This is a genomic window from Fischerella thermalis PCC 7521 (assembly GCF_000317225.1).
GTDB classification, from domain to species: Bacteria; Cyanobacteriota; Cyanobacteriia; order Cyanobacteriales; family Nostocaceae; genus Fischerella; species Fischerella thermalis.
On record NZ_AJLL01000100.1, the window covers coordinates 1 to 57,671 of the forward strand.

Below are 57,671 nucleotides of genomic sequence, written 5' to 3' on the forward strand. Positions count from 1 at the left end.
TTATGCACCGTGACCATAACGCAGCTAAACAAATACTGGCGAAAGGAATTAAAAATACGGTAGCTCACTTCTTGCACCTGGAAATATGAATGTCAAAACCATAACTACGTGCAAGAGGGAATAGGCGTTCAATTTCAAGTAAAAGAAGATACACAACTATATGTGAAAAAATAGACTCAAGGGCAGTTTGTGCAGACTGACCCCAATCAGGTGGTGATGCGGAATGAAAATGCAGATAAGTCCAATGAGCAATCAGGTAGGCAGTTAGAGAAAGAATCAGCCAGCGATACATACCCAGCAGAGTTCCTTGTCCAAAGCGATGCAAGCCAAAACGATGTTTTGCGGTTTTAAACCATCCCTCAATCTGCCAACGACGCTTACCCCACCACTTAAGAGTAGAAGCTTTCATCGGACGGGTAGACAGAACAAGTAGTCAAATAACTATTTTTCAGTAATAATCACGTTTGTATCTTCATTGGCTGAAGACTGGTCTTGTGTTAGCTGTTTCTTCACGGTTACTAAATAAACTGCTAACAAAATTGTAAATAGAATACCTTCCATAGCCACCTCCTAAGGGTGATGCAATGTAATTACTGATCAGCGATCGCTTGATTCATACTTAATACATCACCACGTTTACACCTAATTCCCAAGTGGAGTACAAATAACTTAACTTTTTTGGCTGTTTGAGGGGGAGGTGGGGATTAGGGGTAGTGGGGAGATGGGGAGATGGGGAGAGTAGAGAAATTATTATCAACCACTAACCACTAACCACTAACCCTTCAACCTAACCTTACCGCCACACTACCTGCATGAGCTGGTAGACCTTCGGCTTGGGCGAGGCTAATTGCTGCTTTTCCTATGGTTTGTAATGCTTGTTCATCGCATTGTAAAGAAGTAATCCGCTTCATAAAATCATATACACTCAAGCCAGAAGCAAAGCGGGCTGAACGTGCTGTAGGTAAAACGTGATTGGGACCACCGACATAATCACCAATCGCTTCTGGAGTATGGCGTCCTAAAAACATGCTACCAGCACAGCGAATCTGGTTGGCAAGCTGTTGTGGTTCGTCTACGCATAATTCCACATGTTCTGGTGCTAATTGATTCAGTAGAGGGATACTTTCGGCTAAATCACTGACAACAATTACCGCACCATGATTTTCCCAACTTTTACTAGCTACAGCTTGAGTAGATAGGGTTTTAAGAATTTGTTCAACCGCCGTGATCACAGCTTGGGCAAAAGTTTCTGAGTCAGTAATTAATATAGATTGAGCGCTGGGGTCGTGTTCTGCTTGTGATAGCAAATCCCAAGCAATCCATTCTGGATGATTCTGATCATCTGCTACTACCAAAATTTCAGATGGGCCAGCAATACTGTCAATACCAACTCTACCGAATACCTGACGTTTTGCTTCCGCAACGTAGGCATTGCCAGGCCCAACAATTTTATCAACAGGGGCAAGACTTTCTGTACCGTAGGCAAGAGCTGCTATTGCCTGCGCTCCACCAATACTATATATTTCTGTAACACCTGCTACTTGAGCTGCTGCTAATACTGCCGGATTGATTTCACCACTAGGCATTGGCACTGTCATCACAATCCGCTCTACGCCAGCGATTTTAGCAGGCAGTGCATTCATCAACAGGGAACTGGGATAACTTGCTCTTCCACCTGGTACGTAAATCCCAACTGTTGTTAAAGCTACCCAATTTAAGCCAAGTTTTACCCCAACTTCATCAGTGTAGGCTATATTTTGGGGTAGCTGTTTTTGATGAAAAGCAGTAATTCTCTCAGCAGCAACTTCCAACGCCACCTTGACTTCCTGGGGACATTGGGCAGCTTGCTGAGTAACAAAAGTATCACTCAAACGAAAAGACTCAGGGCTGTAGCGGTCAAAACGGGTGGTATATTCTTTGACTGCGGCATCACCACGCGCTTTGACATCAGCGATAATTTCTTTAACAGTGCCACTGACATCAACCGTTGCTTCCCTGCGTTCGTTGACAAATGCTTGGAATTGGTTAGAAAAATTTTGGTCGGTTGTTTTCAGTAGCTGCATGGGAGTCAGATGGTTTGACGGTCATTTTTTAGTTTAATAGAAATGCGATCGCCCAAACAGCAACTACTTTACTTACCAGCATAGACTGCGATCGCCTGATCATTTATCCGTTTTGTTCACAAATGATTTAAGTGGGTTAGCGTAACTCCTCACCTCAGCGATCGCCAATTTGTTGATACTCCGCATTTCCAAAAATCGCTTCATAATCACGGTAATACTTAAATTCCATTAAGTTATAAAACGGGTCTTCTAAAAAAAAAGTGGAATGTTCGAGGGGAGTACCAACAAAACGATGCTTAGGTTCTTCTCTAAACGGTAGCTGATACTGTTGCGCTCTCAACAGTAAATATTGCCAATCGTCTTCCGAGGTAAAAATTAATCCGAAATGTCTCGGATAAATACCACGTTGGGGTGTTAGGGGTTCCTTAGTAACATGAGCCACCAATTGATGACCGTAAAGATTGAGAATGAGAGCATGACGATTTTCCCGACCAGGAATACAGCCTAAACCATTAACGTAGTATGCTTTTGCTTGGGCAATATCAGAAACAGGAAAAGCAAGATGAAATATAGTTGGATTCATATTTAGGGGATAAGAGTGAGGAACTAGAAGCTAGGGTTAAGTAGCCGTATTACTATCTATATATAAATTGCGAAATAATCAGGCAATTGTGCAACTGTAATATCTATGACCAATAACATCCAACTTCCTTGGCAGCAAGAAACTGTGATTCGCCACAGCTTACGTCTATTACGTAGTTTTGAGTATTGGACAGGGCGTTCTTTACTAGATGTGAATGGTTCTGCACAAGAAATAGCCCAAGCAATGTTTGCAGCGCCTTTTGCTTTAGTTTCTCACGGTACTGAACCAGACCCTATTTTTAACTATGGTAATCGCAAAGCCTTGGAACTATGGGAACTTTCGTGGCAGGATTTTACTAAAATGCCTTCACGGAAAACCGCTGAAGAGGTTGTACAACAGGAGCGTAGTCGATTGTTAGCGGAAACAGCTAGCAAGGGTTTTAGCAATTTTTCTGGTGTGCGGATTAGCAGCACTGGTAAACGTTTTTATATTAAAGATGGTATTCTTTGGAATCTATTGGATGAGAATGATCGGTATTGCGGTCAAGCTGCTGTTTACTGTAATTATGAATTTATGCTGTGACAAAATTTGTGTTTTAGAAATCGAACACAGATGAACACAGATGAACACCGATGTTGAGCAAGATTGTGGTAAGGTTGCAGGGATGGTAGTTATCTTAGACACGCTCATCAGCTTCCCGGAGGGTATACAGATGAGATGCATATGGATACACACAGAGAAAATCCATCTGTGTCATCTGTGTTCATCTGTGTGTATCGGTGGTCGATTTCTCAAAAAATGATTTTTGTACCAGACGCGCTTGTTCATCCCGTCTCCATTCAATTTACATCAGGCTGTAACTTAGTACAAAATTGTATTAATTACATAGCGAAACTCCTGTAGCAAAACTCTGTGCTCCTTTGCGATCCTCTGCGTTTAAGGTCGCCAGTCAATTTTGTACAGTCCCAGCAGATACCTCTGCTTTTTCTCCTGATTCTTCCCCTGATGCAGAGACTAATTCTACAAGCTGAGGAACAGAGATATCAGCACCATTGATAATCGCTCCTACTAACCCTAATTCTGATTCAACCAATTCATCTACAACTTCACCAAGCATGTTTTCTTGTGTATAGTGTGGTCGGGTGACTAGGATAATGCCATCGCTATAAGGCTGGATTAATAAGGCATCGTTGGATAAACTGATAGGGTTAGTATCGATAATCACTAAATCATAGCGTTCGCGGGCATCTTCAATTAAGCGGCGCAATTCACTAGATTCAAGGATGGCAGCAGGCTGACTTACTGGGCCAACACTAGGAACTATGTATAAATTTTCTATATCCGGAACTAAGCGGATACACTCACTCAAACTACCGTAATAACGCAGAGGTTCTATATTAGCATTGGGGTCAATTGTCACTTTTAGCGATGGACTGCGAGAAGGCGATCGCAAATCTGTTTCAATAATTAAGGTACGTTTGCCAGCCCGAGCGGAAGCTATGCCCAGGTTATAAGCACTCACAGTTTTACCTTCGCTGCTACTGACACTAGTAATTAATATTACCTTTAAATTTTTGCCACCCAGGCGACGTAGATTACTCCGAAACTTTTCGTAGTACTCCAAATACGGGGAATATACAGAAAGTATTGTTGGGACTTCGTCGGCGGACAAGTCCTCTACGGGCATTAAAGGCAATTCTCCCAATAAGGCGACTTCTCGTTGTTTTAAACTGTTGCGGATATCTTCTTTGGTTTTGAAAGTACCTTCTAGGGAGCCTAATAAAAATATCACCCCACCACCTACTATTAATCCTAAGAATCCACCAACTGCGAGGGTAGTTGGCACACTCTTAGGAGGTTTTATATCGGCAGTAACTACAGGTACTTTTGCTACACTGAGGCTACTGACGGTTTCTGCTTCTGCTGCTTGAGCGTCAATCAGCTTTGCCTGCATTTTGTCGTAGATGGCTTTTTTGAGTGTGACCTCTTGTTCTAAACGCGATCGCTCCAGTTGCTTGTTAGGTATCAAAGCGTACATTTGTCGTAATCGTTCTTCGTCTTGCCTCAAGGAAATTAGCTGTTGTTGCAATGTTTCATACTGAGTTTGTAAAGCTACTAACTGGTTGGCAAGTTGTTGACGAGCGGGGTCTAAGTTACTTTGGGAACGAATATCTATAATTGAACCAGCCAGAGGAGCAGCCGCACCCCCACCACCGACTACTTCAACGGCTCTTTGTTGCAATAATTGCTCATAAGCATCTTTTTGACGCTGCAATTGTACCATTTGGGGTAATTCCGGACGTGCGCCTTGTTTGGCAAGGACTCCCATTTGGCTTTCGACTTGATAGATTTGCGATCGCAAGTTAGCAATAATCGGATCAGCACTTAAAGCTGAGGAAACATAAGCTTCGTTACTATTCAACCCCAACTTTTTCTGTAAACTGCGAATTTGGGCATTTACTCCAGAAAGCGTCAATTGAATTTGTCGTTGTTGACTTTGACTACTGGTAATTGCAGTCAGCAAACTGCCATTTTCCGCAGCTAGCAATGCTGGGCCTTCAATGCGATCGTATTGTTCTAATTTCTTCTCTGCTAATTGTAAATCTTGTTTTATCTCGGGAGAGCGTTCGTTGATTTTCTTGATAATTGCATTTAATCGTCTGGTATTGATTTCACCACTCAACTTAATCATGGCTTCCATCAATAACTGCACTGTTTCCTTAGCTCGCTTTTCATTGGAATCTTTATATTTAATTTCAATAAGTGTGGATGCTGGTTCTTCTCCTGGCTTGCTTTTTGCAGGTACACTCAGAGCCACATTTTGACCAATTTGTTTGGGTTTAACGTTGACTTTTGTTGCCACAGCCTCAACAATTTGGTCTGATAGCAAGGTTTCTTGAGTTAATTCTTGACCTTGTTGTTGAATTTCACCCCCAGTCACAGAGAATAAAACCGGAGGACTAGAGTAGGTGAGTGCGGCTTCTGCAATGTAACTGGCAGGTGGTTCTGGTTGCATAGCCACCACCGTTGAACCGACTACAACTAAAGTGAAACTGGCTAAGCCCATCCACTTATACTTTTCAAAAGCTATTAGGTAGCGTTTAACAATCGGTGGCGTCATGACTATGTTGGTTGGTTGTTGGTTGTTGGTTGTTGGTTGTTGGTTGTTGGTTGTTGGTTGTAGAGACGTGCCATGGCACGTCTCTACAGTAGTTAGTAGTTAGTAGTTAGTGGTTAGTGGTTATTCCTCTACCCCTCATACTCCTCATACTCCCCCTACCTCCTCATACTCCCCCTACCTCCCCATCCCCCCATCCCCCCATCTCCCCACCTCTACTTCCCTCCACTGCTACTACCAAAAGTCTCAAAGAAGTTGAGAAAATTCTGAATACTGAAGAAGGGCTGAGTAAGAGTATTTATGAGGTTAGTAATTTTACCAATCAGGTTTCGACCAATAACGATAACATCATTATCTTGAAGTGGCACGTTTTGAGTCGCATCTCCAGCTAAGGCCTTTTTACCGTTTAATCTCTGAGTGATCGCTTTACCTTGTTCTGGGTCAAAGCGAACCAGGGCAATGTCCCGGATATTGGTAAAATTAGGGTTGACTCCTGACAAAACATCAACAAAATTACTACCATTCGGCAATGTTTGCGTTACTAGTCCGCCGGTAGCATAATTTAACACCCGGACTCGTATCTGGGGTTGAGCTAAAGAAGAACGAGCAATAAGATTGCGATCATAATTGTCATCATTAGCAAAGTCGCGACGCATGACAACGATCGCATCTCCATCTTGCAAGCGGATGTTAGGTGCGGCTTCACCATTGAGTAAAGGACTATACAAGTCTATATTTTGGGTAATTACTGAACCATCAATTAACTTGCGCCGCAATTGTACTTGTCGCAGGTCTGCCATCATTGTCGAACCACCCGCTAGTAGGAGAGCATCAGCAACACGAGGCGTTGGCGAACTTATAGGATAAATTCCTGGTCTGGATACTTCACCACTAATAGTTATTTGTACCGTCCGAGGTGATGCTAATGATAAAGCAACAACTTGACCTGGTGTAATGCGATCAAGTAATAAGCGGATTTTTTCTTGAGCTTCTTCTAAGCTCAAACCTTTTAAAGATACTGTGCCGACTTGAGGTAAAACAACATTACCTTCTGGATTGATTGCGAGTGAAACATTTAACTCCGGTCGTTGCGACACCAGCGATAAAGTTACTATAGGATCGATAACATAAGTGTTGAATAACGAGCGAATCTTATTTTGTGCCTCTGCTAAAGTTAGATTTTGTAGTGATACAGTTCCTAAAAGAGGAACAGTAATCTTTCCTTCAGGATTGACAGAAGCTTGAAAACCTAAATCTGGAAAACGCTCGATCGCAACGCTAATTACATCTCCTGGCCCTAAACGGTAGGGGCCAGGAGGACGTTGAACTTGAAGAGTGATGATATCTCCTGGTCCTAAAATATAGCGATTCAGTTGGGGTGATATTTCATTGCTACCAACACCTAACTGAGTAAATTCAATATCTGTTGTGGAAGCAGGAAGTGGCGCTTGAGCAACAACAGGTATTACAGGTGTTGCAAAAAAAATACTGACTTGAAAACTAAATAAGTACAATGTGCTGAATGCACGCATATAAACAGTAGAAATTATCAACAATTAAATTGAAGCTGTGTAGCTATTGTCTGGCTGCAAAGCTGCAAGCGGCTATTTTAAATTAAGACATACGTAATTGCATGTGTAATGTATTTTATTTAACAAGGATTATTGCCATAGTATTAATTTATATTAAGCCTCATTCATAAAACACTTGTCATTAAAGTAGCCTGTACTGTTTCGCCGATAGACTTGACCTCAGACCAAAATGTATCAATTTTTCCCAAAGGTTCCATCGGTAAAAGGATACTAACAGCAACCCAAGCAGCACGTTGCTTTTGTAATTGGGCTAGCTGATCTGCTAACAACCACTGTAAAGTTGAGGGATTGCCACCATCGCGCCAAGCGTACCATTGCAGAACAGCAAAAGTTTGTTCTGTTGTCGCAGCGCGAAAAAACACAGCTTTTACCTTTGCTGGCGGTTGCTTGACAGTAAATTCCACTAAGCGGCTTTGAGCAATATTCCACTGTCCCCAGCGTGACCGACCCCAACTATTAATCTCTGTCCATTCTACTTGTGGCTGCTTTCTTGGGCCATTCTGCGGTAATAACAGTAACATTGCCTCAGTATTGGTTTGTAGCTTTTTAATTAGTTGCAAAGACCACTTTTGTTCGCCAATCGGTTGTTCTGTTTGTTCAATTGTTTGCCAACCAGGAATAGTCAATCCTGTCTGACGTATCTGTTTCAACTTTTTCAGATTAATGATAGGTGCGGGTTGCTGCCATTGCCAGTTTCCCTTGAGGTATCCAGGCACTGCCCCTATTACCAATATGAGTAGTAATAACAATAGCGCTACTATATGGGCAAAGTAACGCTCTTTAAGTTTAGAATAAATCATCAGTGAAATTCGCAGAATCTAAAAAAAATTTTACACTCGTATTTATCTTAGTGAGTTCAGTAATATTATTGATAGTTTTGTTTACTGGGTAAATGCGTTTGTAATCTAGACGCTCTTAAGAGCGGCTTCCCTTAGGGTAGACTTTAGTCCTCAAATCTTCAGGCACGCTTGGTATTTACTACAAACTAATCAATACGTTAATAGTTTATAGCAAGCTATGCATTTACTCCCAACTCAAAACTTGTTCCTTCAGCGAGGTGGCGGCGATGATTGAAGAGGTGCTGCGCCATTGTACAAACATGAAAGTAGAAAAGTACAAAGTGAAGTAGCTTTTGCTTTGCACGTCAACCAATGACAGCAAAAACGAGTGGATTAAACAGATTGAGCCAATCGCATTAGAATGGTATCGGCAACAAAGCGACCAAACCGTAATTTCATCTACTATTGGAAAAATGATGGTGATCGATAAATTTACAGAACCTATGCTCAACCTCTGGTTTCTCAATCCAAAATCCAAAATCCTTTTAGGGTATTAAGATGGGGTCTGAGACTAATCATTTGTGGTTAACCGCACCAACCAATTTAACTTTGTTGTCTGATGAAATGCATATCTGGCGAATTGAACTGGCGCGACCAGCACCAGAATTGCAAGCTTTACAAACAACCCTCTCTAGTGATGAAATTGCTCGCGCTCAAAGGTTTTACTTTGAGCAACATCGACAGCGTTTTATTGCAGGTCGGGGTATCCTCCGCACCATCTTGGGTCGCTACTTGGGTGTGGAACCGCAAGCGGTACAATTTACGTATGAACCCCGGGGAAAGCCAGTATTAGCTGATACATACAGTTGTAGTAGTCTGTCGTTTAACTTGTCCCATTCTCAGGATTTGGCTTTATGTGCTGTCAGTAGTAACCGTCAGGTTGGTATAGATATAGAACACATGCGCTCAGTGAGTGATGTCGAAGCCCTTGCCGAAAGGTTCTTTGCACCCAGAGAATATGCAGTGGTGCGATCGCTTCCCCCAGAACAACAAAAGCAGGTTTTTTTCCGCTACTGGACTTGTAAAGAAGCTTATTTAAAAGCAATAGGAGTAGGACTAGTTCAATTAGAAAAAGTAGAGATTTCTTTAACTCCAGAACAACCAGCAAAACTCATCACTGACGAAGAGTGGAGTTTAATTGAACTATTACCTGCTGATAATTATGTTGGTGCAGTTGCTGTAGCAGGTCAAAAATTACATTTAAAGTGCTGGCAGTATTAAAATTTGTTAGTGGGAAGCAGAGTCCTAAATTTAACATCACCTTCCATTAGCCAGAGGTAAGGCAGTTTTGAGCTTTTTAGGATCGGTGAAGACACTCATGCATTTAACTACTAATCGCTTTCTGAAATAGTACATTCATAAACACAGATATGAAGGTTCCACCAGAAATTACTTATCGCAACGTAGATAAAACAAATGCTCTTGATGCTCTGGTTAAAGAAAAAATAGCCAAACTGGAACAAGTTTGTGATTACATCAGTAGCTGTCACATCGTAATTGAAAAAATTCACGATCGCCCCCGTTCTGGCTCGCCGTACCGAGTGCGAATTGATATGACAGTACCCCCCGGTCATGAACTTGTGGCGGAAAGCAATCCACCAGATGTTAACCAGTATCCACCTTTAGAAGCGGTAATTCGAGATGCTTTTCATGCAGCTACTCGCCAGTTGCGAGAACTCGCTAGACAACAGCGTGAAAGTGATAAATCCAGAACTAACGATAGCGCTCAACAAACAACGGCACTTGTTATCAAGTTATTTCCAGAACAGGGTTACGGCTTTCTCAAAACCTTAGATGGTGAGGAAGTCTACTTCCACCGTAACAGCGTACTTCATGATGACTTTGACCGTTTAGAAATTGGTACGGGTGTGCATTGCTTTGTGGAACTTGGTGAAGAAGGACTCCAAGCTAGCACAGTGAAGATTGTTGACAAGCCTGGCGTTGGTGCTGGGAAGGCAGAACAAACGATTGTTAAACCGCCATTGGGGTGGCAAGAGTGACACCATTGATAAATCAGTGAACAGTTATCAGTTATTAAGACCCAGATCCCCGACTTCTCATCAGAAGTCAGGGATCTTGTCTTTTACGAATGATTTAAGAATGCTATATTTCCTTTTAGTTATTTGAGGGCTGGGTATCCGTGTCTTCTAGCCATTCCCGTATAGATTCCATACCTTCTTCCAGAGTTATTTTCGGTTCATATCCTAGCTGGGTTTGTGCTTTTTTGATGGAATAAGCATGAGGACTGGTGGAAAAATCTACAGCTGCTGGGAAAATAACAGGTTGTTTACCCAGAATTCTCATTCTTAACCACTCTAAGCGAATCAAAGACTTGACAATTGGTGCTGGTAGAGATAAGGGCGCGGATACGTTTCCAGCTTCAGCTAAACGTGTGTAGTATTCTTTCCAAGAGGTTTCCTGTCCATCAGAGATATTGAAAGCTTCACCGTACGCCTCTTTTTCTACAGCGAGGAAGATTCCGTCGATTAAATTATCTATATATAAATGGTTCATAACTCCCCCTCCAGCATCAGGTATGACAAATCTTTTTTGGCGCATCAGTGAAAGGGGACGGACAACCCAAGGGTTGCTTCTTGGCCCATAAACAGCCGTCGGTCTGATAATGATCACCCCAAAATCTGGTGGTGCATTCAGCTTCAATATTTCTGCTTCACTTTCTATTTTCGTCAAAGAATAAGGATTATTTTCGCTGCGGAGTGGCCCTTCTTCTGTAATTTGATTGGCATAGGTGAAGCCATATACTATGACGCTTGAAAGATGGACAAAAGTCTTGACACCGGCGTTTATGGCTGCTCTGGCCATATTGAGAGTACCACCAACATTGACATTACGAAACTCCTCGAGCGCTCCTCCTTCTTTGACAAGGGCGGCTGTATGCAGAACAATGTCTACTCCCTGACAAGCTTCCTCTGCAACAACTGGATCACAGATGCTACCAACAATCACTGTTGCGCCCAGACTCTCGGCTATTTTGGCGTTATCAGGATCATTTTCTATTCCTTTAACATGCATTCCTTGTGCGATCGCTAGTTCTGTAGTTCGCAAGCCAATAAATCCACCTATTCCTGTGATCAGGATGGTTTTATTTGTGAGATTCATAAATTTAGATATCCTTTGTGAAGAAAAGAGAGTATTTGTTCTTAATCTCATGAACAAATATTCTAGATGTCACTTTCTAAGTATTTTTTGGAGGGAATGAGACACGTAAAATTTGAGTAGAAGTGAAATTTTTTTGTCCTCCTACTCATGCTAAAGAGACCTCAAATTAATGCAATCTATCAGGTGGTGTATCTCTGGAATAGGTTTTTAGAAAATATGCTCACGAGAACATTTTATTGATTTTAATAAGTATTTAAATTCACATATTTTTATTAATTAGCTAAACATAAAAACCCGTTGAAGTTGGTTGGAAAAATTAAGTTATATCTGATGTAAGTTAAAACTATGACCAAAATCATTGTTTTCAAATCGTAGACGCGGAGCGGCTTCCCGCAGGGTACACAGATGCACACAGATAAACACTGATAGATACAGATGGATTATCTGTATGCATTTGTCGATTTGTTACGCTACATTCAGGAAGCCATTCTGAAGTAAGTAGGTAGAATAGGTCATAAACAATTGTGTATCCATTGGTGGGCAAACAATACCACTACCAGCCAGTGCATTTAGGGTTGCTTCACAATTAATGATTGGTCTTCTACTTTGTAGATACAAATCAGGAATTGTGATTTGTTCTTCTGACCAACGTTCTAATAAGAAAGGTCGTAGGGTATATAAAGGATTCTCTGCTGAAGAGATATCATTAATTAACTTAGTTTGCCATTGTTGATAAGGAATTACTTCAATAGCAAAACCAAGAGAATGCATCCAATCAAGTAAATTAGATAAAGGAACAGGTGCGGGATGCTGGAGGTGAAAAGCTTTGCCCAGAGATTTTTTTTGTTTGGATAAATAAACAATGGCTTTACTGACATAATCAACAGGTGATGCATCTAACATATAATCTACATCTGGGAAGTATCCCATCTGGATACAACCTTTAATGACTAAGTTGATAAAGTCATCTGTATTGCAAGCACCTGTTTTGCTATCTCCTGCGATTAAAGGCGGTCTGTGGATAGTTACGGGAAGTCCTCTGTCACGCGCAATTGTGACTAATTTTTCTGCTACCCATTTTGTTTGCGAGTAACCCAGAAAAATGCCTTGCCAATGCTCAAAGCTATCATCTTCTTTGACAACTTTACCAGCATAAAAAGGCGATTCAAATACTGCGACGCTGGAAACATAATGTACTGGCTTGACTTTAAAAAGACACGCCAAACGCAATACTTCTTGTGTGCCAAAAACATTCGGTGTTTTGAGTGCAGAATAAGGATATACATAATTGAGTGTTGCTGCACTGTGATAAATACTATCAAGATTAGCAGCTAGCATTTCAAAGGCTTCTTTGCTAATTCCTAATAGTGGCTGAGATAAATCACCAATAACTGGGATAATTCTGGGACGAAAAACTTCATTCCAAAGTCCATAACTTTGTAAATTTTTCTTGAGTTTTTGCTTGCCTTCTTCTGGATGAGCAGCACGTACTAAACAATAAATATCAGCATTGGTTTGCTGTAGAAGTTCATGGATTAAAAAAGCTCCTAAAAAGCCTGTCCCACCTGTGATAAATACATTCTTTGGTTCACCTGTAAACACAAAAGAACTAGATACAGGACGAATATTTTGGTCAAGAACTGCTTCAGCACTTAAATCTAAGGTGGGAGTAACATTTTTAACTGCTACAGTGTCTTCTAAATCTGATGCTAATTCTTGTGATTCTTCAGCTAAACGCTGTGATAAAGATGCAATAGTTGGATAATGCCATAATAGCGTCGGAGCTACTTTAAATCCGAGCATTTTTTCTGCCTTAGTGACAAGTAGCATCGCCTGAGTAGAGTCTAAACCATAGGTATCTAATGGCTGTTCTACATCAATTTGATCAGTTTCTGTTTTGATAACTTCAGCAAGATTAGATAGTAACCAAGCTTGAATTTCTGCTGCTGTTAAAGATTTTTTTGCTGTCATCATATTTAGGCTTCCAATGTAGAATTAACAGGGGTATATTGACTGTAATAACTTGGAATATATAGCCCTTGAATTTTCAAAGTTTGAATGCGATACAAGTAGGCAGTTCCCATCATGATATGGTTTGCAACATCCACGACACGGCGATGATTCGGATCTGCTAAATAGGAACCACGCACCCAGTCATTAAAACTACCTATTGCTGGGCCACACCAAATTTGGTAATCAACTTCTCGACCTTTTTCTCCAGAATGAGACCAACGAGAAGATAACCCTAAATACCAACGAAAAATTAACGCCATTTTCAATTTGGGATTATTCACCGCTTTCCCCAATTTTTCTGGATTTTTTTGGGATAAATATGTGACTGTCTCTTCCCAAACTTGAGCAAGTGACTTGCGAAAAATTTGTTTTTCTAGCTTCTCTCTTTCCTGGCTAGGAATCTCATCAATTGAATTATAATTTCTGTAAATTTCGTATAACTTTTGAGCGCGTAGAGGAAACATCGTACCACGTTTGAGAACTTGCAGTTTCACTCCCATTTCAAACATATCTGCGGCTGGGGCCATCATCACATCAGCCATATCTGCTTGTGCTAACAATTGCTTGGTATGCTGACAACTTCCTGCTTCAATACATGATTGATTAATTGAACCAGTTACCACATATGCAGCACCCATCATAAAAGCAGCTAGTGCTGATTGTGGTGTTGCTATTCCACCTGCTACTCCAACTCGAATCGGTTTTTCATAACTATACTGTGCTTGAATTTCATCCCGTAAAGCAACAATTGAAGGTAACAAACAAACCAAAGGACGATTATCAGTGTGACCACCAGAATCTGCTTCTGCTGTAATATCATCAGCAAGGGGAACTTTAGTTGCTAAATTAGCTTGTAATTCACTAATTAATCCTTGCGCGACCAATTCTTGCAACATTTTTTGTGGTGCTGGTTGCATGAATTTTCTAGCAACTTCACGGCGAGAAACTTTAGCAATGATTTTGTTTTTTATCTCAATTTCATTTGCTGAATTTAAACCCAATCCTGCTGCACGGTAATAAACAATGTTGGGAGTCAGGTCTAAAAATGCCGAAGCTTCTATAGTTCTTACCCCATATTTGAGGTATAAATCTACTGCGCCGCGTTCAAGTGCAGGTTCATTAGGACTGTGAATTAAATTGAAAGCATAAGGCCCATTAGGCAAAGCGTATTGGATGCGGTTAATGGCTATTTCCAAGCGATTTAGCGGTAAACCACCTGCACCAAAGGAACCCAAAATTCCCTCTTTTCCTAAAGCAATGATCATTTCTTCTGAAGCGATACCACCAGCCATTGCACCGGTAGTATAGGCATATTTAGTACCATGAAAATTGAGAAAATTGGGATCTCCCAATTGTTGCAGTCTTATAGGTGGAATCACCATCAACAATTCAATTTGTCCTGTTTTTCCATTATCAAGAGGAGACAAATAACCGTGATTGGTGACGCCAATTTTACCGTCAACTCTCACAATATAACAAGGTTGATCTAAAGATAGGAGTTTTTCTTTAATTCTGCTGGCTTCAAAGGCTACGCAATCTAAGGAACCTTTCCATACTTGATTAAAGTTGCAAGGAGAACCATAAAATTCAAGACCGTTCTCTAGTACCACATCCACTGTTTTCACCGTAATGATTCCTCAAGAAAGTTATTATGAGTGGGAATATGAAGAATAAATGCAATAAAGTCTCATCTTTTTCTTGGCGTTCTCTGCGTCTTGGCGGTTTAATATTTATTTTTCAACCGCCAAGACGCCAAGGACGCCAATAATGAGGAGAAGTCTTTACTCACTCAGTAAATTTTCAGCGCAAGCGAGTTGTAATTGAATTAGTTCGCTGATTTGTTTGCTAAATTCTTGACGAGATTGTAAGAAGGCGTCATGGGTTTTATGAACTCGGAAGTTATTGGCGTTCAGTTGTTGGTAATGAGACTGGCTGAGGATGGTGATGGGTTGGGTTGACTCAACAAATTGTACTTCTGCTTTTGGCTCTAAGCTGTTATCCATGATATTTTGTATTGGCATTTCTTCTGGTTGAGTCGCAGGAGGATTGATGGGTTGGGATTTTGTTGTAGTCGTGGAGATGTTGCAGAAGAGTTGTTTGTTTTGTTGGGTTAAAATTTTATCGGTAATGCTTTGTCCACCCAGGGTGACTTTTTTGAGGGTAAGTTTGGATTTTTTATTAGTTTCTGTTACTTGGGTGTAGAGTGGTGAGATGTCAATTGATACTTGATGGCTGACGAGTTTTGCTAGGGCTTTGATGAGACCAGAATGGTCGTCTAAGCCTCTGCGATTTAGGGGTACGGTGATGTGGTCTTTGTGAGCAAGAATTTTATCTATCCAGCGTGAACAGATGTTACCTGCACCTGTTTCGATAAAGATTCTGGCCCCATCGTCGTAGACTCGGTTGACTAGGCGGGGAAAATCTAGCTGTTGGGATAAACCTGTGGCGATACTGTTGGCGATCGCCCCACTGTCTATTCTCATGGGGCCGTACTCAGCAGCGGAGTAGAGAGTGACGTTTGGTAGGTTTTTCTGGATGGGTAGGGTGTTGACTCTGGCAATCTCATTATATTCGGAACGCATCGCCTCGCAGTGAATGACGTGATCGAAGGGGGCGCGGAAGGCGTTGCAGCCTAGAATTTGAATGATTCTTTCACAAGCTGCTGGTTGACCGGCGATGACGATTTCTTCTGGTGTGTTGATTTGGGTGAGGAAGACGCGCTTCTCGTGTTTGAGGTATTCTCTAACTTGGGATGGGGTTGTCATGAGGACGTAGTTCGCCCAGAGGTTATTATCGTGGGTAGGTGGTAGTTGCCAATACTCGCGAACGGCGTTTTTTGCACCAGATAATCTGTTGGCAAATAGGGGGGAGGCGTGGAGGGCGCGGATTCCTTGGGTGAAGTTATCCCAAATACCTACCGCAGACATCATACTGGTTTCACCCAAGCTATAACCAAAGACGAATTCGGGTTTTACTTGGAATTGATCACGGATGATTTGGGTGATGAATCTGGTAAACAGCATATCTACGTCAAAGATCGCTAGAGGATCATCGAGAAATTGCTGTTCGAGGGTTTCGAGTTGGCGGGATGAAAGTTTGTTTAAGCTTCTGGGAAAGACGACGCGGGAGATATCGGCGACGAGGTTTTGTAGTTCTTTGATGGCGATGTCGTCGAGGATGTTGGGGAATAGACGGAAGAGTTTACGGGCAATTCCTAGATAGGAGTTGACTGCTGCGGGATAGACGTAAGCTACTCCGCCACGTTTACCGAGTGGTTTGGCTGTGAAGTAACTGCCTAATGGTGTTTGCCAATCTTCTTGTTTGGCAAAGGCGTTGTCTATACCTTTTCTGGCGGCTGCGATTTCTCTAGTAAGTTCGTTTTGGTTGTGTGCCAGAATTACTAAGATGTAGTTGGCAGTGGCATCGAGTTTATAGTTAGCAAAGGCTAGGTTAGCAGTGTTGGCAAGGGAAGTACCGTTATTTATGGTGTTTTCGAGGGTATCAAGTTGGGTGAGTAAATCAGTGCGATCGCGTCCGGTAATCGGGAGTAAATAAAATGGAGTTTGCTGTAAAAATCTGCTGCTGCGTTCTTGTTGTTCTGGTTCTTCTGATAAGATGACGTGGGCGTAAGTACCATCTATTCCTATGCTATTGATAGCAGCAATTCTTTTTGTAGCTTGTTTATCGAGAAACCAAGGTCTTGATTCTGTGGCGACGTAGAAGGGTGATGGGGAGATGAGTTCTCTGCTTTGCCAAAGTTCTTTACCTTTGACTCCAGTCCAATTGGGTGTAGCTGGAATATATCTGTAATAAAGACACAGGGCTGTTTTGATTAAACTAGCAATTCCCGATGCAGTGTATGTATGACCGATATTGGCTTTGATGCTGCCAATTGCACAGTTTAAATCATTGGCATTTCCTGGATAAGCCTGAAGCAAACCTGTGATTTCGGCTGCATCTTCTTCTTTGTTACCACTGCCGTAAACTTCTAAATAATTGACCTCTGATGGTTTAATACCTGCCATTAACAAAGCTTGCTGGCTAACTTGGTGAACGGCTTTGGCATTACTTTTACCCAAACTATCTTGCACAAAACTGATGGCATCAACGGCTGCGTAAATGCGATCGCTTGCTTTTTTAGCAGTTTCATGCAACTTTAATACTATTGCGCCTGCACCTTCACCAACCATCCAGCCATTGACTTTTTGGTCGTAGCTGAGGGTATTTGCACCAGAATTAATTGCTGCCCTTTGATTTCGCAACAATACATTTTCCATCCCGCCAGCTAAATCAACTGCACCCACAAGTACAGCTTCTGCTTCCCCGGTTGTGAGTAAATGTTGGGCTACTTCTAAAACTTTGAAAGTGGAATTTTCGCCGGCAGTGATCGTAAAAACAGGTGCAGTGAAATCCCACAGTGAAGAAATGCGACTCGCCATAATATTGGCGATGTAACTTACATATTCGCTGCTTTCAACGGGATGATGCATCCCATCTTTAATGATGGTTTCTAATTGGTCAACTTTATCAGTTGGTAGAGAAATTTCTCGAGCAATTAAGCCTTCTTTTATCTGCCAGGCTAAATTCCATCTTTGCTGTAAATGATGTGCAGAAAATTCCGTTTCCGTGGCAATTATTACTGCTACATTTGCACCTTCTTTAATGCCTGCATCTTTTAAAGCACGTTCCGCAACTTTCAACAATAATAATTGTTGTTGATTGAGTTTTTCGAGTTCATTGGGCGGAATTTTGCTAGAAACTGTATCAATTTCAAAATCTGTAATGTATGCGCCTAATGGCGGTTTCCCGTCAGCTAAACCATATTTTTTCAATAACTCTGTTTGCTTTTCTACCCCGTACCATCTTTGAGGAGGTAAGGGAATAAAATGTTGTTTACCTTCGTAAATACTGCGTTCAAAAGCATCTAAACCATCGCAGCCACCAAAAAAGGCATCCATCCCGACAATGGCAAGCTTGGCTGGGTGTAAGGCTTCTTGTGGTGTGATTGGTTCTGTTGTATTTCCTTGCTCTAAAATCATGTGGGCATTAGTTCCGCCCAAACCAAACGCACTGATAGCAGCGCGTTTTACTGGTTGATTTCCCGGCCAATTGGTGGTGCTGGTGACAATTTGTTGCGGTGAGACAACACTGTTGCCGACACCCATCGGTTCTGTAATATTGATTGTGGCTGGAATCACACCATTAGACATACTCATCAGCACTTTAATTAAGCTAACGCTGCCAGCAGCTGTGAGCAAGTGACCAACGTTAGATTTCACAGAACCGAGTAAAGGTGTGGCTTGGTATTTACCGAAGAAGTTTTCTATGGATTGGAACTCGGTGGTATCGCCTAACAATGTCCCCGTAGCATGGCACTCCATGTAATCAATTTTGTTAGGACTGATTTGTGCTTCTTGGTAGGCGCGTTCAAAAGCAAGAGTTTGTCCTTTGGAATTGGGGCTGAGTAAGTGTTTACCCCGACCATCATTGGAAAGACCGTTACCTGTGATCGTCGCATAAATGCGATCGCCATCTCTTTTGGCATCACTATATCGCTTCAGTACCACCATCCCTGCACCTTCCGCAGTCAGCATCCCCCGCGATAATTTATCTAAAGGACGGCTAATATCATTATTCTCCGGATATCCTTGAATACCGGAAAACAACATTCTAATAAATAGCGGATCTGCACAGCTGATACCACCTGCTAACATCAAATCAGCTTTGTGTGTCCACAAATAATGGGATGCCAGCCTGATAGCATACTGTGGTGATGAACAGGCAGCATCGATACAAAAATGTATATTTGATAGTGAGAAAGCTTGAGCGATAATTGCAGCTGGTAAGCCTGATATCATCGCATTATAAAATGAAGCTTGCTCAGAAGAATATAAACTAGCTAAATCAAATTCTTGCTGTTGTATGAGTTCTCTGATTGCTGGTGTGAGAACTTGCTGATAAATGGGTGCAAATAGTTGATTAGATGCTTTGGTGGGGAGGGAGAGTGTACCTAATATGACTCCACATTGAGAGAGAACAGATTCTTGATTTAAGTAACCACTATGTTGCAAAGCTTGTTTGGCAACATGCAGTGACCATTTAAAGGTATTATCTAGTTTTTCTAGTAATTCTGCTGGTAGTTTGTAGCCAGTAGAATCAAATTGAAAATCACGGATGAATCCGCCTTTAAGGGAGTAGATTTTATCTGGTTTGCCTTTGGTGGGTTCGTAAAATATTTGTGGATCTACCCCTAGTTCTTCAGAAGTTATGGATGATGTGGAATCTTTTTTTTGGATAAGGTTTTGCCAGAATTCTTCAGGATTTTTGGCGTCGGGAAATAGGCATGAGAATCCGATAATGGCGATTTTTTCCACGGGGTAACTCCTAAGTCTGAATGCTTTAAACACAGGGGGTAAACAGAGTTTTTATGCTTTTGGTTGCATTAATTTGGCTGGGAAGATGATACCTTTACCTCCGAGAAGTTGTGAGTAGATTTTTCCTTGTTTGTCGTGTACGAAGAAATCGGCAATGACGCCTGTTTGGGTTTTACTTTTAACTTCACAGGAGACGTAGAAGGATTGGTTATAGGGAATTTTGGCAAATTGTTCATATTTTTCTTGTTGTCCTGGTAGACAGATTTCTTGATGGTAATGATGTAGCCAAATCCATAAGGGATGGGTACTTAAATCGGTTGTGAATCCATTGATCCAATAGGCTGGAAATTGGCCTTGTTTGGTTTTGTCGATTTCTTTCCAAAAACATTCAACGGTGATTTTCTCAGGAGTAATATTTATGACTCTTTTAAGTTGTTGAAAAGACGGGCCATGAAATAATGCTGATTCTCCTGTTTGATAAAAGTCTTTACCTGTGGTGGTGATGATGTTATCTTCTACAAGGTTCAGTTTTTCATAGATGGGGGCGGGAGGAATATCACGCAGGAGTTTAACTTGGGTACTGAAGTGATATATGGTTTTACCTTCTGGTGTTTTACTCCAGATTTTGCACAGGAAATTTATTTCGTGATGATCGAGATTTTTGGATGTTTCTTGTAAGTCGAGAATGTATTCATCTGCGAGGGTTTCGTTAAAGGTAATTCCTTTGAAGATGCGGAAGTCTGTGCTACTGAATGCTTTATATCCTGGATATAATTTTTCGCAAACATCAGACATCCATGACACTGCACAGGTAGCAGGTAAAACCGGATTCCCAGCAATGACATGATCGTGTAGGAAGGGATTTGCTGCAAGTGTAAGTTTGCGACGGATGCGATAGGTACGAAGTTCAGAATCTAGAGGCGCAGCAGGTGTGGGCATGGGGCTGCCGATGACCACTTGTGTGGTATTGTGATGAACAGGATGCAGTTCTCTAACTAACATTTGTGTTCCTGCTTCTACTGGGATAATATCAATACCCCGGCGGGCGAATTCTTTTTTCAATTCTGGTGTCACCATACCGCTATCCCAACCTCCCCAATTGATGGCGACGACGTGACATTGGGGATATTTTTGCTTGAATAAGTGGGCTGATTTGTTGAGAATTTCGTTAGCGATCGCGTAATCAGATTGTCCGATGTTACCGTAAAAACCAGTTACGGAAGAGAACAAAACTAAATGTTCTATCTGGCTAGGTTTGACACAAGCTAAAATATTTTCTAGCCCTTGAACTTTGGCTGTATAAACTTTTTCAAAATCCTGTTCTGTTTTCTTTTCAATCAATTTATCAGCCAAATTACCAGCACCATGAATGATGCCTGTAATTTCACCCATACGTTCAACAGTAGCAGTAATTTTTTGATTCAAAGCTAAAGTATCAGTGACATCTACACTAATATATTCAGCCTCTCCACCTGCTTGTTGAATTGCTGCTAATGTTTCTTTAATTTCTCGACTTGATGCTAGTTGATTATATAATTTTTGTACACTCATGGGTGTGGGTTTCTCTCCAGTGGAAAGAAGATATTCCATGATGCGTTTTTTTAATGTTGCTTCATCAAAACAATTGTGAGCAAAATCAGGTTCTGTTTCTAAAAGTTCCGAACGTCCTAGCAAAATAAACTTACAAGGATGCTGCTGTGCTAATTTAATGACACACTTAGCTGTAATTCCCTTAGCACCACCACTAACAAGAAAAACAGATGCGGGGCGAATATGACTTGCTGTAATCATAAATTATCCTCACGCAAAAAATTATGAATTTGAGTTATGAATTATTACAATAAATCCTGGAGATTCCTTTTGAAATACTCTTAAATCACAAAACTATTAATACTAATCAAACATCTGTGTTCATCAGTGTGCATCGGTGTTCGCATAACATCAAAACCTTAAATACTAATAGATATAACTAACCGTATCACGCCTATTACCAGGAGTTTTTTGAGGTGAAGGTTTAAAAGCGATCGCCATCATTAAAAACATCACCATCATGATCGCTATGATTATTGGTAAAGGAACAAAACTATTCTCTAGAGATGTGGAACTCAAACTTGAGCTTACAGTCTCACTTGATTTGAGATTAGAAGATGAACTCAAATTAGAATTAATATCAACCAGCCTAATATCACCAAGGTCTTTCTGTTTTGGTGACAATTTTATCAAAGAGTTATAACTTTTATAACCATTGGCTTGAATAGATAATTGAGCCTGCAATGAATTACTATTATTAAAGTTAATAGTTAATCTATATATTCCTTCTAAATCTGTGTAGGTAATCAAGGTATTACCTTCATAGGTTAATAAAACTTTAGCCCTACTAATTGGGGCTTGTTTTTTTTGGTCAATAACACGGCCAAGATAGGTAATTGTTTGATGCTTGGACATATCTTTAGTGGGAGTGGGGGGAGTAGGAAAAGTAGGGGGAGTGTGAGGAGTGGGGGAAGTGTGAGGAGTAAAAAAATATTTTATCCTTGTAATTCTCATACCCCTCACACCCCTCATACTCCTCATACCTCTCATACCCCACACTACGGGAAGCCACTTGCGTGTCTACACACCTCTCACATCCCATGTCTTATCTATCGGGTACGCTAACCAAAGTTACTCTTCCCTGGGAACCATAGGCTACTTCGGTAAGATAACGATTGGGGTCGTGAAGTTCAGCAACGATGTACTGTGCTGATGTTTCAGCGCTAAAATCAGGACTAAGGTCTATTGCCCGACAATATACTTTTGGCCACTCCCAAATCATGGTTTTGGTTAATCCAAATAAACCTGCACCAATCGCCCCGAAGTTAACTTTGTGTTCTACTCCAAAAGCCCCATCTAAACGTGCTACGGTACAGAAACAGCTGCGTCCGTGATTAGCTGCTGCGTTGAGAGATTTTTTCAGATGTTTGGCTATGAAGAAAACTTGCTTAATAATCGCTTTTTCTTCTGGGAAATAGGCAACACTACTGTTATGGTTCGCCTGGAAGACGGGGTGAATGTGAATAAATGCGCCAACGTTACCGTAATGAGTAGCGATCGCTGCTAATTGTTGTTGTAAATGTTCCTCTGTTGCATCTTGTAAGGTAACGCGATTCACACCTGCTGGTAAGGGCGATTTTTCGGGAACGAGGGATGGAGGTAACTTTAAGACTACTACTTTCCATCCCCGTTGATTCAGTAATTCTGCAACTTTGGTGGTAGTGAGGGAACCATCGTCGGTGATGAGGGCGATGTGTCCCTCTGGTATGGGGAATTCCCAAAAGTCTGGTGGAGGCAGAATTTGCAGCTTGGCTGGACGACGTTGGACGTTGGGTACTGACTCGTCTAGCTGGTTAACAGATTCATGCTGCTGCTTTTTTTTTTCAGCCCCAGCTAGTTTCTGGAGGTACTCAACTATTTGACCGATGGTGCGTAGTTCTGCTAGTTCTTCTACATTACTCGGTTTCGGTAGGTCGGGGTATTTTTCTTGTAACGCCCCCATGATTTCTACCCGTTTGATTGAGTCAATTCCCAAGTCTGCTTCCATGTCCATGTCGAGTTCTAACATCTCGACTGGATAACCTGTTTTTTCGCTAGTAATAGCTAACAGAGTTTCAGCTAAGTTACTTAAGTCAACCTCTGCTGTGGAAGTTGCTGTTTCCGTAACAGTGATGATTGGTTCGGCGGCGACTGCGACACTTTCGCTAACTGCGGTGGAGTCGTTGCTGAATTCAGGTACACCAGAGGAGAGGTCGGGTGTGGGGGATGGGGAGGTGGGGAGGTGGGGAGTAAAAATACTTTCTATGTTGTTTCCCTTGTCTTTCTTATCCTCCACTGATGCGGGGGTAAAAACTAACGATTGTAGATACTGGACGATTTGACCGATGGTACGTAGTTCCGCCAGTTCTTCTACATTACTTGGCTTGGGTAGGTCGGGGTATTTTTCTTGCAACGCACCCATGATTTCTACTCGTTTGATCGAGTCAATTCCCAAGTCTGCTTCCATGTCCATATCGAGTTCTAGCATCTCGATGGGATAACCAGTTTTTTCGCTGGTGATGGCTAGCAAAGTTTGATCTAAATCAGATAGATCAATGGTTGGTGCTGGTGTTGCTGATGGTGTGCTGACGGTCGGTGTCGCAGAGGTGGGGGGAGTGGGGGAAGATAGAGAGGTGTTTTCTTGTGTTGTTTCTTTGACTGGTTTGACTTCTGTTACTTGTGTGACTTCTTTGATAATTTTAACTTCTTCTGGTGTCCCTATTTTCCCATTTGTAGAAATTACTGGTTGAGTAGTTGCACCTTCGTTGATGAGTTGGGAGTATTCTTGCTGAACGAGTTGAAAGAAGTTTTTGGTGTATTCTACCTGTTCTTTGAGATATTGCTCATGAATACGTAGGGTTTCACCTTGTTGGGCGTGAAACTGCATCATGCTACGGTCTAAGCTTTCGATGATGCTTGGTTTCAGCTTGGCTGCATCTGCTGAATGTTTGCCGTTAGCAAGCAGGGAATTCTGCTGCTGCATCAGTTGGAAGAAGGTTTTGGCATATTCCATCTGATGGCTGAGATAGTGGGAATGAACTTGTAAATTTTCGCTTTGATTTTGTTGAAATTGTGTCAGGACGTATTCTAAGCTTTCTAAAACTCTTTGGTAATTTACAAGTTTGTCTGGGATTTCTGACTGCATGGGGGAGTGGGGAGCGGGGAACTCGGGAATGGGGAGATGGGGAGTGTGGGAGGTAGGGATTAGAGATTGGGAATTACCGTTACTTTTTATTTCTTTCCCTTGAACCATCTGAACTGTGTCTTTTACTGAGTGCGTTTGTTTGCTGTGTCCGTTAGTGCCGTTAGTTTGTGGTAATGCGATCGCAGGAGTGGCAACAGGAGTAGAATTTACGGTTATGGTTGTTTCACTGGGTTGCAATTTCACTGTTTGCCCATTGTGCAATGCTTGCTCAAATGCCATTTTCGTTTTGTCTGATACGTAGTTACTACCGCATAATTTAACGTTCAAACCTTTGTTTTTCGGCGGTTCAGCAATTACTGGTGGTAGTTGGTAGGGGTCGAGGTTTTTCAGAGACATACCCGCAACACGCAGTTGTACGGCGGCTTCGCGCAAAGAATGATCGCTGTTCTTTTGGGCGCTGGGGTTGAGTGCGATCGCCATATGGGGGCGATCGCCTAAGATATCTTTGATTAAGTTGGTAAGAATATTTCTTGGCCCAAATTCCACGAAGCAGTAACCCCCAGCTGCGTAGATATTTTCGATCTCCTGCTTAAATAGTACGGAGTTAGAGAGGTGGGTTTCGAGAGTTTTTTGAATTAATGCAGGTTCTTTGGGATATTCCTTACCTGTAACGTTGGTGTAAACAGGGATTTGGGGAATTTGGAAGGTAACATTTTTAATGGCGATCGCAAAGGATTTTTGCGCAAAGGCAATTAGCGGTGTATGGAAAGCTGCGGATACTGGTAGGGAAACGGCTGCATATCCTTGTTTGTGTAATGCATCCTTTACTTGGGTAATGGCATTCGTGGGACCTGCTAAGACGACTTGGCAGGGTGAATTAAAGTTAGCGATCGCCACCTGAGGATAATTCCTGATTACAGCTTCTACCTTACTCAGGTCTTCTTTGACCGCCAGCATTGCTCCCGTATCATAATTGGGATCTTGGGGTGCTGCCATTGCTTGTCCCCGTGCTTTCACAAGGAAACAGTAATCTGCATCACTCAACACTCCCGCCGCCCACAATGCTGTCAGTTCACCAAAACTGTGTCCAGCAACGAAATCTGCCTTAAATCCAGATTGTTGCAGAATTTTATACATGCCTGCACTCAACATCCCGATGGCAGGTTGAGCGTATTGTGTCTTTTGTAATGCCGCAACTTGGGCATTCTTTTCTGTCTCTTCAAATACGGGATGGGGAAAAACGATCTCAGATAGTGGCTGTAAGTTATCTTTGCGTAACAAGCTATCCATGTAGCCATAGAGATTCCGCATTTCCGGGAAATTCATGACTAATTCCCGACCCATATTTAAGTATTGTGAACCCTGCCCGGAAAATAAAGCTACTACTTTTCCGGCTAATTCCATACCATAAGCGCGGTAGTAAACACCTTGGGGATGTTCCCAGGATGTTGCAGTCGGTTTGTTTTTCAGCAAGTCAATACTAATTTGCAGTAACTTGCAAGCTTCAGCACTATTCTCAGCTACAAAACCAACCCTAGCAGCACCTTGGGGAATTTCTTTGGTTTTGCAAGCTTCCACTAATTCGACATAATTCTTATTACCCGCCTCAGACTGCAATTGAGCTAAAGTTTCCTGACAACTGCTTAATAACTCTGCTGGAGTTTGAGCAAATAGTACTATTTCGCTAGGAGCAGCGTGCAAGCGGTAAGCTTGGTTGTGTTCGCCTTCGTATTCTTCCAAGACGACATGGTAGTTTGTACCACCAAAGCCAAAGGAACTGACACCCGCCCGTCTTGGCGCTTCCCCTTCTGAGCGAATCCATGGTCTTGTTTCCGTGTTCAAATAAAAGGGGGAATTCTTGATGTTAAGTTTGGGGTTGGGTTCAGTGACATTAATTGTGGCTGGTAGGATCTTGTGGTGGAGTGCCAAAGCTGTTTTGATTAAACTCGCTGCACCAGCCGCTGCTTTTGTATGCCCAATTTGAGATTTGACTGTACCAAGGGCGATGTGATGTCTTTTAGAGTTGTTTTCGGTAAAAAATTCTCGTAAAGAGCTAAATTCGGTTGGGTCACCCGCCATAGTCCCTGTACCGTGGGCTTCAATTAAACCGACAGTTTCTGGCGGAAACCCTGCATCTTCATAAGCACGACGCAATGCTTGTACTTGCCCTTCCTGGCGAGGAGCGTAAATACTTTTATAGCGTCCATCGCTGGATGTACCAATGCCCTTGATGACTGCATAGATTTTATCGTTGTCTCGGACTGCATCTTCTAAGCGTTTGAGAACAACTATACCGATACCTTCACCCAACATCATGCCATCGGATTGAGCATCGAAAGGTCTCACCGTCTCACTGGGAGTCACCGCTGGGGTTTTGCTAAAACTGATATAAGCTGTGATTGAGTTATCAGTGTCAACACCGCCAGTCAGCATCATGTCACAGCGATGCTCAACTAACTCGCTAATTGCCATTTTCAAGGCTGCGAAGGAACTAGCACAAGCAGCGTCAACTGTACAATTTATCCCGCCTAAATTCAAACGGTTGGCAATACGTCCGGAAATGACGTTCGCTAACATACCGGGGAAAGCATTTTCATCCCACTTGACGTAAGCACTTTTGATTTTCTCAATGATTTTTTGGGTATCTTCATCAGACAAGCCACTGCTTTTGAGGGCTTTTTTCCAAATTGGATATTGTAGACGGGCAGAAAGAGGAATTCCTAATTTGAGGGCTGCTGATCCTAAGATGACACCGACAGTTTCGCGATTAAATTCCCGGCTTTCGCCGTAGCCAGCATCTTCCATTGCTTGTTTGGCAACTAGCAAGCTCAATAGTTGCGAAACATCTGTAACTTCCAAGATATTTGGCGGAATCCCAAAATCCATTGGGTTAAAATCAACATGGGGGAGAAATCCGCCTCTTTTGCAGTAGGTTTTGTCTTCTGGTGTTCTGGGGTTTGGGTCGTAGTAATCTTCCACACTCCAGTGTGTCGGTGGAATGTCGGTTATACAGTCCAATTTATTAACAATATTTTGCCAATATTCCCGCAAGTTTTTAGCTTGGGGAAACAAAGAAGCCATACCAATAATAGCAATAGGATTATACTGCAATTTTCTGTTCATTTTTTCGATTCCCATAGAATTATCCGACATCCTTTTTTTGACCTCAACAAACCTCGTCACTGCCTTTTCGCAATTGTTTATCTGTTCTTCCAATTGCGCTAAGGCAATCTCAATTGAATGAGCAGACATAGAAGATAGATTAATTTTTGGTAATGTGGATGATAGAACTGCTACTATTTCTGTAGCGAATTAATGCAGCAGTTATCCTATGCACAAAAGCTAAATACTTGTACGGACATCAGCACCCAATAGCAAATGTCACCCTGAGAATTTTGGATTTTGGATTTTGGATTTTGGATTAATAGTTTTCGGAACATCAATTCTAAAATCGCAAATCTAAAATCTCAAATCGGTTCGTTAAATGAAAATAATTTTGCTTGTGTCTGTTGCAATTAGATCAAAAATATTACACAACGCTCGATTCCTGAGATTGTGGTAATAAATCGATGACGTTGTTGTAACTAGTAAAGTAGTCTTGTAGCGCGTTAGCAGCCTGACCTGTGAACTCTATCCATTCGTAATTATGGAGATTGGGGGAGATACTCTCACACTGGAATAGTGGAAACTTCGGAGTAACTATGAGGACAGAAACGCTTTTTACTTCTGAGCTAGTTTGATTATCTAGCTTAACTGCGGCAATGTAATTTGTGTTAATAATAATGTTCTGAATCTTGATGAATGCCATAGCAGTTTCGACTTCCAAGATAATATATTCTATGAATTTAGTCAAACATTATTTGACAAATTTGTTACAGAAAAACACCTCTTTTCATCTGAATTAACAAGCCATTTGTACAAATGATTTAACTAAGTATAAGGCAGGATCTCTGAAACAAGTTTCACCGCCAGGCATGAACAAAAACCTCACCTCTAGCCCCTCTGCTTAGCAAGTAGAGGGTTGTCCAATAAGCGGGTTGAGGTTACTTTTAAGTCAGAATACAGAAGAAAAAAGCTGCTTCTTGATTTGATTTCAATAGTTGGCATTTTACGTTTAATTATGTCCACTTACTGAATCATTAATGATGGCATTGGAGCTTTTTTTAGTGTTGGTTGTTTACTCTCAATAAATTAATTATTAACTCACTAATAAGCTTTATTGCCTAAAAGAATGACAATTAATACCAAGATTAGCATAAGCAGCATAAACTGGATTGTTCGTAGAAGGCAATTTTGCAAAAAATATCATCTAAATTTGAAAATTTCTCAAAAAGTAACATTTATTACTATTGAAGAAACGAGAGAAGCAGAAAGCTGTTATGAGTTATTTATAAATTTCCTGAATAACTATTGGTTTGGGAATTAAATTAACAAGGTTATTAATTAATTTTTGTAGGTGATGAACATCAGTATATTTTTCATGACAAGCCGATGATTCAGCTAGACATGATGCTGTTTTTTTAATAAAAATCAACTAGACATATTAAGAGGTTATTTAAGTCAATATTTATTTACATTATTGGGATTGGTTAGTTGTTGGTTGGTTGTTGTAGAGACGTGGCATGGCACGTCTGTACAGTGGTTAGTAGTTATTGCGTCACTACTCCTCACACTCCCCACTCACTGCACCCGCCTTCCCCATCACCCCACTCCCCCACCTCTACTGGCTTTTTTCCCAGTCCACTTTTCCCAACGGATAATTTCGCGACTGACTAATTCTGGGTTTTGATCTCCGATAAAACAGATACGCCCCATCCTTTCACAGGCGTTTAGAATTTCACCATTGCCCATAAATGGCGCAATGACAAATTGATCTTTGTGACTTGTATAAAGATTGATGAGGTAATTGATTATTCCCTCTATACCTTCAATATGAATTGGTGTTTGTGGCTTAGATATTGATTGATGAGAAAAGATGCCAAGATACATGTTACTAATGATCAATTCATACTGATATGGCATTCGAGTTTGGCTGCAAAACTCATAAATGTTATCTTGGGAACGTACTACTGCGACTATTCTTGCCTCGTCGACCAAGTAATCATGGTTCCAAGTATGTGATAGAGTAGCGATCGCTAAAGCTGCATTTGAGGGTAAAAGTTGTCTAAAACCTTGACTACTGGTATCGCCACAATAAACTAAATGTCTACCCAGTATTAATTCATCACCAACTTTTACTTGTGCTTCTTTGAGAATAATGTTTGCTTCGTGATCTGTCTGTTGTACCCGATTGGCTGCTTTTTTCACAGCTGACTTCGCTTGTTTTTGGGCGATCGCACTTTTGAAAGCTAATAATTGTAACTCTTTTTGCTTGGCTCGTGCTTGCGCTGCTAATTGTGCTTGTCGTTCGGCTTCTTGTTCTTCTCCCTTGGCTTTGGCTAATAGTGCAGCTTCTTCCGCTTTTTCTGCTAAGGTACGTTCAGCAGTGGCAGTTCTGGCTATTTCTAGTTGTGCTGTAGTACTTTTAGCTAATGGTGTGTCTTTAATAAGCTGTTTTACATCCGGATGAATCGCCTTAGCGATTTGTAAACCTTGCTGTAAAGTACGTTCAGAGAAACCTGTTTGTTTTGCGATGTCCCGGGTAGTTTTGGCTGGTGGTGAAATGGTTGCACTACCTTTGAGAGTATATTGATTATCTCCTGGTTTTGCCCTCAGTCCCATACGTTGGAGAATCTGTTCCCGTTCTAACCACAACTCATTACGTTCTAAAGGTTCTAGCTCATTGCGAATCAAATTTTCGTCTATTTCCGCTAGACGAGATTGCTCAGCATCTTCATAATTAACAACATTGCACTCAATTTCCTCTAAACCCAGCATCTGGCACGCCGTCAAACGGTGCAGCCCAGCAATCAAGTTATGATTTTGATCTACTGTGATTGGGTTTAAAAGCCCATTTGCCTGGATGGATTCTTTTAAATCCTTAACTTTTTCGCCATTTAATGGACGACGATTCACACCAATTTTGATTTTTTCTATAGGTATCTTAGGCATAATTGCTATTTTTCTATGTCGTCAATGAGAACACCCGCAAGACGATAAACCCGATCTTATTCCACCAGTGTGATTAAAAACATGAATTTTGTGAGAACTCTGATGAGGATGTTTTATGATTCATGGATCTTCGATTTTGGATTGATTCCACAGATAAATTTGGGCGTTGTATCCTTTTTCTTACAACCTTATTGAAGCCAATGATTCTAAAAAAGTTCCCTATGGCGACTTTTAATTGATAAAGAAAACTGATAATGAAACGTGACGAGTGTGAGGAGGGTGGAGTGCGGGGAGTGTGCGGAGAGTAACATAGTAACTAATTCCCCTTGTCCTCCTTGTCCTCCTTGTCTGCCTTATCTGATTCCTAATCCCAAATTAACAGCTTGACAAAATCAAACTTTTTTGCCATATTGGAAAGCGAGTTTTTTGATGCTTATATCATTGCCGCTTCGTTTTAGTCTCGATTTCTATTTGGACTTAAAGTTTTTTAGTTTAGTTTAGTTCTGTATTGTTCAGGGGTTACTTTACCTGCTTTCTACCAAGAGTAAAATTGAGAAAATTTTGGTGTAAAGCTGCTGTTGATTGTGCGAACAATTACATTTATACCAAAACAGTATTTTTGTATTGTTGGGTTTCTGAATTAATTCAGTGAGCAGTGATCAATAACTAATAACTGATATTTCTCCCAGTCATTGTTAGTCTTTTTGATTAGTTGTTAGTTATTTGTAAAATCCATCAACAACCACGATCAACAGCCAACGATCAACAGCCAACGATCAACAATTAACTATCAACCAACAAAAATATGACAGCAGACAAGAAAAACTTGTTCTTCGCAAAACCTGTAACTAGGTGGGGAATTTTTTTGGCGGTTTCTATTGCTTTTGCTACTGGCTTGGTGTCTTTCTTTAGTTTGTTGTTACTTCGCTCTCAGGTTCAAACAGAACCAAAAAAGCTTGCCAAGGCTGCACCTGCAAGAGTTGCGGTGACTGCTTTAGGGCGGATAGTACCTGATGGCGAAATCACTCAGCTGTCTGCTCCGAGTTCATTAACTGGTGTACGAGTAGAAAAACTGTTGGTGAAAGAAGGAGATCAAGTAAAGGCAGGTCAAGTAGTAGCGTTGCTGGAAGGATATACACGTACTCTTGTAGCTGTACAACAAGCTTTAGACAATGTCACGGTTGCTCAAGCTAAATTAGCACAGGTCAAAGCAGGGGCAAAGAGTGGTGATATAGAAGCCCAAAAAGCAGCGATCGCTCGAGTAGAATGGCAATTACAAGGAGAAGTAAACACCCAGCAAGCAGCTATAGCTAGTCTCCAAGCCCAAGTTCAAAATGCTGAAACCGAAAACAACCGCTATCAACAACTATATAGAGAAGGTGCGATTTCCGCATCTACAGCAGAGAGCAAAGCTTTACAGCTCAAAACCTTGCAACAACAGCTTGCTGAAGGTAAAGCAGCCCTAGCTCGCACTGTTGATACTCTCCAAGAACAACTCAGAGAGTCTAAAGCCAGACTAGGAAGTATAAAAGAGGTGCGTCCCACAGATGTGCGCCTAGCAGAAGCCGAACTCAAGAGTGCAATGTCTGCTGTGAAACAAGCACAAGCCCAACATGAACTAACTTACGTAAAATCTCCTGTAACTGGTAAAGTTTTGAAAACTCACGCCAAATCAGGAGAAGTAGTCGCCACTAACGGTATTGTAGAGATAGGTAAAACTTCTCAAATGTGCGCGATCGCAGAAGTTTACCAAACAGATATTCAGAAAGTACGTATAGGTCAAAAAGCAACCATTACCAGCACCGCCTTCCCTGGTAGAAAATTGCAAGGAACTGTCAGCGAAATCGGTTTACTCGTTGACAGACAAAATATCTTAAGTATTAATCCAGGTGCAGATACAGACCGCAGAGTCGTGCAAGTAAAAATCCGCATCGATAACCCAGCAGATAGTCAACTCGTCTCTGGTTTAACTAACTTACAGGTAGATGTGGCTATTAAAATTTAGCTACTCCCAGCAGTTAAATCACCGACAAAACAAAGTAGTCAAGCTGGTTTTTTACCACTAACCACTAACTACCAATTACCAATTACCAATTACCAATTACCAAATCATGGTGTTTAAAATTCCTCTGGCATGGTTGCAACTAGTCAGAAACAGAATTCGTTCTCTAGTAGCTGTGGCTGGCATTGGTTTTATTGTGATTTTGATGTTTATGCAACTTGGATTTCAAGATGCTCTTTACTCCAGTGCTACTCAAGTGCATCGTAATCTCCAAGGCGATTTATTTTTAGTCAGTTCTCAATATAAATCTTTGACAGCAATCCAAAGCTTTTTTCGGACTAGATTGTATCAAGCTTTGGGGTTTGATGGTGTAGAGTCAGTTAGCCCCATATATTTGGGATTTGCTAAATTTAAAAACCCCGAAAACGGTGAGAAATATTCAATTTATGTGATTGGTTTTGAACCAGGAAGACCGATCATGAACATGCCAGAGGTTGAAAAGAACATAGATAAAATTAAAGTGCCTGATGTTGTACTTTTTGATCGTAATTCCCGCCCAGAATTTGGGCCAGTTGCCCAGAAATTTATTCAGGAAAATGCCGAACAGATACTAGAAATATTTCCCTTTGATTCATTGAGAGGTTATAGAGTTAGAGTTGGTGGCTTATTCGGTTTAGGCCCATCCTTCGGTGTGGATGGAAACTTGATAGTCAGTGACACAACTTTTTTGAGGATATTTCCTAACAGCCGTCCCTCAGAAATGATTGATGTAGGCGTGATTTCACTGCAACCAGGTGCTAATCCCCAAAAGGTAAAAGCAGAATTGCAAAGTAATTTACCTGACGACGTGAAACTTTTTACTCACCAAGAGTTTATTGATTTTGAAAAAGAATATTGGGCGACAAGAACACCAATTGGTTTCATTCTCAATCTTATGCTTTCAATGGCTTCAGTTGTTGGTATTGTGATTGTTTATCAAATTCTTTACAGTAATATCTCCACTCAACTCGTCGCTTATGCAACCTTAAAAGCCATCGGCTATGAAAATAATTACTTATTGAATGTTGTATTTCAACAAGCTTTCATATTATCAGTACTAGGTTATATTCCAGGTTTTTTTATCTCTATCTTCTTATATGATTTTGCTATGGAAGCAACTAAACTACCCATTATGATGAGTACTCAAAATGCAGTAATTGTTTTCATCTCAACAATATTAATGTGTATGACATCTGGTGCATTAGCTATCAACAAACTCCGCTCCACAGACCCAGCAGATATTTTTTAAATTGGTAATGGGTAATGGGTAATTGGTAATTGGTAAAAATCCTTAACCACCAATAACCAGCATTCACACAATTGACAACATTCACAGGATTAACATGGATCTCAAGCATAAAGCTATCCTCATCACTGGAATTGGCGAATTTATTGGTTTGCGTACTGCTCAATTAGCGATCGCCAAAGAAATGAAAGTCTGTGGAATGCAAAGTTCCGCAGATAAAGCTAAAAAAGCACAGAATTTAGGTGCTAAAGTCATCATTGGTAATATCACCGATTCTGCTAGTGCTGAATTAGCTTGTCAGGGAGTAGATATAGTTGTACACACAGACGAAATTGCCAAAGAAGGTGGTTCACTAGAAGAGTTTCGCAAAATCAATGTTGATGGTACTATCAACATAGCTAAAGCAGCTAAAAGTGCTGGTGTCAAAACCTTTGTTTATATCTCCAGTGCATTAGTTTATGGGTTTAATTATCCGAAAAACATCACAGAAGAAGGGCCACTATCAGGCGACAATAATCCTTATTGTCAGACAAAAATAGAAGCTGAAAAAGCACTTTTACAACTGAATAATCCACCCGATTTTGGCACCATTATTCTGAGAGCAGGTGATGTTTACGGCCCAGGTAGTATTCCTTGGATAGTCCGACCATTAATAATGATGCGGCAAAAATTATTTGCCTATGCTGGCGATGGCATGGGAATCATCAATCATGTATATATTGATAACCTAGTTACAGCCATATTTTTAGCAATTGAAAAAGAAGCCCACGGCGAAACTTTCAACATCACCGACGGACAAGAAACCACTTGGAAGGAATATTTTACTTGCTTGGCAGAAATGGCAGGTTTACCAGCACCTTTTTCACTACCAAAAGACGAACTTAAACTATTTCTGAAGCTACGCTATCAGGGACAAAAACTCTTTCGGAAGCAAGCCGATATCTTACCAGAAGCCGTAGATTTTATGACTCGTCCCTATGCTTATTCAATCGAAAAAGCACGCAAAATATTAAGCTATGAACCCAAAATTAACTTAGAAGAAGGAATGCGCTTAACCCAAGAATGGCTGAAAAAAACAGACCTCAAGAAAATGGTTAATAGTTAGTAGTTGTTAGTTAGTAGTTAATGGTTGGTTATTAGTCATTTGGCGTTGCTGAATTTGGTCATGAATTGTGTTTGTCTACATTTTGTAGAGACGTAGCAATGCTACGTCTGGTCACACCCTAACAGTCATTACGAACAATATATTTATCATGGCACACACAATGTTAGCTAAAGCCTCTAATGTTTTGGCATTTTTACTTCCGAGTTTAGTCAGTATTGGTCTATCTAATACAGTACAAGCAGAACCTACAACTACACTGACTGTAGTAGTAAATGGTATCAAACACCAACAAGGTCAGATTTGCCTGAAAGTATATGCGAGTGAAAAAGGATTTCCTCTTGATGAAACTAGCGGAGTACAAAGTGGCTGTACAAAAATCACAGGAAGTTCTGTTAAAAAACAATTTTTTGGTTTGAAACCAGGAAATTATGCAGTTGCTGTAGTTGATGATCAAAATGGAGATTACAAACTCAACCGAGATTTTCTAGGCATTCCCCAGGAAGGTTTTGGAGTTTCCAATAATCCAACTATATCAGTCATAACCGGTACACCAAAATTTAATAAGGCGAGTTTTCCATTGCAGAAAAATACAACTATTAACATCGAAATGAAGTATGGACTAGATCCATAAAATATTTGTTGGTAGTTAGTAGTTAGTAGTTAGTAGTTAGTAGTAATTCCCCCACTCCCCACACTCCCCATCTCCCACTCCCACACTCCTCACAAATGAAAGAATTGGCGATATCTCTGTCTAGAATGTTGCTAAGTTGGCTGGTCATTCAAACATTGGTTGCACTAGCTTTTTTATGGACATTAAAAACCCATCACAGAAATTCCTTGCCAGATGAACAACTCCCCAAAACAGCTGTTATTCTTTGTTTGCGGGGAAGTGATCCGTTTCTACCCAATTGTTTAGAATCGCTGCTACAACAAAATTATCCAAGATATGATTTAAAGATAATTATTGATAACCGTGAAGATCCAGCTTGGAAAATTGCCAGCGAGACGATAGCTGCGCTAGGTGCAACCAACGTCCAAATTAGCCCTTTGAGTATCAGACGATATAACTGTAGTCTCAAATGCAGTTCTATAGTGCAAGCTGTTTCAGAATTGGATGAATCCTATAAAGTAGTTGCATTAGTAGATGCTGATGCAGTGGTTCATCCTAGCTGGTTACGCGAATTAGTCAGTCCTCTGGCTGATCCAACAGTGGGAGCAACTACTGGTAACCGTTGGTACCTACCCACAGGTAAATATTGGGGTTCACTGGTACGGTATTTCTGGAACTCCTCTGCTGTGGTACAAATGAGCCTCTACCGCATTCCTTGGGGGGGGTAGTTTAGCACTGAAAACCGATGTAATTTACGAAACCGAACTACTAGAAAGGTGGGCAAGATCCTATGCCGACGATACTATAATCCCCAAAGTTCTGGCAAATTATGGATTTCAGCTGAAGTTTGTACCATCTTTGTTGATTCTCAATTGTGAAGAATGCAACTTACCAAGACTATTTGACTGGATGAAACGTCAGATGTTATCGTCGCGCCTGTACCATCCCCAGTGGTGGGCGGTAATTGCTGACGCATTGCAAACAGTTCTACTGCCAAATCTACTGTTGGTGTTGTCTATAGCTGCATTATGGACGCAACAATGGGATACTGCAACTCTAGCTTTTGCTAGCTATGGTAGCTACATAGTAGCATTGCTGTTGTTGGCGATCGCTCTTGAAATTGGCGCAAAACCCATAATTCAACACAACGCCAAGGTCAAAACCAAACTATCACCAGCCACGATCATCAGAATGCTATTTGGCATACCTCTAACACACTGGTTTTATGGGTTGGCATTATTATTATCTTTTTGGATGCCAAAAGTTACCTGGCGCGGCGTCACCTACCAAATTAAAGGGCCTTGGCACATCCGCCTCATCCAATACCGCCCCTATCAAAAATTAGATCAACCCATTGATAGCAAAGTATCTCTTTGAACATCTAACTGGTTAGTGGTTAGTGGTTACCTATTCTTTAAACTACTTACTCCCCATCACCCCATCTCCCCATTACCAATTACCCATTACCGACCTCAACGAATAATACAAGTGTTCAAGCGGACATGATATTAACTATGAAAAAACAACCTCTTCGCATTGCACTCATTACAGGATTGTATGCGCCATTTTTGACAGGGGTTTCCATCGCTGTACACCAACGGGTGCGCTGGTTACTACAACAAGGACACGAAGTATTTCTTATCCACCCAGAAATCAACGACCAGTATCCCGAAGAGGTTGGTAGTCGTCCGATGGCGGGACTCAAAGAACTCCAATCTTTCCCCAAATTTTCTTCCTATGCATTTCCCACCCAACCACTGATATTTTATAAATCTCTTCCCCAACCATTACATTATCGCCATTGGAGCGATACCAAATTATTGGAGAACTTTAAACCAGACATCGTGGTAGTTGAAGAAGCACCACAAATGCGAGGATTTTACTCACTTTATTTACAAGGTTACGGTCGCCCTGTAGGTATTGAATACGCTAAAAAAACTGGCACACCCATCATATCCCTATTCCATACCGATATCGTTGCTTACATCCGCTATTACATGGGTAATCAGTTTTTTAGTTTTATTCGTCCCATGTTACCGATGTTAATCAAGCAATTCAGCGAAGCTTACGACTATAATTTTTTTTCTTCCCGGGAACAGCTTGAGAAATACAAAAGCTTGAAATCCCAACGCAGCGAATATCTACCCTATCAAGGTATAGATTGCCAGAAATTTAATCCTGCCAATATCAGCTACAATCCCATGCCCGACGACCATCGTCCCACTCTTTTGTTCGTTGGACGTATAGCCCCTGAAAAGAGTGTGATTCAACTTCTAGATATATACCCAATCATTGCTGCTAAGATACCTGATGCCCATCTAGTTATCGTCGGTAGTGGTCCCCAACAAGAAGAAATCCGTCAACGTGCAACCAAATTTGGCAAAGGTGTCACCGTCTGGGGAGAATCCCATGGTACAGAACTATTAGGATGGTATGCACGAGCCGATGTTTTTGTCAATCCTTCAGCTACCGAAAACTTCTGCACCTCCACCAACGAAGCCTTAGCCTCGGGAACTCCCGTAGTTGCAGTCAAAGCACCCTCAACCTCAGAACAAGTAGTCCCTGGGCGCAACGGCTTTTTAGCTCAACCAAATAATCCTGGGGATTTTGCCAACAAGGTAATTAGAATTTTAGAAAATCCTCAACTCAAAGAAGAAATGTCCCTCCATGCTCGTTTTTCGGTTCTCGAATATGATTGGTCTGTATGTATGCAAAAGTTTGAACAGAAACTTTATCAAATAGTAGAAAAATCAAGCAATTTAGCAGCAACACCTATTATCTAATAGCGAAATACCGCAGCTAATGGTGTATTGTCTGGCATATCTGCCGACTCAACTGCATACACGGTGCCACCGTTCAAGATAGTCTGAGTTGCAGCCAAATCTAGTAAATCCTCGTCGTTGAGTTCTGCATCCGGATGCACTTCAACCGTTTGAGTATCTGGATCAAAAGTACCCCACAATTGCCGATCAACGGCAACAATTAACTTATCAACTCGTCCCTGATAAGCTGCTGGAATAGTCTCCCTAATTTGGCTGGAAGCTTTTCCCGTTCCCAGCAGTTCTTTGTATTGATTCATTGCTTCTTGTTGTGACTGTAAAAATAATGGTTCTACTATTTCCCAGGCTTGGGCGTGTAATTCTTCTGGTGCCAGCAGTTTTGGGTTGCCTATTATACTAGCATCCAGGAGATAAGCATAAGTATTGGCTTGTCGGTAAATTGGTAAAAGATATTCCACCCCAGCCAGTACCAAAGGGGCGTGTTCTTCTTTTAAGAACTCTCGCAACGCCTGATTGACACGATGGAAGTATTGGCTGAGATTCTCTTTTTCATCCTCATCACCAGCACCATGACCGTGAAATACCGTGACCCCACCAGGAACAGCACTTCGTCCACCTGTTGCCCCTGGAGTACCTATATGGGAAGGGGTTTGACGTTCTGGTTCTTCAAACCGTAGTACTTCTGCTAAACTTGGCAATACGCCAGTTAAATCAATTTCCTCAATATGATAACGAGTGCCTTTTAATAGCCTAATTACATCATGACTGAGAGCCAGAATATAGAAGTGTCCATCGCCATGAAAGAGAGGAAATAGGGGTTTGAGGTAAAAATGGTTACTAACAATCACTAATTCTGCAAAATCTAAAGGTAAAGAGTAATACTGCAAAAAGTCCTGGGAGCGGAAGATGGCTAAACCATAACTCTGATGTTGCCAAAATTCATTATGATTTAGCGCTCTCACTGGTTCTAGTAAGTTTTTTGCATCTTCAGAGCGACAGCCATGCTCTATCAGGAGTTCTTCTGCTTTTCTGATTAAATTCCGAAAGCGGATGGGATTTTGTTGAGTCTCTGCTCCTGCATGGTAAGTTGGTAAAAAAATTGATACACATACTTCTCTAGGTCGTTTCGCTAGTGTTTCGAGTTCTGCGATAGAAATTAATTTCATTTGTTTGCCTCCTGTATTTACAGGCGTTTTCCCAGTTTATAATTTGACTTCTAATCCCTCTGATGTTTGTCTGAGATTAGTATTAAAAGCTGCACAAAGAGATTGCATACGGTCACAGATAGTGTTGAATTCTGCGCCTTTAGCTAGATTAACCTGTGCATAACTTAAATGTACTGGTATTAAACGCAACTTATGCAAACCGCGATCGCCAACCTCCACTAAAAACACAAAAGACCAATCATTACGCAATACAGGGTCAATTACATAGTCATCAAGAAAATCCCCTGTATCATAAAAGATTAGCCCCTGTTTGTAGCGCTCTACACCTTGGAAGACGTGGGCAGAATGACCATGGAAGATATCTACACCTCTATCCACAACTGCGCGTGCAAACCGACAGAAATGGGGCGGTGGTGAGATGACCATATTTGCACCCCAGTGGGCAGAGAGGGTATTTCACCCCCTCTGTGCTGATTTGTTTTTACAACAATAGATTAAGCCACGTTAATCTTGACGGCTTTTTTCTTCTCGCTTTCTACTTTCGGTATGGTGAGAGTCAGAATACCATTTTTGTATTCAGCCTGTGCTTTATCGTTTTGAACGTGAGCAGGTAGTGGAATGACTCGCTCAAATCTCCCGTAACGGAATTCAGAGCGCATCATACCCTTTTCTTCTGTCCTGGTCTCAGATTTGCGTTCGCCACTGATTGCAACAGATTCTTCTGTCACCTCTATATTCAAATCTTTAGATTCCAGTCCTGGAATTTCTAGTTTGAGACGAATGTCCTCAGCAGTTTCCTCCATTTCGACGGAAGGTATAAAAGCAAGTGCTGAAACTCCCCCATCGCCACTGGGGAACATCCGCTCAAATAAGCGGTTCATCCGTCTTTGCAGATCCTCAATTTCCCGTAAAGGCTCCCAATAGAAAGGTTCCCAACGTTCAATTCCTTGGAAAGGTTCCCAACGAGTAATCGCCATAATCGTTGCCTCCACTATTCTTGATTTCAATCTCGAAGTTAGAGACTTTCCTACTATCTTCAGGTTACAAGAAAAATTTGAGGAACTTGTGAAGAAATAATTAGTATTTCAGATTCACAAAATCACTAGCTTGAAAATTAGGCAGATGATGAGGTAGCCCCGTCTTGGCGGTTTCCGGTGATGGCGGATGGCGGAAGAAGAACTGCAAACACAAGTAGATCAGATTGTATGCGTAGTCATGCCAAAAGATTTATATGCCATTGGTATTTGGTATGAAGATTTTCAGCAAACAACCGACGCTGAGGTATGTGAACTCTTAGCAAGACAAAAAATGGTCACAGCCAATGACTTATAAACGGAAGTTGAGTCAATGAATAAGACATTCACACAGAACCCTCAAGAAATATTCAACCACTAAAGTGCTTACTACTAACCACCCATCCTTGCCAACAAATGTTCTCCCACTCGCAATGCATTTGCCATAATCGTCAGTGATGGATTCACAGCAGAACTTGAGGGGAAAAAGCTACCATCAACAACATAAAGATTCTCGACATCGTGGGTGCGACAATTAAGATCAAGTACAGAATTTCTAGGATGTTCACCAAAACGACAAGTACCACATTGATGTCCAACTTCTTTCAAAGTCATTTTTTGAGGGAAGACAACAGAAATATGCCCTTGATGAGATGGTAATTTCATTGATTGTAAAACTTCTACCCAGCGTTTCATGAAACGATTAAAGGTTTGTTCATTATTCTTGGTATAATCAATATAAATTTGCTCCCCTTTAACATATACACGGTTATTAGGATTTGGTAAATCTTCAGTAATTAGTAACCAAGAAACAGAATGGTTGGCTACTGCTTCCGCAATAAATTTGGGTGTCAAAGGTGGTGCATAAGCAGCAACTCTATTTGCAGTGATATTCCCTAGTAATTGCACGCTTCCCATAGGGAAAGGGAAACCTTTTTCACCCCAATAAAAATCATTGACAGCTATTGTTTTGGGAAAAACTGTTGCATTAAATTTTGTAGATAAAGCCATGACTATCCCAAATTTATGAGCCATGTAATTTCGCCCTACCAGATTAGAGCTATTGGCTAATCCATTGGGATGTTGATCATTGGCAGATTGCAGTAATAATACTGCTGAGTTGATTGCACCACAAGCGAGAACAACAATATCTCCCGAAAAAATATGTCGTTTACCTGCAATTTCTGCTACTACCCCGTTAACTTCTCGACCTGATGCACTTGTATGCAGACGTAAGACTTTGGCTTGAGTAATTAAAGTCACGTTTTGATTAGCTATGGCTGGACGCACACAGTTAACATCAGCATCAGATTTTGCATTTAAAAAACATGGAAAACCATCACAAGTATCACAACGAATACAAGTACTTAAAAAACGATTAGTTTCATTGAGCTTAATACCAAGTGGTAGATAAAATGGATGTAAGCCTTTGTCTTTTAAACCATCATTAATTTCTTGAATATATGGTTCGTGACTAATAGGAGGAAAGGGGTAATCTTCAGAAGTTTGAGGTTCAGTAGGATCTAAATTTCGCTGACCATGTACTTCATAGAGTTTTTCAGCTTCTGTATAATATGGAGCAAAATCCTGATATTTTAACGGCCATTCAGGAGAGATCCCATCTTGATGAAAAACTCTATTAAAGTCCTGTTCACGAAATCTCAATAATGCTCCGCCATAAAATTTAGTGTTACCACCAACATTGTAGTGTGTGACTGGACGAATTACTTTACCGTGTTTGTCATACCAAATTTCCTGGGTTCGATAATATTCTTTTTGAAAAATTAGTCGAGAATCCCAATTGGCTTTTTCTTTAGGTATGAAAGAGCCTCTTTCTAATAATAAAATTTTCTTGCCACTTGCTGCTAATTTATATGCTAGCGTTCCACCACCAGCACCCGTACCAATGATGATGACATCATAATGACTATCAGCCATTTTTTCTCCGTCGGTTGAGTTCGTGGTAATGCATCAGGTGTGAAGAGAGAAGAGAATAATTATAAACAACACTAAATAGGAAAACATAATGACAAGTATAAATAGCAGCTATATAAAGTACTTACGCATCTTTATCAAGATGACACACTGCTAATTATGTTTGTCAAGTGTAATCTATCAAGAGAAGTAAATTTATAAAAAATCAAATAATCAGAATTTTCAGTGATGAATTTTGCAGTTTTAATGTAATAAATATAATGTTTTGTTCAATTTTTATTAAATACGCTGCTCAAGATATTAAAAACTTGATATCAAATGTATGTAAGGGTTTGTAGTAAGCACCAAAGTGCTTACTACAAATAATTAAAAGTTGGTGTAAAAAACTACTGATGTGAACGTCTTGCGGCTAGCATTTGATTTTCTGCACAGGTTTGATTGAGATTAGTTAAACCAATCCAACGGTAAATAGCATCTCCAAATTCTGGAAAAAGTTGTACATTAGAAAATAGAAGCCTTGTGAGTAATCCGTCAAGGATTACTTCTGCTTTGTTGTTTTTGATGGCATCTATAACTGCGATCGCTACAGTTTTTGGTTCAGAAACACGCGCTAATTTGGGTGCTGGTAAGCCAAATTTCAAATACATCCCTGCTTTTGTATATCCTGGACAAACCACAGAAACATCTACATTAGTATCAATTAATTCCTGCCGCATAGCATCTGTCCACATAATTAAACCAGCTTTACTAGCAGAATAAATACTATTGTAAGGCGCTCCTTTTTTCCCAGAACCAGAAGAAATATTGACAATGTGACCACTATTACGTTCTAACATACTCGGCAATACTAACCGAGTTAATTCCATTCCTGCCAGTAGATTAGTTATTAGTATTGACTGGATATCATTGAGAGAGTAATTTTGAAAAGGTCGGTATTTTTCAATCGCAGCATTATTAATCAAAACATCAATTCGACCTGCTTGTTGATTAATTTGCTGGACAAGTAACGGTAACTCTTCCAATTTGCTGATGTCAAAGGGAATGCTGATATATGTACCACCAGCAACTTCTACTTCAGCACGGATATTTTCTAATTTTTCTTGGGAACGAGAAACACCAACTACAGTTGCTTTTTCTTTCGCTAGCGCCCGAGCAATAAATACTCCTATACCACCCGCAGCACCGGTCAAAACTACTGTCTTCCCTGCAAGATTTTTCATGATTAGTTGATAATTGTTGATTGTTGATTGTTGGTTATTTTGATCTTGAAATCTTGCACCAACCTAATCTTCTGCCAAGAAATAAAGTTTTTGGCTCAGAGTTCAAGTCCACTCAAGTGGATTCAAATCCATGGCAACAAAAGACAAGAAATTACTCTGTTCTACTTCACATCAATAGAACATTCATCATCAATGACTTAATCTATACTCTGAGAGCATATGCAATTAACAACATATTTTAGTGTCTTATTACGCTTAATTCCCCTAAACGCTCTCAACACACTTTTTGAAGTTGACACTGTTTTAGTTATTAATTGGTAATTTAATTAAAACACAAATCTAAATTTTTTTTACACTTTTTTGATACAAATTTTTAAAATATTATGCTTTGCTTTTGGTCATTAGTTTTTCCCATTACCAATTACCAATCACCAATTACCTATCATCTATTACCAGCCTACACGACAGTATAAGTATTCAAGCAAACATGATATAAAGGTTTGTAGTGAGGACTAAAGTCCTCACAAAAGGGCTAAAACCCTTACTACAAAATTATTGTGGAATTTGTCCCGAAAGTTTTTGAATTTGTCCAGAAAAGTAATCTTCCTCGTACTTTAATTGTTGGGCTACTTCCAACCCTTTTTGGAAAGCTTGCAGTGCTTGCGGATACTCTTTGCGTTCCAAATGCATTTTTCCGATTTGATCGTAAGCATTCATCAAACCATAAAAATTCGAGGCTAATTGTTGAGTTTGTACAAGAATTTCGCTAGCTTGTAACGCCTCTTGTATTTGTCCTTGGGAACGGTAGAGTGCGATTAATTTTTGCAACGCTTCAGCTGCACGTACATACTGTTGTAATTGCCAAGCAATTGTGTAAGCTTGTTGATAGTTATTGAAAGCTTCTTGGATAAGATTAGGGTTTTCCTTCGCCAGTGATTCATAATCTGAAGCGATCGCTAGTTTTAAAGCTGGTAGTTGAGTCGGATTATTCTGTCTTTGGTATATTTCTGTGAGTCGGTTGTGTATTTCTATCGCTTGCTGGGGTTGTTTCCCTTGTTCGTAAATATAAGCTAATTTTTGCAAGTATACTAGCTCATTGACACCATCACCCCCAGCAGTAGCTAATTTTAACAACTCCCGATAAGTTGTTGCTGCCTTGCTGTAATCAAACCAACTCAGATGTACTTCCCCGATAGTCTGTAAAACCTCCACCTGTTTTGCTATATCTTGTTGCTGGCGCACCACACCTAAAACTTGCTCATAAACTTCCACCGCATTTTGAGGCGATCGCACCTGTTGGTAAGCTAGTCCTAGTGCTTGCAATAACTCTAAATCATTAGTTTTTCCAGACCTTACCTGCTTTTGAATAGCTTTTAATCGCTGAGTAATGTACCGTACCTCTGGGCGATTGCTTTTTCGATAAGCTACAGCACCCACCCTTCCTAGTGCTTGCACCTCTTTCACAGCACCTAAATATCGACGCAACCGCAGTTCCCGGTTCCAGATATCAAATGCTCCCACCTCATCACCTGCTTGCAGTTTCGCCGTAGCTTGTTGATTCAACTTATCCAATTCCACCTCCAACTGTTGCTGTTCAGTCACAGATAACGGCTGTTTGTCTTTGTCTGGATTCCGTGGCAACAATGGATCGGGTGTAGTAATTTCTAGGGGTGATGGCGGAAACTCATCTGGTGGTTGAGGCTTTTTAGTAGCCGCCGTAGTTAATGAAGTGCCAAATAACCACAAAGCAGCAGTAGCACTAATTATCACACTTAAGCATTTGAGCATAGTAGTTAATATTTGATAATTGTATAGTTGATCTTTGGTTATTAACCATTTCCTTGTTTCCCTAGTCCTCCTTGTCCTATTTGAACCCATCAGTTCAAAGTTAGCGGATTACTAGCCATTAACAATTAGCCCTACAGACGAAAAATCATGCAAAAATTCTCCTGCAAAACCAGCCCCTTCAAGATGTAACTTGGTGTCTTAGTGTCTTAGTGTTTCAGAAATTATTTTTCACCACAAAGAGCAAAAATCCGCTGGCAACTTACTTTCCAACAAACCACTTCACATGTAAAGTAATAAAAAAGGCGATGGAGCTCGCCATGACCGCCTTCCGGTGTTTGCATATTTAACACTTGATAAAAAGGCTGATGGCTCCTACTTCTCCGGCTTGCTACGGAAGAGTAGGGCTATTTGTCTTTATCCTTTCGTCAGCAAGTCACGCTTGCTCCTTAATTGTTTTCAAGCTGCATAATGTTAAAAAGTATTTTGTGGATCTTGCTGATGGGCTTTTTCACTGGGCAGATCGCCAGACGGTTACAAGCCCCTGCACTGGTAGGTATGGTTTTGGTAGGAATTATACTGGGGCCTCAAGTTGCCGATGCTATCAGCCCTAACGTATTGGCAGCATCTAGTGCCCTGCGAGCGATCGCTGTCATGGTAATTTTGATGAAGGCTGGGTTGGGGTTAGACCGAGAAAAATTGATACAGCAAGGAACAGTAGCATTACGATTGGGCTTTTTGCCTGCGACGTGTGAAGCTTTGCTCATTGCCCTAGCTGCTATGTGGATTTTCAAGTTTGATTTTCCTACGGGACTGTTGTTAGGTTGCATTATAGGGGCAGAGTCACCCGCAGTCATTGTACCGGGAATGCTGCGGCTAAAAAGCTTGGGTTGGGGAGTTACTAAGGGGATTCCTGATGCAATTCTTACTGGCAGCGCTCTGTCAGATGTGTTACTACTGCTAGTGTTTAGTTTGTTGCTGAGCTTTTTAGTACAGGGGGCAACTTCCGCGGTGACATTGCCTTTTGGCTTTAGCTTAAGCGTGGTGCAACTGCTTCCGATTCAGATTGTTTGTCAGATTGTTTTTGGAGTTGTGCTGGGTTTCGTGACAGCGCGTCTTGTGGTTTTATTACTGGCGAAGCAGAACTGGACTCAAAATGCAGTGCAGGATACTTTGGTTGCAGCAAGTTTGGCGTTGTTGCTAGTGGTGGTAGCAGAGAAGTCCCCCTTTTTCTCTGGCTATCTAGCAGTGATGGCGACGGGATTTTTCTTGATAGAGTTGGATGCTCCTTTAGCACGACGGTTGCGTTCTGGCTTCGACAGCTTGTGGACTGTAGCAGAAATCTTTTTGTTTGTGTTGCTAGGGGCAAGTATTCAACTACAAGTGTTAGAAAAAACTCTGCTTCCAGGATTGGTGATTTTGGCAATTGGGACGCTGATTGGGCGCGCTCTCGGATGGTATTTATCTACATTGGGGAGTAACTGGAATTGGCGAGAGCGGCTGTTTTTGCTACCAGGGAACTCTGCTAAAGCCACCGTTCAAGCGGCAATTGGGGCGATTCCCTTAACACAGGGTATTCAGGGTGGAGAGACGATTCTAGCGATCGCTGCTTTATCTATCTTAGTCACTGCGCCTTTGGGAGCTTGGGCTATCCCCACCTTTGCACCCAAATTGCTAGAACGAGGCGAAGTTGATCCAACCAAGGTAGCGATCGCTCGTCGCCTTGTGCTGCTAGCCGCAGTTGATACCTCCCCTTTAGCTAGTCAGGTGTTGGCTAAAGCTGCCGATCTTGCTCGTCGTAGTGATGGCGAAGTGATTGTATTACACGTGATCCGCACAAATGATCCCAGGGGAGTAGAGCATTTGCGAGAACAATCTCAACGACTTCTAGCAGACATTCGCCATAAGTTCATCACGATCACAGGCTCGGTTCCAGAGGAAATAATTCGTGTTGCTCAGGAATATCGAGTTGCTGATATTGTCATTGGCAAGCGAGGACATCAACCTTGGGATGAGGTTTTAGTGGGTTCTGTATCCCAAGCAGTCCTGGAATCAAGTCCAATTCCAGTCATCTTAGTTGAAGATGAGCGTATCCGTAAATAACCTAATTTCAGCGTTGCTGAATTTGGTCATGAATTGTGTTTGTTTGTCTACATTTTGTAGAGACGTAGCATTGCTACGTCTCTACTACGTCTGTAGGCATTGCTACGTCTCTACTACGTCTGTAGGCATTGCTACGTCTCTACTACGTCTGTAGGCATTGCTACGTCTCTACTACGTCTCTACGCATTGCTACGTCCGGTCACAGCCGTAAATTGTAAATTCATATTTTGATTCAGCAACGCCCTAATTTCCTTGAACTACTTACCATGCTGCAAAATCCTGCGTTTCGTACCCCTGTTGGTATCAGTATCGGTGCAATTGCTGGCGCACTCTCGCGTTATTATCTCGGTTTGTGGTTTACTCAGCTTTTTGGTACAGAGTTCCCCTACAGCACACTGATTATTAATGTTAGTGGATGTTTTGTCATGGGTTTTTTTACGACGCTGGCACTGGGACGATTAATCGCGATTCATCCTGATATCCGGCTATTAGTGACCACAGGTTTTTTAGGATCTTATACTACTTTCTCGACTTATGAGTTAGATACAGCCAAGTTGTTCCAAGAACGCAACTTAGAAGTTGATTTGGTTTACTGGTTGAGTAGTGCTGTTTTGGCACTGTTCAGCCTGCTGTTAGGGAATGCTCTGGCGGAATTTATCCGGATCAAAGAGGAATCATGACAATCACCAGAAGCAACTCAATATTTACTTAACTCCTAACTTGCACCTCGCCCTGAATACGCCTTGAACTGAAGTTCAACCCTCATAGCCCAAGTCCGTTAAAACGGACTCAAGTGTATATCCAGTAAGCTTTAGCTTACTTGAGCTTTGAGCCTTTGAAATGTATTTCTTGGCAGACGAAAAAGTAGGTGCAAAATCTAAGTTAACAAACAGCGATCGCTAGTGTCACTTGGGGATAGTTACAGGCGCATGATGAACCACTTTCACTGTATCCTGAACAACAATGCCTCCAGCTACCATTTGTTGTACTATTGGCAAAAAAGAAGCGATCGCCTCTGCTGTATCGATCATTGTCACTACCATTGGCAAATCAGACGATAATTCCAAAATTCTGGCAGTATGCAGTTGTTGATTTTTTCCGAAACCTGCAACTCCACCAGTTACAGTAGCTCCAGCCATACCTCTACGTCGGGCTTCTTCTACTAAAGCAATATAAACAGGTTTTCCATGCCAGTGATCCGACTCGCCAACATAAATTGTCAAACGCTCTAGGGTATTCATGTTCATCCCTCGCTCAATCAATTTTGAATTTTTTAGGAGAAAAATACTGAGTTAAGATTTTAAGGCTTTACAGATATTCACAAACTAAAGCATCTTTGCTAAGAATATTCCCAACTCTATACTAATAAACCCTAAGAGCGGGCTACCAAACCAGTAAAGTAGTGCTGCTTGATAGTCTCTTGTCCGTAATAAATTTGAGGTGTCTAAAGCATAGGTTGAAAAAGTGGTGTATGAACCCAAAAAGCCTACTGAAACTAACATTTGTACCGCTAAAGGAATAGATAGCTTTGATGCGATGGTAGTAAAAAAACCCATCAAAAAAGCACCTGTAAGATTGATGAATAAAGTTCCATAAGGAAATCCAATCCCCAACCAACGTCCAAAAAATAAGGTGAGGTAATAGCGACTCAAAGCGCCTGGAACTGCTCCCAAGATAATGACAAGGGGAACATAAGTTGCAGAGTGCATAGAAGTTTGTGAATTATCAATTATATGGATTAATTATATATATTCGACTTGATTCCTATTTGAGAATGAGATTGCTTGTAGAGTTACTATCTAAATCTCAATGTAAAAGCTTTTCAAGAAAAGCAGCGAGTCTGTAGAGATGGAGCAATAGTGTTGCTGACATTTGATATTAGATTCGCTCAGAAAATTTGGCTTTGACTTTTCTCAAAAGTCGGGGATATTTTTTCTTAAAGTATCATTTTGATAGTAGCTACAAGACATTTTGCGTAATTTCACTAGGACAAAAATTTTCGGAACAATTGCCTTTATTGGTGCATCTCAATATAAAAGTATCAAGTTAAGCTTAAAAGCAGGCTTGAAATCAAAATGATCGGTTTTGGAATATCAAACGATGATGTATTCCATTGGGCTGATGTCAGTTATCCCTTTGATAAGTTGGGTAATTTGGGGTTGCAAAAAGAGTGATTGGTGGAATTAATTATTGGTTAAATCTTTGATAAAATACTCATAAATATACAAAATCCCAACCCAAGATAGATGAGTTTTAACAGTTTTAATTAGTTATGATGTAAATAGTAAAAGAATGATATACAGCTATATTATTCGAGTTGGAGAAATGAACCTTTTTCACAAACCACAAAGTACACAAAGAACACAAAGTAAGGAAGATTTTTCTCGTTTATCTAAAAAAATAAATAAAGGTCTTTCTTTGATACTGGGTTTAGGAACTGCTGCCAGTATAGGATTATCTGCTCCAAAACCTGCGGAGGCGCTTCCATTTCAGGATTTAATTGTTCCGGGAATCCAATATTTTCAACTTTCTAATTTATCAACCAAGCAAAAGGTTGAATTGGGCAGTAATATACATCAACAGGTACGCAGAAATTATAGAGTTGGTACGAATGCAAATGTTACCAGAATTGGTCAAAGATTAGCGCGAGTTAGTGACTGCTCTCAAACTCCTTTTAAATTTTATGTAGTTCAGGATGCAAGCATTAACGCTTTTGCAACTACTGGTGGTTACGTTTATGTCCACACTGGTTTGATCAATGCGGCGGATAATGAAGACCAGTTGGCGTCGGTGATCGCCCACGAAATTGCTCACATTTGTAATGACGATTTGGTTAAAAGACTTAGACAAACACAGTTAGTTCAAGGTGCAGCTTCACTTGCTGGTTTAGATAGAAGTAAGTTGGCTGCTGTAGCTTATCGGCTGGCTATAGACTTACCTAACAGCCGTGAGGCTGAGTTTAAGGCTGATGCTAAAGGATTACAGTATCTGCAACAGGCTGGTTACGATCCTAATGCTATGCCTGCTTTTTTAAAGAAATTAGCGTCTCGTCCTTCTCCACCAGCGTTTTTTAGTACACACCCAAACCCACGGGAACGGATTGCGATTTTAGAGAGAAAAATTGCTGATAATCGTTAAGTTGCTGTCGATTAGCGATCGCCTGCTCAGCGTGATGCATTATCTACAATTCTGTAGCATGAGCAATCAGAGCGATCGCTGTTTGATAGAGTTCTTACATAAACATTTCTGGGTGGGAAAAGACTATTAAATTTTTCTCTACATGTATGAAACTACCCTGGCTACATCCTTATAGGGAAGGGGTAGGGGGGTTAGGTTGCAAATCTTTTAATGTTACAGAAAATACTTCAACAGAAATCCTCTTAACCAGAAGCATATAAGTAACATTTTTACAATGTTTCTGCTTACTGACTATCAACAAAGAAATTGTATATGCTGAATCAAATTATTCCTCATTCATAATTGTTTATGAAAAAGCGGAATCACTATTTTTGCATAGCTAGTTTAGTTTCCCTATGCTTTTTTGTTAAAACCGATTTGATTCAGGCACAAGTTACCTCAGATGGAACTTTATCAACCCAGGTTACAACCACCGATAACTTAGACTTCACAATTACCAACGGCAACAAAGTTGGCAGCAACCTTTTTCATAGCTTTAGAGTATTTTCTGTCCCTACAGGAGGTTCAGCTTCCTTCGCCAATGACTTAGATATTAAGAACATCATTAACCGCGTGACAGGAGGCTCAATTTCAAATATTGATGGACAGATTAAAACCAACGGTTCTGCCAACCTTTTTCTGATTAATCCCAATGGTATTGTCTTTGGCCCAAATGCCTCGTTAAACATCAACGGCTCTTTTGTCGCGAGTACAGCCCATAGTATCAACTTTGCTGATGGCACTCAATTCAGTGCTACAAATCCCGAGACACCACCGTTATTAACAGTCAATCTCCCCATAGGTTTACAGTTTGGGCAAGCTGCTCAAACAATCCGAGTAGAAGGGTCGAATTTACAAGTTCTGCCTGGTCAAACTTTAGCTATTTTGGCTGGTGATGTATCAGTCAAAGGTAGCAGGCTGTTTGCACCCGCAGGACGAATTGATATAGGAAGTGTTGCCCCTAATAGTCTTGTCAACCTGACTCCAATAGTTGAAGGTTGGGCTTTGGGATACGATGGCGTGCAAAACTTTCAAGATATGCAAATATCCCAAGCAGCTAAAATTCTTACTGACGGTAAAGGTAGTGGAACTATTCAGCTACATGGCAGAAACATTGCAATCACCGGTGCTTCATTAGTGCGGGGGGTAAATCTAGGAGAAAAACCAGGTCAATCTTTGATTGTTAAAGCCTCTGAATCTGTAGAAATAAGTGGTTTCAGCCAGGATTCTACCAGTCAGTTAATTACTTTGGCTTTGGGTAATGGCTCAGCAGGTGACATAACAATTGCAACGAAGCGATTGATTGTTCGTGATGGTGGACTCATAGAAACCTCTACTATTGGTTCTGGTTCCGGAGGAGATTTAGCTGTTGATGCGTCTGAATCTGTGGAGGTAGTAGGAGGTGTTGGAAGTTTTTCTAGCTTAAGTGTTCGTACTATCAGTCTGGACAAAAATGCTGGAGATGCGGGAACAGTGCACATTTCTACCAAAAACTTGATTCTCCGTGATGGTGGACAGATATCAACTTCTACCCTTGGTGCTGGCAATGGGGGGACTGTGAAAATAGATGCCTCTGAATCTGTAGAAGCAAGTGGTTTAATATCTGTGGTAGGTAATGATCTGATAAATACCATTAATTTCCCCAGTGGCTTAGTTTCTGAGACTAGAAATTCTCGACCATTCTTCACTGCACCTACAGGCAAAGGCGGGGACATAATCATCAACACCCAGCGTTTAATTGTCAAAGACGGTGCTAGCATCTCAGTTGCTGCTGTGAATGGTAGTCGAGGTCAGGCAGGAACCTTAGATATCAATGCTTCAGATTTTGTATCAGTGAGTGGTTCTGCTATTGATCGTAACAACCAACTAGTTCCCAGCACCTTACTAGCTAGAAGTGAGGGGCCTGGTAGTGCGGGCGACTTGAGAATTAATACAGAAAAGTTGACTGTCAAAAATGGGGCAGAAATTAATGCCAATAGCCAAGGTTCAGGCAGGGCAGGCAACCTTAATATTACAGCTGATAACTTGTTGCTAGACAACCAAGGCAAACTCACTGCTAACACTACAGGGGGACAGGGAAATATCAACCTAGACTCTGGGACTTTAATTTTACGTCGTGGCAGTAGCATCACCACCAACGCCACAGGAAATAATGTTACTGGTGGCAACATCAATATTGATACAGACAATTTAGTTGCAGTTCCCCAAGAAAATAGTGATATCACTGCCAATTCTCAGGACTTCCGGGGGGGTAATGTCACCATCAATGCTCAAGCTATATTTGGCACGCAGTTTCGCCAGCAACCTACGTCTTTAAGTGATATCACTGCTACTGGGGCAAATTCTCAGTTAAATGGCAACGTCCAAATCAACATCCCGGATGTTGATCCCAGTTCCGGCTTAGTGGAATTATCAAATATTCCTATTGATCGCACTCAACAAATAGCACAAGCTTGTCCGGCTGATCAAGGCAATAAATTTATCATTACCGGACGTGGCGGCTTGCCATATTTACCAAACGAAGCGCTCCGCACTCAGAATACAGTACCACTACCTTGGGTGAAGCTCGACCATCGGCAGGTGACGACAAGGGGAGAGTCATTACCCAAGTCATCAATTCCTAATCAAATTGTTGAGGCTACAGGTTGGGTAGTTAATAAGTCTGGGGAGGTGGTATTGGTAGCAGCAAATACTACGCCTGTGAGTTCTTGGTCAACTCCCGCAGTTTGTGCGAGGCGTTAAGGATTATGCGTTGGTGTCAATCGGTGCTCATCTGTGTCCATCTGTGTTCGTTTTTTCTCTACAGGAGTTGAGCACAAACTACTGTATTTTGAATAAATCGACCACCGATACACACCGATGCACACCGATGTACACAGATAAATTATGCATCGGCTTTGGGAGTGTTAAATCATCTATTTGGTATACTCCTGTTTGTACAACCTTCCCAAAAATTTTTTGCTGTGTCTTTTCACCGACGCCGTTATGACGCCAGCAGATGGCTAAGAAGTATCTTGCTAGCTTTAGTGACTGCACTTTTGGTTATCTTTGAGTTTAATCTCAACCTAGCTATACAAATTGCTGTTCCTTTGACTCAGGCAAAGAGTAATTCTAACCAACTAAACGCCCAATCTTTAGTTGCACAGGGTCAAAAACTCTACGAGGCTGGAGATTATACTCAAGCGGTGGAAATTTTACAACAGGCAATAGAGGCTTTTCAAGCTAGTGGAGATCAACTAGGGCAAGCTATGGCATTGGGCAATCTTGCTTTAGTCGTGAAGCAACTAGGACAGATACAAGCATCTTACAATTATATTACCAAAAGTCTGGAAATTCTTCAGGCTAATCGCAATGTAGAGACGCAAAATTTTGCGTCTTTACAAGTTCTTGCCCAAACTCTGGAAATTCAGGGAAGTCTGCTGTTGGAATTGGGTAGAACTCAGCAAGCTTTGGATAGTTGGAAACAAGCTGTTCGTATTTACACGCAATTAGGTGATGAAGTTGGTAGAATTCGTAGTTCTATTAATCTTGCCCAAGCTGAGCAAACTTTGGGACTTTACCGTCAAGCCCAAAGGAATTTAGAGCAACTAGTCGACTCTGTGGACAAACAACCAGACTCTGTGATCAAAATAACTCTCCTCCGCAGCCTTGGTGATGTTCTACAATTAGTCGGTGAGTTAGATAAGTCTACAAAAGTTTTGCAAAAAAGTCGTGATCTTGCTCAAAAATTGCGATCGCCTGACCAATTAGCAGCAACATTACTGAGTATAGGTAATATCTACCGTGCTTCAGGTAATAGAGCTAGCGAGCAGCTAAATACTTTTAGTGAAGCAAGGTTGACGCCTTTACACTGTAGAACCTCGAATGCACAACAACCCATCTCTCAGGAAGCTTCTCAAGCCTATCAACAAGCTGTGCAATATTATCAGCAGGCGGCTACTCTATCTAAATCACCAGTTGGGCAAATTCAGGCAAAACTCAACCAATTGAGTGTATTACTAGAAATGCACAATTGGTCACAAGCACGGCTGTTATCTGCTGATATCCAACCCCGGTTAAGCCAAATTCCTGTTAGCCAAACAGCAATTTTTACCCGGATTAACTTGGCTCAAAGTTTAGTTTGTTTCAAACAAACCACAAACGCAGATATACCTGAATGGCGAGAAATTGCTCAAGATTTCGCAACCGCAATTAAACAGGCTAGAAGTATTGGTGATCAACGTTCAGAAGCATATGCTTTGGGTGCTTTGGGGGCATTATATCTAGAAACAAAAGACTTAGACAATGCCCAAAAGCTGACTGAGGAAGCCTTCAAAATCGCTCAGACTATGCAATTAGGAGATATTGCTTATTTATGGCAATGGCAACTAGGATACATACTCAGGATTAAAGGCGATATTCCAGGTGCGATCGCATTCTACAACCAAGCATATGATACCCTCCAATCTCTTCGCAACGATTTAGTAGCCCTCAACCCAGATATCCAATTTTCCTTTCGTGATAATGTCGAACCTGTCTATCGGCAATATGTGGATTTACTCTTACTACCAGAAAATAGGGCATCAGGAATAGTTAACAATAAACAACCAAAAACTAACCAAAAAAATTACAGCAAGCCCGTAAAGTAATTGAAGCTTTGCAGTTCACAGAATTAGAGAACTTTTTTCGGGAAGCCTGTTTGCAACCTGTACCAAAACAGATTGATGAGGTGGTTGATAAAACTGACACTACAGCAGCAGTCATTTACCCAATTATTTTAAAAGACCGTCTTGAAATCATTCTCAAGTTACCAACAGAGAGTGAACTTTATCACTACACAACCAATCAACAGGCAAACGAAATTGAAAAAAATTTAGATAAACTACAGCAATTACTTACACAACCAGACCGTATTAATGATGTCAAGAAATTATCAGGAACAGTATATAACTGGTTGATTCAACCACTGGAAAATAAACTAGCAAACACGAACGTTAAAACATTGGTATTTGTTCTTGATGGTTCTTTGCGAAATATCCCGATGGCAGTTCTTTATGATCAGCAAGACCAAAAATTTTTAATCCAAAAGTATGCTATTGCTCTCGCTCCAGGTTTGCAGTTAATTGACCCCAAACCTTTGCAAAAAAGGACATTTAATGCTTTAATTGCTGGAGTCAGCAAAGAACGTGAAATTGAAAATCGCACCTTTTCTCCTCTGACATATGTAGAAGATGAATTGCGGACAATTCAGTCAGCAATTCCTAAAACAGAAGAACTTCTCAATCAAAATTTTACTAGAAAAAATGTGCAGAATCAGATGCAAGCAGCACCCTACACTGTTGTTCACATCGCAACTCATGGTGAGTTTAGTTCCAATGCCGAAAAAACTTTTATTTTGACTTGGAATCAACTTTTGAAAGTCAAGGATTTTGATAAAATATTGCGCTTAGGTAACTCTAGTAAATCTCGTGCTATTGAATTACTTGTTTTGAGCGCTTGTCAAACTGCTTTAGGAGATAAACGAGCGACTTTAGGACTTGCTGGGATCGCAGTCCGAGCAGGCGCACGTAGCACCCTAGCAACTTTGTGGTCTGTTGACGATGAGTCAACAGCTGTGCTGATGAGTAAATTTTATGATGAGTTAGAAAATCCTACGCTTACTAAAGCTGATGCTCTTCGTCGCGCTCAGATCTCTCTATTAGAGAGTGACGAAATTCCCTATCTGTGGGCGCCATATGTTTTGGTGGGGAATTGGTTGTAGGGAGTGGGGAGAGTAGTAAACTACAACTAACCACTAAAAACTAACAACAACCACCAACCTACAATCACCAACCTACAACCAACAATCCTAAGTTCTATCATGGAGAATAAATAAGCTCTGTTTGAGATTGCTGTATTCTCGAATCCAGGCTGAAAGGCTGGTAAATTGGAGAAAGGCAAGCAACTTCAGAGCTGACCAAACGGATAAGGACTGCTATATGAAAAGCAAGCATCAATTTGTCTACGCATTTCTGTTGCAAGGCGCTGTAGTATTTTTTACTAACTTGCTATCCGTTGGTGATGTTATAGCTCAAGTTACACCATCTCCCGCAGTTACTCAACAGCCTCAACAGCAACAGGTTAGAGAACTAGTCCAAACCGAAGTAGACCGGGCTTTTGGTCGAACACGCAATTTACTAAACATCTGGGTAGTTATACTGACTGTATTTCCTGTTGCTGTCATTGCTTCTTTTTGGCTGTTGCGGCGGGCTGTGGTACGGGAAATCGTAGATAGAGCTACACAGCAGTTTAAGGAATTAGAGGAATTACAAAATCAACTGATCAGTGTGAGACAAGCTGCTCAAAACAGTATTCAACAAGCCAAAAATATTACTGCTGACTTAGAACAAGAAGCAAAAGCGGTACGAGAACAAATCATATCTGTAATTCCGTCGGAAATATCACAGTCAAAATTACAAGCATTAACAGAATTAGAAAGACAAATTGATGCATCCAAACAGGAATTAAAAAATTTAGAAACAGAATTTGGTTCTCGTTTGTCTGAATTAGAAATAGACGCTCAACATCAGAAAAATATCACGCTTGATACTTTAGGTAAATTAAAATCAGAGTTAATATCAGAAATTTCTGAATTGCAGCACGAGTATCAAAAACAAAGAGAACAAACTTTTGCTGATTTACAATCATCGCGACAAGAATTTACTTCTCAGATAACTGCTTGGCAGTCAGAAGTCAAGCAAAAAAATGAACAGATTTGCGAAAATTTACATCAAACACAGTTAGAATTTACGGCTCAATTATCTGACATTCAAACAGAAACTCAACAGCAGAAAGAACAAGCTTTTCTGCTATTAGAAAAATCAATTACAGAGTTGACAACCAAACTGACTGAAATCCAGTCTAATGCTCAGCAACAAAAGCAGCAAATTCAAGAAAATATGGAAAGTTTACAAACAGAATTTGCTGCTAAATTAACAGAATATCAATTAGCTAATCAACAGAATCAGGAACATACGACTGCCGATTTAGAAAAATCACGACAAG

General features: G+C 40.9%; 39 protein-coding genes, 2 pseudogenes and 1 riboswitch (1 of these 42 running past the window's edge). Of the genes and pseudogenes, 18 read left to right on the forward strand and 23 right to left on the reverse strand.

Features of this window, described 5'->3' with window-relative positions; all coding sequences use genetic code 11:
• Positions 1–64: 64 nt before the first annotated feature.
• The 3 genes from UYK_RS27020 to UYK_RS0121335 form a co-directional block, all read right to left on the reverse strand.
• Positions 65–409 (reverse strand): hypothetical protein, encoded by a 345-nt coding sequence (locus UYK_RS27020; protein WP_009458915.1) that lies wholly within the window; start codon positions 407–409, stop codon positions 65–67.
• 373 nt (positions 410–782) lie between these two features.
• The gene (gene hisD, locus UYK_RS0121330) at positions 783–2,063 is read right to left on the reverse strand and encodes a histidinol dehydrogenase (RefSeq protein WP_009756794.1); all 1,281 of its coding nucleotides are present in this window, start codon (positions 2,061–2,063) and stop codon (positions 783–785) included.
• A gap of 154 nt (positions 2,064–2,217) precedes the next feature.
• On the reverse strand, positions 2,218–2,646 hold the full coding sequence (locus tag UYK_RS0121335) for a VOC family protein (RefSeq protein ID WP_009756795.1): 429 nt from the start codon (positions 2,644–2,646) through the stop codon (positions 2,218–2,220).
• A gap of 105 nt (positions 2,647–2,751) precedes the next feature.
• Here UYK_RS0121335 and UYK_RS0121340 point away from each other — a divergent pair, with 105 nt between their 5' ends.
• Complete coding sequence (locus UYK_RS0121340) at positions 2,752–3,228, forward strand: MEKHLA domain-containing protein (RefSeq protein WP_009756796.1); 477 nt, start codon at positions 2,752–2,754, stop codon at positions 3,226–3,228.
• 367 nt (positions 3,229–3,595) lie between these two features.
• Here the strand turns inward: UYK_RS0121340 and UYK_RS0121345 are convergent, their stop codons facing one another.
• From UYK_RS0121345 to UYK_RS0121355, 3 genes are all read right to left on the reverse strand, one after another.
• Complete coding sequence (locus UYK_RS0121345) at positions 3,596–5,767, reverse strand: GumC family protein (RefSeq protein WP_016872131.1); 2,172 nt, start codon at positions 5,765–5,767, stop codon at positions 3,596–3,598.
• Between the two features lie 212 nt (positions 5,768–5,979).
• Entirely contained in the window at positions 5,980–7,296 is a 1,317-nt protein-coding gene (locus UYK_RS0121350) for a polysaccharide biosynthesis/export family protein (RefSeq protein ID WP_009756798.1), read from the reverse strand.
• 164 nt (positions 7,297–7,460) lie between these two features.
• Positions 7,461–8,156: a cyanoexosortase B system-associated protein gene (locus UYK_RS0121355; RefSeq protein WP_009756799.1), complete on the reverse strand. Its 696-nt coding sequence runs from the start codon at positions 8,154–8,156 to the stop codon at positions 7,461–7,463.
• 537 nt (positions 8,157–8,693) lie between these two features.
• Between UYK_RS0121355 and hetI the strand changes: the two genes are divergently transcribed.
• Both hetI and UYK_RS0121365 read left to right on the forward strand, forming a co-directional pair.
• On the forward strand, positions 8,694–9,416 hold the full coding sequence (hetI, locus tag UYK_RS0121360; protein ID WP_009756800.1) for a 4'-phosphopantetheinyl transferase HetI: 723 nt from the start codon (positions 8,694–8,696) through the stop codon (positions 9,414–9,416).
• 149 nt (positions 9,417–9,565) lie between these two features.
• The gene (locus UYK_RS0121365) at positions 9,566–10,195 is read left to right on the forward strand and encodes an HPF/RaiA family ribosome-associated protein (RefSeq protein WP_009756801.1); all 630 of its coding nucleotides are present in this window, start codon (positions 9,566–9,568) and stop codon (positions 10,193–10,195) included.
• Positions 10,196–10,310: 115 nt separating this feature from the next.
• Here the strand turns inward: UYK_RS0121365 and UYK_RS0121370 are convergent, their stop codons facing one another.
• The 9 genes from UYK_RS0121370 to UYK_RS0121410 form a co-directional block, all read right to left on the reverse strand.
• A complete protein-coding gene (locus tag UYK_RS0121370; protein WP_016872132.1) occupies positions 10,311–11,315 on the reverse strand; it encodes an NAD-dependent epimerase/dehydratase family protein in 1,005 nt (334 codons plus the stop codon).
• A 465-nt stretch (positions 11,316–11,780) separates the two neighbouring features.
• On the reverse strand, positions 11,781–13,286 hold the full coding sequence (locus UYK_RS0121375) for a thioester reductase domain-containing protein (protein WP_016872133.1): 1,506 nt from the start codon (positions 13,284–13,286) through the stop codon (positions 11,781–11,783).
• Between the two features lie 5 nt (positions 13,287–13,291).
• A complete protein-coding gene (locus tag UYK_RS0121380; protein WP_009756804.1) occupies positions 13,292–14,953 on the reverse strand; it encodes a PfaD family polyunsaturated fatty acid/polyketide biosynthesis protein in 1,662 nt (553 codons plus the stop codon).
• Between the two features lie 156 nt (positions 14,954–15,109).
• Positions 15,110–19,702, reverse strand: coding sequence for a PfaB family protein (locus UYK_RS0121385; RefSeq protein ID WP_016872135.1), 4,593 nt, complete (start codon positions 19,700–19,702; stop codon positions 15,110–15,112).
• A 51-nt stretch (positions 19,703–19,753) separates the two neighbouring features.
• On the reverse strand, positions 19,754–21,493 hold the full coding sequence (locus tag UYK_RS0121390) for an SDR family NAD(P)-dependent oxidoreductase (protein WP_009756807.1): 1,740 nt from the start codon (positions 21,491–21,493) through the stop codon (positions 19,754–19,756).
• Positions 21,494–21,658: 165 nt separating this feature from the next.
• Positions 21,659–22,246, reverse strand: coding sequence for a peptidase associated/transthyretin-like domain-containing protein (locus UYK_RS0121395; protein ID WP_016872136.1), 588 nt, complete (start codon positions 22,244–22,246; stop codon positions 21,659–21,661).
• A 91-nt stretch (positions 22,247–22,337) separates the two neighbouring features.
• Positions 22,338–27,668, reverse strand: coding sequence for a type I polyketide synthase (locus UYK_RS0121400; protein ID WP_016872137.1), 5,331 nt, complete (start codon positions 27,666–27,668; stop codon positions 22,338–22,340).
• A gap of 277 nt (positions 27,669–27,945) precedes the next feature.
• Entirely contained in the window at positions 27,946–28,224 is a 279-nt protein-coding gene (locus tag UYK_RS0121405) for a hypothetical protein (protein WP_009756810.1), read from the reverse strand.
• Between the two features lie 893 nt (positions 28,225–29,117).
• Positions 29,118–30,467, reverse strand: a complete 1,350-nt coding sequence (locus UYK_RS0121410) for a ParB/RepB/Spo0J family partition protein (RefSeq protein ID WP_009756811.1) — start codon at positions 30,465–30,467, stop codon at positions 29,118–29,120.
• Between the two features lie 805 nt (positions 30,468–31,272).
• Between UYK_RS0121410 and UYK_RS0121415 the strand changes: the two genes are divergently transcribed.
• The 6 genes and pseudogenes from UYK_RS0121415 to UYK_RS0121440 all read left to right on the forward strand — a co-directional run bounded on the left by UYK_RS0121415 (position 31,273) and on the right by UYK_RS0121440 (position 38,252).
• On the forward strand, positions 31,273–32,472 hold the full coding sequence (locus UYK_RS0121415) for an ABC exporter membrane fusion protein (RefSeq protein WP_009756812.1): 1,200 nt from the start codon (positions 31,273–31,275) through the stop codon (positions 32,470–32,472).
• 106 nt (positions 32,473–32,578) lie between these two features.
• Positions 32,579–33,757, forward strand: a complete 1,179-nt coding sequence (gene devC, locus UYK_RS0121420) for an ABC transporter permease DevC (protein WP_009756813.1) — start codon at positions 32,579–32,581, stop codon at positions 33,755–33,757.
• Positions 33,758–33,851: 94 nt separating this feature from the next.
• A complete protein-coding gene (locus UYK_RS0121425) occupies positions 33,852–34,859 on the forward strand; it encodes an NAD-dependent epimerase/dehydratase family protein (protein ID WP_009756814.1) in 1,008 nt (335 codons plus the stop codon).
• A gap of 160 nt (positions 34,860–35,019) precedes the next feature.
• Positions 35,020–35,490 carry a DUF2141 domain-containing protein gene (locus UYK_RS0121430; protein WP_009756815.1) on the forward strand — a complete coding sequence of 157 codons (471 nt, stop codon included), beginning with the start codon at positions 35,020–35,022 and terminating at the stop codon, positions 35,488–35,490.
• A gap of 95 nt (positions 35,491–35,585) precedes the next feature.
• A pseudogene (locus UYK_RS24445) lies at positions 35,586–36,846 on the forward strand (glycosyltransferase family 2 protein).
• Between the two features lie 137 nt (positions 36,847–36,983).
• Positions 36,984–38,252: a glycosyltransferase gene (locus UYK_RS0121440; RefSeq protein WP_016872140.1), complete on the forward strand. Its 1,269-nt coding sequence runs from the start codon at positions 36,984–36,986 to the stop codon at positions 38,250–38,252.
• On the opposite strand, the gene UYK_RS0121445 is transcribed toward UYK_RS0121440, so the two are convergent.
• The 3 genes and pseudogenes from UYK_RS0121445 to UYK_RS0121455 all read right to left on the reverse strand — a co-directional run bounded on the left by UYK_RS0121445 (position 38,249) and on the right by UYK_RS0121455 (position 40,392).
• Entirely contained in the window at positions 38,249–39,415 is a 1,167-nt protein-coding gene (locus UYK_RS0121445) for a baeRF3 domain-containing protein (RefSeq protein ID WP_009756818.1), read from the reverse strand. The two genes, UYK_RS0121440 and UYK_RS0121445, sit on opposite strands and share 4 nt — an antisense overlap.
• Positions 39,416–39,451: 36 nt before the next feature.
• Positions 39,452–39,850: pseudogene (locus UYK_RS0121450) on the reverse strand (CapA family protein); the annotation flags it as partial.
• Positions 39,851–39,909: 59 nt separating this feature from the next.
• Positions 39,910–40,392: an Hsp20/alpha crystallin family protein gene (locus tag UYK_RS0121455; protein WP_009756820.1), complete on the reverse strand. Its 483-nt coding sequence runs from the start codon at positions 40,390–40,392 to the stop codon at positions 39,910–39,912.
• Positions 40,393–40,579: 187 nt separating this feature from the next.
• Here UYK_RS0121455 and UYK_RS0121460 point away from each other — a divergent pair, with 187 nt between their 5' ends.
• On the forward strand, positions 40,580–40,747 hold the full coding sequence (locus UYK_RS0121460) for a phosphoribosyltransferase (RefSeq protein WP_009756821.1): 168 nt from the start codon (positions 40,580–40,582) through the stop codon (positions 40,745–40,747).
• A 74-nt stretch (positions 40,748–40,821) separates the two neighbouring features.
• Here the strand turns inward: UYK_RS0121460 and UYK_RS0121465 are convergent, their stop codons facing one another.
• The 3 genes from UYK_RS0121465 to UYK_RS0121475 form a co-directional block, all read right to left on the reverse strand.
• On the reverse strand, positions 40,822–42,366 hold the full coding sequence (locus tag UYK_RS0121465) for a GMC oxidoreductase (RefSeq protein WP_009756822.1): 1,545 nt from the start codon (positions 42,364–42,366) through the stop codon (positions 40,822–40,824).
• Positions 42,367–42,749: 383 nt separating this feature from the next.
• Positions 42,750–43,583 (reverse strand): SDR family NAD(P)-dependent oxidoreductase, encoded by an 834-nt coding sequence (locus UYK_RS0121470; RefSeq protein WP_009756823.1) that lies wholly within the window; start codon positions 43,581–43,583, stop codon positions 42,750–42,752.
• A 552-nt stretch (positions 43,584–44,135) separates the two neighbouring features.
• A complete protein-coding gene (locus UYK_RS0121475) occupies positions 44,136–45,371 on the reverse strand; it encodes a tetratricopeptide repeat protein (protein WP_009756825.1) in 1,236 nt (411 codons plus the stop codon).
• Between the two features lie 292 nt (positions 45,372–45,663).
• Positions 45,664–45,753: riboswitch (Fluoride riboswitch) on the forward strand.
• Between the two features lie 86 nt (positions 45,754–45,839).
• On the opposite strand from UYK_RS0121475, the gene UYK_RS0121480 reads away from it, so the two are divergent.
• The gene (locus tag UYK_RS0121480) at positions 45,840–47,471 is read left to right on the forward strand and encodes a cation:proton antiporter (RefSeq protein ID WP_016872141.1); all 1,632 of its coding nucleotides are present in this window, start codon (positions 45,840–45,842) and stop codon (positions 47,469–47,471) included.
• Between the two features lie 266 nt (positions 47,472–47,737).
• Positions 47,738–48,151, forward strand: a complete 414-nt coding sequence (crcB, locus tag UYK_RS0121485) for a fluoride efflux transporter CrcB (protein ID WP_009756827.1) — start codon at positions 47,738–47,740, stop codon at positions 48,149–48,151.
• Positions 48,152–48,376: 225 nt separating this feature from the next.
• On the opposite strand, the gene UYK_RS0121490 is transcribed toward crcB (UYK_RS0121485), so the two are convergent.
• Both UYK_RS0121490 and crcB (UYK_RS0121495) read right to left on the reverse strand, forming a co-directional pair.
• Positions 48,377–48,712 (reverse strand): DUF190 domain-containing protein, encoded by a 336-nt coding sequence (locus UYK_RS0121490; RefSeq protein WP_009756828.1) that lies wholly within the window; start codon positions 48,710–48,712, stop codon positions 48,377–48,379.
• 84 nt (positions 48,713–48,796) lie between these two features.
• On the reverse strand, positions 48,797–49,180 hold the full coding sequence (gene crcB / locus UYK_RS0121495; protein WP_016872142.1) for a fluoride efflux transporter CrcB: 384 nt from the start codon (positions 49,178–49,180) through the stop codon (positions 48,797–48,799).
• A gap of 616 nt (positions 49,181–49,796) precedes the next feature.
• Between crcB (UYK_RS0121495) and UYK_RS0121505 the strand changes: the two genes are divergently transcribed.
• The 6 genes from UYK_RS0121505 to UYK_RS0121520 all read left to right on the forward strand — a co-directional run.
• Positions 49,797–50,609 (forward strand): M48 family metallopeptidase, encoded by an 813-nt coding sequence (locus UYK_RS0121505; protein WP_016872144.1) that lies wholly within the window; start codon positions 49,797–49,799, stop codon positions 50,607–50,609.
• Positions 50,593–50,739, forward strand: a complete 147-nt coding sequence (locus UYK_RS26385; protein ID WP_157221846.1) for a hypothetical protein — start codon at positions 50,593–50,595, stop codon at positions 50,737–50,739. The genes UYK_RS0121505 and UYK_RS26385 overlap by 17 nt, the downstream gene beginning before the upstream one ends.
• Before the next feature lie 218 nt (positions 50,740–50,957).
• Complete coding sequence (locus tag UYK_RS0121510; RefSeq protein ID WP_009756831.1) at positions 50,958–53,390, forward strand: two-partner secretion domain-containing protein; 2,433 nt, start codon at positions 50,958–50,960, stop codon at positions 53,388–53,390.
• 221 nt (positions 53,391–53,611) lie between these two features.
• Positions 53,612–55,276, forward strand: a complete 1,665-nt coding sequence (locus UYK_RS27440) for a tetratricopeptide repeat protein (RefSeq protein ID WP_235182367.1) — start codon at positions 53,612–53,614, stop codon at positions 55,274–55,276.
• Between the two features lie 8 nt (positions 55,277–55,284).
• Positions 55,285–56,388: a CHAT domain-containing protein gene (locus UYK_RS27445; protein WP_235182368.1), complete on the forward strand. Its 1,104-nt coding sequence runs from the start codon at positions 55,285–55,287 to the stop codon at positions 56,386–56,388.
• Between the two features lie 217 nt (positions 56,389–56,605).
• Positions 56,606–57,671, forward strand: the beginning of a protein-coding gene (locus tag UYK_RS0121520) for a tetratricopeptide repeat protein (RefSeq protein WP_016872145.1). 1,736 nt of this gene lie beyond the right edge of the window; 1,066 of the gene's 2,802 nt are visible here — the first part of the coding sequence; it begins with the start codon at positions 56,606–56,608; the stop codon falls past the right edge of the window.

What these genes read in the sequence shown, in the direction of transcription:
- UYK_RS27020 (WP_009458915.1), bottom strand. Translation starts at nt 409, where the DNA reads ATGAAAGCTTCTACTCTTAAGTGGTGGGGTAAGCGTCGTTGGCAGATT.
- UYK_RS0121490 (WP_009756828.1), bottom strand. Translation starts at nt 48,712, where the DNA reads ATGAATACCCTAGAGCGTTTGACAATTTATGTTGGCGAGTCGGATCAC.
- crcB (WP_016872142.1), bottom strand. Translation starts at nt 49,180, where the DNA reads ATGCACTCTGCAACTTATGTTCCCCTTGTCATTATCTTGGGAGCAGTT.
- UYK_RS0121345 (WP_016872131.1), bottom strand. Translation starts at nt 5,767, where the DNA reads ATGACGCCACCGATTGTTAAACGCTACCTAATAGCTTTTGAAAAGTAT.
- UYK_RS0121405 (WP_009756810.1), bottom strand. Translation starts at nt 28,224, where the DNA reads ATGGCATTCATCAAGATTCAGAACATTATTATTAACACAAATTACATT.
- UYK_RS0121430 (WP_009756815.1), top strand. Translation starts at nt 35,020, where the DNA reads ATGTTAGCTAAAGCCTCTAATGTTTTGGCATTTTTACTTCCGAGTTTA.
- UYK_RS0121510 (WP_009756831.1), top strand. Translation starts at nt 50,958, where the DNA reads ATGAAAAAGCGGAATCACTATTTTTGCATAGCTAGTTTAGTTTCCCTA.
- UYK_RS0121440 (WP_016872140.1), top strand. Translation starts at nt 36,984, where the DNA reads ATGAAAAAACAACCTCTTCGCATTGCACTCATTACAGGATTGTATGCG.
- UYK_RS0121340 (WP_009756796.1), top strand. Translation starts at nt 2,752, where the DNA reads ATGACCAATAACATCCAACTTCCTTGGCAGCAAGAAACTGTGATTCGC.
- UYK_RS0121415 (WP_009756812.1), top strand. Translation starts at nt 31,273, where the DNA reads ATGACAGCAGACAAGAAAAACTTGTTCTTCGCAAAACCTGTAACTAGG.
- UYK_RS0121425 (WP_009756814.1), top strand. Translation starts at nt 33,852, where the DNA reads ATGGATCTCAAGCATAAAGCTATCCTCATCACTGGAATTGGCGAATTT.
- UYK_RS0121455 (WP_009756820.1), bottom strand. Translation starts at nt 40,392, where the DNA reads ATGGCGATTACTCGTTGGGAACCTTTCCAAGGAATTGAACGTTGGGAA.
- UYK_RS0121480 (WP_016872141.1), top strand. Translation starts at nt 45,840, where the DNA reads ATGTTAAAAAGTATTTTGTGGATCTTGCTGATGGGCTTTTTCACTGGG.
- UYK_RS0121505 (WP_016872144.1), top strand. Translation starts at nt 49,797, where the DNA reads ATGAACCTTTTTCACAAACCACAAAGTACACAAAGAACACAAAGTAAG.
- UYK_RS0121355 (WP_009756799.1), bottom strand. Translation starts at nt 8,156, where the DNA reads ATGATTTATTCTAAACTTAAAGAGCGTTACTTTGCCCATATAGTAGCG.
- UYK_RS0121410 (WP_009756811.1), bottom strand. Translation starts at nt 30,467, where the DNA reads ATGCCTAAGATACCTATAGAAAAAATCAAAATTGGTGTGAATCGTCGT.
- UYK_RS0121390 (WP_009756807.1), bottom strand. Translation starts at nt 21,493, where the DNA reads ATGATTACAGCAAGTCATATTCGCCCCGCATCTGTTTTTCTTGTTAGT.
- hisD (WP_009756794.1), bottom strand. Translation starts at nt 2,063, where the DNA reads ATGCAGCTACTGAAAACAACCGACCAAAATTTTTCTAACCAATTCCAA.
- UYK_RS0121335 (WP_009756795.1), bottom strand. Translation starts at nt 2,646, where the DNA reads ATGAATCCAACTATATTTCATCTTGCTTTTCCTGTTTCTGATATTGCC.
- UYK_RS0121460 (WP_009756821.1), top strand. Translation starts at nt 40,580, where the DNA reads ATGGCGGAAGAAGAACTGCAAACACAAGTAGATCAGATTGTATGCGTA.
- UYK_RS0121365 (WP_009756801.1), top strand. Translation starts at nt 9,566, where the DNA reads ATGAAGGTTCCACCAGAAATTACTTATCGCAACGTAGATAAAACAAAT.
- UYK_RS0121475 (WP_009756825.1), bottom strand. Translation starts at nt 45,371, where the DNA reads ATGCTCAAATGCTTAAGTGTGATAATTAGTGCTACTGCTGCTTTGTGG.
- crcB (WP_009756827.1), top strand. Translation starts at nt 47,738, where the DNA reads ATGCTGCAAAATCCTGCGTTTCGTACCCCTGTTGGTATCAGTATCGGT.
- UYK_RS0121470 (WP_009756823.1), bottom strand. Translation starts at nt 43,583, where the DNA reads ATGAAAAATCTTGCAGGGAAGACAGTAGTTTTGACCGGTGCTGCGGGT.
- UYK_RS0121445 (WP_009756818.1), bottom strand. Translation starts at nt 39,415, where the DNA reads ATGAAATTAATTTCTATCGCAGAACTCGAAACACTAGCGAAACGACCT.
- UYK_RS0121465 (WP_009756822.1), bottom strand. Translation starts at nt 42,366, where the DNA reads ATGGCTGATAGTCATTATGATGTCATCATCATTGGTACGGGTGCTGGT.
- hetI (WP_009756800.1), top strand. Translation starts at nt 8,694, where the DNA reads ATGGGGTCTGAGACTAATCATTTGTGGTTAACCGCACCAACCAATTTA.
- devC (WP_009756813.1), top strand. Translation starts at nt 32,579, where the DNA reads ATGGTGTTTAAAATTCCTCTGGCATGGTTGCAACTAGTCAGAAACAGA.
- UYK_RS0121370 (WP_016872132.1), bottom strand. Translation starts at nt 11,315, where the DNA reads ATGAATCTCACAAATAAAACCATCCTGATCACAGGAATAGGTGGATTT.
- UYK_RS0121400 (WP_016872137.1), bottom strand. Translation starts at nt 27,668, where the DNA reads ATGTCTGCTCATTCAATTGAGATTGCCTTAGCGCAATTGGAAGAACAG.
- UYK_RS0121395 (WP_016872136.1), bottom strand. Translation starts at nt 22,246, where the DNA reads ATGAGAATTACAAGGATAAAATATTTTTTTACTCCTCACACTTCCCCC.
- UYK_RS0121350 (WP_009756798.1), bottom strand. Translation starts at nt 7,296, where the DNA reads ATGCGTGCATTCAGCACATTGTACTTATTTAGTTTTCAAGTCAGTATT.
- UYK_RS0121375 (WP_016872133.1), bottom strand. Translation starts at nt 13,286, where the DNA reads ATGACAGCAAAAAAATCTTTAACAGCAGCAGAAATTCAAGCTTGGTTA.